We start from the raw sequence: 50,749 nt of genomic DNA, 5'->3' as shown, positions 1-50,749 counted from the left end.
GAGCTCGGGCGGGGCGGTCAGGTTGACGGTGATGTGGCGTTCGCCGGTGTGGGCGCCGGGGGTGAGGTGGATCCAGGAGGTCGGCACCTGATAGACGGAGGACACCGTGTCGGCGGTGACGGAGGCGGTCGTGCCGGTGGGGGCGGTGATGGTGCCGGTCCAGCGGGACGGTCCGAAGGTACGGACGGTCAGCTCCTGTCCCCGGTGGGTGCCGCTGCGGGGGTGGGAGATGTGCTCGGCCCACCGCTGGAGGATCATCTCGGCGCCGGTGAGCGGCATGACCGCCGCTACGGCCGTGCTCGGGGCGATGGGGGCGGTGAGGGTTGTGCGGCCGCGGCGCAGGACGGTGCGGAGCTTGAACGGCACCAGGCCGACGGCGGCCCACCAGCCGAGAGAGACGATGCCGGGCACGGAGGGCAGGGTGAGGATGCCGGCCATGAGGGCGTCGGCTCCTTCCGGGCCCATGATGCTGCCGAGGCCGAGGGCCATGCCGGTGGTGACGGTGGAGATGAACATCGGGACGCGGTGTGCCTGGACGATGTCGCCTGCGGGGAGAGTGTCGATCAGGCCTGGTGGCAGGCGGTTCATGTAGTTCGCGGTGAGGAGGCTGGCGCCGCCGCCGTAGGCGAGTGCTGCGGTGAACGCGGCTCCGCCGTCGAGGAGCGGGGCGAGGACTCCGGTGGCGAGGGGGGCGGCAGTCGTGGCGATGGCGACGGCCCGTTCGGCGGTGGAGGCACTGCGCGCGGTGGTGGTGTTGCTGAACATGGATGACTCCTCAACGCGGGTGGGCGGGACGGGCAACGGGGGGCGGGGCCGGGGTGCATGGCCCCGCCCGGAGGCGGGGCTATTCCTGCCTGTACCAGGCGCTGTTGACCTCGTGGATCTTGTCGACCGGTGCGCGGGAGAACGCCTCCTGGATGCCGCCGTGGCTGGCGCGGGCCTGCTCGTGGGCGGCCTTCGCTGCCCGGGCGGTGGTGTCGCCGGCGGCCGCGTAGGCGGTCGCCGCCTGGGAGATGCCCTGCAGGATCCGGCCCAGTTCGCTGGTCTCGGCGATCGTGGCGCTGTCCACGTTCATGCCGCCGATCATTTCGGCGACCCGGGCGGTGTCCTTGGCGTCGTCATCGATCCGGCGCGCTGCGCTGCGGATCGCATCGGAACCCTTGGTGACGCTCTTCTGCAGGTCGGTCACCTGCTGCTGGAGCTGCTTGTACGTCAGGTCGGCCATGGGTCCTATCCCTTGTAGAAGGCGCCTTCGGCGGCGCTGGTCTCGGGTGAGTCGACGACGGCCTGGTAGATGCCGCCGTACCTGGTCTCGGCGTTGGCCAGGAGCGTGCGGCACGCTTCGGCGGCGCGGACTGCCCGCTTGTAGATCTCCTCGGCCTTGCCTGCCTGGGCCTGCGCGGCTTCCTGCAGCCGGGCGAGTGCCCCGATGGACTTCTCGCCGCCCTTGACGGCCTTGGCGGCCTCGAGGAGTTGTGTGGCCCTGTTGGCCTGGTCTTCCGCGTGTGCCCTCAGGCCGCGTGTGGCGTCGGCGACGTTCGTCAGGGCGTCGGCCTTGGCCTGCAGGCGCCGTTCGAAGGCCTTGAGGGTGCGGACCTCGCCGCGGGTCATCGACTCCCGGGCGGCGCCGTCGCCGAGGAAGACATGGGTGGCGGTGACCTCGTGGACCTCGATGGGCCGGACTTCGGTCTGGTGGTAGTCGGCGCTGGTGGCTGCGGGGGTCACGGGCTGGTCCTCTCGGGCTGCTTTCCGTTCCTGGTGGGCCTGGTCCAGGCGGGTCTTCTCCTGGCCGGCGGCCTCGGTGATGTCGTCCCAGCCGTCCTTCACACCGTCGCGGTAGGCCTTGACGTGGGCGGCGGTGCGGGCGGCGCGGGTTCCGTCGCGGTATCCGGCCTCACGGGAGTCCCGGGTGGAGAACGGCTTGCCGTCGGCCGGGGCACCGGCGGGCTTCTCTCCGGGCTTGAGCATGGGCTTGTCGGCGGGATGTTCCGGCTTGTCGTTCTTCTTGTGCGCCGGGCCGGCCTTGCCGTGGGGGGGCGTGCCGGGGGTCTTGCCGTCCTTTGCGGTACCCGTACCGCCCGGTGCGGTGGTCTTGCTGGCCGGGGTCTTCGGGCCCTTGGCCGCGGGGCCGCTCGTCCCGGCGGGCTGCTTCTGGTCCTTGCGTCCTGTGGTGTCCTTGGCCGGGCCCTTCGGGCTCTTGCCGTCCCCGGCCGGGGCGGCGGCGCCCCTGCCCGGGACGCTGGTGCCGTTCTTCCCCGCGTTCCCGGTCGTGCCCTGGGGGCCGCTCTTCCCGGTCACGGAGCCCGCAGCCGGGCCGCCGCCGGTGCTGCCCTTCGAGGCCTCGGGCTTCGGCTCCTTCGGAGCCGCCCGCCCGCTCCGGTCCTTGGGCTCCCTCGTGGTGGACGGGCCTGCGGGGGTCTTCCCAGCGGCCGGACCGCCTGCGCCCGGGCCGCGGCCGCCACGCCCAGAAGGACCCGGCCCGGAACCACCAGACCTCCCCGAAGGGCCCTTATGCGCGCTCCCGTTGGAGTTCTGCGGGCCTTTCAAAGGCGCGCTGGCATTTCCCTTGCTCGACAGCCCTTTCCCACCCCCAGAAGCAGCTGACAGCGGCTTTCCGGCAGGGGCGTCGGAGCGATTCACCTTGACCTGACGGTTTTCCTTCACCTGCCGCGCTTGAGCTCGCACCTTCTGTAAATCGAGGCGCTTGTTCTGGGCGCCGCCGCCCTTGGCCCAGCGGGCCGCCCCGGCGAGGAGCCAGGCGCGGATGATGCCCTGCTTCTGGCGGCCGCCGCCGGTGGCCGTGGCGTCCTGGCGGGAGGCCTCGTCGCTGCCGTGGAAGGCCGCGCTGGAGCCGCCCGCGACCGGGGCCTCGGCGGTTCCAGCCGTCGGCGCGGTGGGGGTCAGGTCGAAGGCCGGCCGGGCCGGGGCCACGGGGGCGAGCATGGACGCGAGCATCCCCGGAGCGGTGCCGGGGACGTTCGCGTCCGGCGGGTCGGCCGGGCCGGGAACGGCCGCGGTCGGCATGTCGGTCGCCATCACACTCCTCACGATTGGAAGTCACTTCCTACTCACTTCCCGCGTGCCGAAAGACCCGGCCCGGCGGGCTTCCCGGGGGTTTGAGCAGGTGTTTTCGGGGCGGGAAGTAGGAAGTGAGTAACTAGGCGGCGGGGTTGCGGGTGCCCTTGCGGGCGGCGACCGCGAGGAACAGGGCCAGGGCGCCGCCGCCGATCAGGAAGCCCTGGTTCACGTCCCCGCTGCTGGTGGTGGCGGTCTGCGTGGAGGCCGTCTGCTGCATGCCGGCGGTGTTGGTGGTGGCCGTGTACTGGGCCTGGCAGTCGTCGACGACGTCCCGGTAGGAGGAGGGGGAGCCGAAGCCCTTGCCGACCTGCGCGGAGCGGGCCTTGACGCAGGTGTCGATGGACGCCTGCCGTACCTGGTCCTGGGTCGCTGCGGTCTTGCGGTTGATCTCGGTGGTGCGGTTCAGCTCGCGGAGCTTCTCCAGCTCGAGGGCCTGCGCCTTCAGCGCTACTTCCCGGGCCTTCATTTCCGTCTCCGCCGCGTTCGCGGAGTAGACCTGATAGCCGATCAGAACACCGCCGGAAAGGACTGCCGCACCGATTCCCAGGGCGGCCCTTCCGCGCTTCGTCAGGCCCGGCTTCACGGTGGCGGGGGCGCCGTAGGGGTTGGTGTCGATGACCGGCTGGAATTCGGGCTGGAATTCGTGGGCCATGATGTTCTCGAATTCGTCGTCGTGCGCGGACACGGCTATTCTCCGTTCGTTCGTGCGGCGTGGGCGGATCGGGTGATGAGGGCGTTGACCTGGGCGAACGTCCGCTCTGGGGGGTCGTTCCAGGCGAAGAACGGCTCGTGGATTCCGTTCTCGGAGAGGGTCTGCTGCATGTAGTCGACGGCGCGGGCGCGGGACGCCGGGGTGACGTGGCCGGTGTATTCGAGGAGGGTCTGGGCGCCTCGGATGCACATGCGGCCGGTCGGTGAGAAGTCCAGGGAGCGGCACCAGCCGTAGCGGTCGAGGACGGCGAGGACCTGCTCGAGGTGGTCGGAGGGGATGAGGGGGGTGGGGTTCTGCCACCAGCCCAGGCCGGCCATGAAGTTCCGTACGGGGCGGGGCAGGAGGCGGTGGCTGCGCGGGGGGTAGTCCGGCGCCGCGGGGATCCGCCGCGGGGCGTACGGCTGGGGAGCGGGGTGCAGCGGCGCGGGGGTTCGGGGCGCCGTCCGGTGCGGCTGCTGCTCGATGCGGATCTGGCTCACAGGTACAGCCCCGTTCCCTCGGTGATCCGGTCGCGGGCGTCCTTGAGCCGTCGGCCGGCGGTGGCCGGGCTCACTCCGAGGATCTGAGCCGCGATGGTCTTGGTGAGCGGCTCACCGGACCTGAGCCGGTGAGCCAGAGCCGCGACCTGACGCTCCTTCTCGTCGGCGCCGGGCTCGGGCTCAGCGGCGTCGTGGGTGTCCGTCTCAGCGGCCATCTGCGGCGCCTTGGTGAGGGACGGCTCAGACGAGATCAAGACCGGCTCACGTGAGACGTGCTGGTCAGAGGTAGGGAGGATCGGGCGGGTGTCGCGCAGGGTCTCGGCGTGCGACTCAGCGGCCAGCTCAGTCCGCGCGGTCAGGAGCATGCTGCTGCCGGTCGGCTCAGGCTCGGGCTCACCCGGCTCAAGGGCTCGGATCGCAGGGTGAGCCGGGGCAGGCTCAGCAGTGCCCGTCAGCATCGCCTCGAGCGCCACGTCGGCTCCCTGAGTGAGCCGGTCCCGCTGCACGGTGATGAGCCCTGAGCCAAGCTGCGCGTCACCGTTGCCGATCTGGCTCATGAGCTTCCACGCGGTGAGAGCCGACTGAGCCCGCACTTTGTCTTTGGGGTGCCGCTCGGCTCGAGCTGCGTGGTAGGCGATCTGACGCATGATCTCTGCGTTGCGGCGCTGTGCTTCGACGTCGACTCCGCTGGTGTGGGCGACGATCCTGCGGGCGAGGAAGCTGATGCCCTCGGCGGCGGCGGTCATCGCGAGCGGGGTGAGGGCGTAGACGACGGCTTCCCGCTTGGTGGGGGCGATCGCCAGGCCCATGAGCGAGGCGGTGGCGGGGAGTACCCAGAGGGCGGTGCGGACGACGAACGGCGCGGCCTGTCCCAGCATGGTCACGCCGATCATGACGATGGCCGCGACGAGGGTGGCTCCTTCGCCGGCGGCGACGACGCCGAGTGCGGTTTCGGAGCGGTGGAGCACGGAGGCAGCGTTGGCGTAGGTGCCGATGGCGCCTCCCACTCCGACCGCGATCATCGGGATGGTCGCGAGGGCGAGGACCCATGTCTGGCCGCGGGTCAGGGAGCGTACGGGTGTGGTGTGGGGGGCGGCCCCGACGGTACGGGGCTGCTCCTCCCCGCGAGCGGGGGTGTGGGGCGGCTCGAAGCCGGCCGGGGTCGGGTTCACGGTGATCGGTGTCCTCTCTCAGTGCGCGGGCGGACGGTGCGGGTACGGGCGGGTCAGCGGTCGGGGGTCTGGTCGACGAGGTTCGCGAGGTCGATGACGGCGGCGAACTGGTCGGTGAGGTTCGGATCGCCGCCGGTCTGGGCGGCATTGACGACGTCGACGGCGAGGGTCTGGACGATCTGCTCGACGGCAGCCTGGGCCTCGGGCTTGCTGGGCACGGAGTCGGCTCCTGGAGTCAGGCGGTGGCCGGCTGCGCCGGAACCGGGACGGGGGCGGGGACGGGGAGGTCGGCGAGGCAGTAGTCGAGGTACTCGTCGATCTCGGGGCCGCACCAGTTAGCGGGGTCGCCGTGTGCGGCACGGAACTCGGCGGCGGTCACCGGGACTCACCTCCGTGCCGGGCGTGGTCGACGGCGAACGCGGTGAGGCGGGCCCGCTCGTCGGGCATGACGCCGGCCATGGTGACGTGGAGGCCGCAGCCGGGGGTGGGGCAGGCGATGGTGTCCTTGCGGTTGTTGCGGCGCAGGGTGTCGGCGGTCCATACGACGTTCGTGAGGGCGAGCAGGGCGACGACGCCGGTAGAGAACAGGGAGGTGTCGGACATCCACACCTGCTGGGTGAGCAGAGCTCCGGCGCAGGCGGTGGATACGAGGGTGATCTGGTCGGACATGCGCAGGGCCACGGTGGTCTCCTTCGAAGCGGTGGAGTGGGGGTCCGGCCGCCGAGCCGACAGACGGCCGGACCCCCGGGGATGGTCAGGAAGCGGATGCGCCGGAGAGGCGGGCGACCTTGGCGATGTGGCCGTCCTGCTTCTCGATGAGGCGGCGGGTCTGCTCTGCCAGCGGGGGGTGGGTGTCCCAGTCGCTGTAGTGGCTCTTGCCGTAGTCGCTGAGGTCCGTGATGTGCCAGTCCTTGGCCTCGGGGAAGCCGGCGGCCTTCAGCGCGGTGTCGCGGGAGAGGTCGGCGTAGAGGTGCTTGTCGTGGACCTGGGCGATCTCCTCCGCCCGCTTGTCGAAGGCGATGGCGGCGGCCGTGGTGCGGTCCTGGGCGTCGATCAGGCGGGAGACCGCAGAGGGCCATTCCTTGGCGGCCTCGGGGCTGCGCAGGTAGTCGTACGCCGCTTCCGCGGCCTTGAGTTCGTGCTGGTAGGTCTTCCACAGGGCGGGCGCGTCCTTGACCGCAGCCTTGAGGTCCGCGACGTACGCGGCGTCCTCCCACTCGTCGCGCGCCTTCTCGTACAGGTTCGAAAGGACGATGCGGGCCTTCTCCCGGAGGAGGTGTTCGGCCTCGTTCTGCGACTCCCCGATGTAGCTGAGCTTCGGGTCGTCGTGGGTGGAGGGCTTGGACGGCTCCTCCTCCCGCCCGGTGAACGGGGCGAACTCGAAGCGGATCCCGTACGGCTGGGGGTCGACCTTCTTCAGGTACTTCGGGAGGTACGGCTGGAGGCGGGCGAAGATTTCCGTCAGCTCCTCCGGGGTGATCTGGAAGCTGTAGCCGAGCGGCATGGTGATCTCCTTCGTAGGTGACTGCCTGGGCGCTTGGTGTGGATGGAGCCTTGGGCCAAAGAGGTCTGCTGGCGGGGCCGGCAGTCGGCCCCGGGGGGATGGTCAGCGGATGTCGTAGACCAGGCCGAGGCCGTCGACGGTCAGCGCGGTCGAGCAGTCGCTGCACCGGAACGTCGTCCGGTCGTCGGACGGCTGCTGCGGGGTCATGTCCTTGTCGCAGCAGTACGGGGTGAACCCGATGCCGAGCTCGTCGCCGATGGTGAGTTCGAAGCCGTCGATGGTGGGCGTGCTCATGAGCGGGCTCCTTCGGGTTGTGGCTGGGAGGGGCCCGGCCCGGTTGCCGGGCCCCGAGGGGTGTTGCCTGCTGTGCGGGGTGGGTCAGATGCCGTCGATGAGGGCGGCGGCGTCGCTGGTGTGCTGGCGGGGGGCGAGGTCTTCGGTGTCGTAGGCGTACAGCTCGCCCCGGTGCTGGACCTGCTTCTGGACGTCGGGGGTGAGCGAACGGAGGGCCGGGTTGGAGGCGGGGTTGGTGAGGCGCTGGATGAGGAGCGCGAGGGCGGTGAGGACGTCGGCGTCACCGGCGATGGTGGTGAGGACGGTCTGGGTCTGGTCGGCGGTGAGCTGGTCGAGGGCGAGGTGCCGGATGCCGTCGCAGATCATGTCGATGCCGGGGTGGACGCCGACCATGTCGTCGAGGGCGCCGTCGAGTTCGTCGTCGAGCGGGGGGACCGCACTGTCGGCGGTGCGAATGGGGGCGGCGTGGCCGGGGATGTGGAGCCAGGGGTAGTCGCCGCTCACAGCTCGCCGTCCTCGTCCACGAAGGTGGCCGTGGCCGTGGTGTCGTTCCAGGTGCCGTTGGGGAGCGGCAGGTCGTCGTCGGGGTCGGGCGTGTAGACCGTGTCGTCGCGGTGCGTGAACCGGTCGAACGCGCCGGGGACGTAGGGGGCCTTCGCGGCCTCGATCACGTCCCGGTCCCAGAAGCCGATGACGGTCAGGTTCTCGACCTCGATGAGCATCGCCTGGAAGGCCGTGTCGAAGGCCTCGCCGTCTGGCTCGTCGAAGTGCTCGTCGGTGATGTCGGCGTACGGGTTGTCCATGTCGCGGTAGTCGGCCATGGACTTCGCTCCGGCGGCGAGAGCCTCGGCGGCCTTCACCGTCAGCAGCGCGTCACCGCAGAAGTCACCCTCGGCAGTGCGCACGGTCAGGCGCAGGGCCTTCGGGTCGGAGGTGTCGCCGGCCAGCCGCAGAAGCTGCACGAGGAGCTCCTGAGCGCGGATCTCGTTGTCCATCACGCCACCGCCTTCACGGCCGCCGGGGTGGGGGCGAACTGCTGGCAGTTCCCCGGGCAGAACCACTGCTCGCAGAAGATGCAGGGCTCGTCGGCCGCCTTCAGGGGAACGAGGCGGAGCAGCGGCTGGCGGGTGTAGCCGGGGGCCATCTCGGCGAGCGTCCGGCGCGCCGGACGGACCACGGTGAGGTCGGCGGCACGGGCCCGGCGAAGGGCCTCGGTGGTCGTGGGGTCGGTGGCTGCGGTGTATCCGGTGAAGCGGCTACGCTTTGTCACGCGGATCGACCTCCTGTTGTGGCAGGTGGGGCACGGTTCGCCGGGCTCTTCGGGGCCCCTGAGAGGTCCAGGTGTTCGCGCACCTGGGCCTTTCGGCGTTTCTGGGGCTCCCGCGTTTCCGACAACCTCAATGTAGACTACTCGCGGCCCAGATCGCTAGTACTAGCGCAAGATGTTTCGGTGGACTAACCTCGGCGTATATCGCTGCACACAACGAGGTGAGCAGTGCACGACGGAGAAGGGAGGCAAGTAATGCCCGAGACCCCTGGGTATGCAGAGATCGCCGAGCACTTTCGTCGGCAGATCCGGGACGGAACTCTCCGCCCCGGCGACACGATGCCGAGTTACAAGGAAGCCAGCGCCCAGTTCGGCGTGGCGCACACGACCGTGAACCGTGCATACCGGGCTCTCAAGATGGAGGGACTGACCCTCACCAAGCCAGGTGTCGGGACGATCGTGGCAGCCCGGGCCAGCAACAACATCGGAACGCGGGTGGCCTTGCACGCGGCCACAGGTAGCGCTCTCGATAGCGGCGAGTCGTCGCGCATTCTCGAGGTGGGCACTGTGGGCGCCGACGCGCTGGTCGCGCCCCGGCTGGAAGTCCCTCCAGGTACGCCCGTGCAGGTTCGGCGTCGGGTGGTGAGCAGGGGAGGTGTACCGGTACACCTGAGCAGCAGCTACTACCCCGCCTATGTGATCGCGGTAACCCCTGAACTCCAGGAGCCGGTATCCACCGGGGCCTCGAGGGAGCTCGCTGCTTCACGCCTGGGCGTCGCTCAGGATCAGGTGCTCGAGGAGGTCACCAGCCGGCTCGCCACGGCGGCCGAGAAGGAAACGCTGGGTCTGACCGCTGGCGAGGTCGTCGTCACCCAGGTCGTCCGCACCGTGACGCTAGAGGACGGGCGCGTTGTTGAGGTCGCCGTCAAGGTAGCCGAGGGCTCGACAATCCTCCGCTGGACGACGTCCCTCCGTCAGGAAGGAGCTGGTGACGCCTGATCTCTGATGCGTTCCAGCATCCAGCTTGGACGCACGAACGGCCGAGGGGGCTACCGACCCCGCCCGGCCGTCCTTGCACTACCGACCTGCGAAGTCGGCAGCACGTGACGCACCAACCCCAGCTAAGGAAGGCCGTCGCCTTGAGACTACTTGTTGGCGTGACTCTCGCATCCAATCGGGGCGTAAAAAGCGCAGACCGGGGGCTCCGATGAAGGAGAAAGACCCCCGCACCGTCACCGAGACTCCACCGGTCGTCACCTTCGCCACCGGAGCCGAGCTGCTCATGCGCCTGGGCCTATGCCTGCACATGACCCGCGAGGGCGTCCGACGCATCGCATACCGCCACCCCGACTGGCCCTTCGGCGTCGACCGCCCGTACCCGTACTGGGAGATCGCTCGGGCCGACGTCATGGAGACGAAGCCGTTCCTGGAGTTCTTCCAGTCACACCCCATCGTCGGCCGGGGCCCGGATAAGGCACCGCGGTCGACACGGAGCGCCTCGTGACCCGGATACGAACCGGCATAGCCGCGGTTCGCGGTAGCCCAGGTGCGCGAAAGGCCGGCGAGTTCGCAGCTCGGCCGGCCCCTCAAGCACAACAGCGGCTTGCACCCCGCTGATCAAGATCCCACCTCGTGAAAGTTGGTATCTCGGTGTCGAGAGTACCGGTACCTAGCGCTTCCCTCGCAAGCCCACTCACCGTGATCGCCCTCCTGCTGGGGGTGATTCTGTGAGCCTGCTGCCGATCCTGTGGGCGATGAAGAGCGCCCCGGTCGCGGACGCGGAAGAGCGCGCCATCCTGATTGCCATGGCGGAGAGCGCCTGGAGCGACGGGACGGATGCGTTCCAGTCGAAGAAGACGATTGCCGAAATTGCCGTAATCGACCCGAAGACCGTTCAGCGGCGGCTGAAGACGCTGAAGGAGCGTGGCCTGATCGCGGAGGGGAACCAGGCTGCCGCGGCCTACATCCCAGCGCACTTCCGCCCCACGGTGTATGACCTGCTCATCCCGTACTCGTGGTTCCCGGATGTCGAGCAGGTGAATGCGGAGCGGAAGGGGCGCTGTAAGCCGCCGTTGACGCGCGCGAGTCGGCCTGATCTGGCGCCGGCGCCGCCGAGGAAGAGCCGTGCGGACAAGGGCGTGAAGCGCCCGAGGAAGCCCGCGAAGGACGTGCCGGTGGCGGGAGTCGACGAAGGGGGTGGGGACTACGAGTCCCCGGGTCAAAACGGACAGGAGGGGGGGACTACAAGTCCCGGGGGTGGGGACTACAAGTCCCAGACCGGGGGACTACAAGACCCCCAACCCTCCCCTGCTTACCCTCCCCAGGACCCTCACCGTCCTTCCGTCCCGGAGCAGCGGCCGCACGCCGGTGAGGACGGAGGGACGGACGGAGCGGCGCCGCCCGAGGAAAGGATCGGCAGCAACGAGGGCGTGGATCTGTTGCTGGCGATCGGTGCAGAGAAGCCGGAGTTCCTCCTGACGGGAAAGACGCTCCGGGACCAGGGGCTGACGGTGGCCGGGATGTTGGGCGCGGGATGGACAGCAGAGCACTTGTGGCACGTCATCGCTGGCCGGGCTCTCCCTTCGCCGATCCTGACGACCGTCGGCGGGGTGGTGTCTGGCCGGCTGCGTGCGGCGATCTCGGGGCCGGTGCCTCGGCCGGGCGTGGTGCCGCAGGCACGGCATGAGGACGAGACGCCAACGCCAGCCGCCTGGTCGCAGAAGAAGGTGCTCCTGGGCGCCCGTGCCGGGGAGTGCGAGGGCCAAGGCGGCCTGTGTGGGCGCCCAACGCTGGGCGAGTCCCGCCTCTGCCGCTCGTGCATGGAGTCTGAGGGTGCCGCGCTCTGACCTTCCCGGTGGCGTACGGCCTGTCAGTGCGGTGCGCCATCATCCACCTACCGCCCAACTTGATCAGGGAGAACGATGACCGCCTTCGTCTACGTGATCGGCGAACAGGGATCGTCCATCGTCAAGATCGGCACCACGAATGACCTGAGCCTCCGGCTCACCGCTCTCCAGACCGGCAACCCGAACCCCCTGGTGCTCCTGTGGAGCCACGAGGGCGACAGGGAACTCGAGGGCCACCTCCACGCCACGTTCTCTGCCCATCGAGTGCGCGGCGAGTGGTTCGATCTGGGACAGCGGGACCCCGTAGCAGCAGTTCAACGAGCAGTTCGGGCTGCTCGCCTCGGACTTCTTCCCCGCCCGCGCCGCGAGACCAGCCTGGTATGGGGCCGCCGCAACGGAGCAGCCGCTACGGCCTTGGATGACGGGCACTGGTGGCTCTGCCGCCAGTTGGACGAACTCTTCAGCACTCGAGAGCACTTCACCCTTCGAGAAGCGGCCGAGGCGCTGGGGAGAGATCTCGACTTCGTTGAGTACTACGCGGCGCAGGCAGAGGACAGGAACCTACTGATCCGCCGACGTGCCTTGTCTCCCGGCGGGGAGTCGCTGTTTACCGTGCCGGGGGACAGCTACCTGCCCTGCTCAGGCGAAGACTGGTAGCGCGCGGCCTCAGGCCTGTGCGTTCGCCTCGCCCCCGATCCGCGCTCTGGACGGGGCGAGGTGTTTCCGGCCCCGACTGTCGGCGGTGTCCGCTATGGTGGTCACCGCCTGGCTTGGGCACCGCGCCCGTACGGCCCATGACCGTACGAAGCCGCCGAAGATGCTTCGCGTCGAAGCCGCCCCACCCCCTTTTCCTCAGCACTGCAGTACCTCCACGCCGTCACCCCTTCGCGGCGCTGTCATGGGAGCGCCATCGTGAAGGAGAGATCGCCGTGTCGAACCCCACCCACGCCCTCAAGCTCGACGCCCGCGCCCTGCGCGAGGCGTACGGCATCGGCTACCAGGACGCCGTGAAGCTCCTGGCCGAGCCCAACGAAGCACGCCGCGCCGACCTGCTGGCCGGGGTGACGGACCACGGATGCACCTCGTTCAAGGCCGTCATCGCCTGGTACGCGCAGATCCCGGCCGAGCAGCACACGCTCTGTACCCGGTGCGGGTGGACCAAGGGCATGATCTGCCCGGAGTGCTCGGATGGCTGTGGCTGCTCCACCGGCTGCTCCGGCTGGAGGCACAACCAGGGCGGCGGCAACGACTTCGAGGACGCCGACGAGTCCTGGTGGTCGTGCCCGGAGTGCGGCGACAGCACCGAGTACGACCAGGACTGCCAGTGCGATGACGCCGGCGAGTGCCGCGAGTGCGGGCACACCGGGAATGACCCCGCCTGCATCTACCGCTGCGAGTGCCCGTGCTGACCCCCGACATCGCGGCGAAAGCCTTCACGTACGGGCTCGCGCTATTCCCGCTGCAGCCCGGCGGGCGGCGGCCAGCTGCCGACGGCTGGCAGAGCACTGCGTCCGCCGACCCTTCGGTCCTCGGCTTGTGGCCGGCCGGAACGAACGTCGGCGTCGCGTGCCGCCGGTCCCGGCTGGTAGTCCTCGACCTCGACGTCAAGCACGCCGACAACGGCATCGACACGTTCTCCTGGCACCTCGCGCGCCAGCGTGAACCGTGGCCCGAGACGTTGACCGTTGCCACGCCGTCCGGCGGCCGGCACGTCTACTACCGGGCCCGGGCTGGCTGGACGGTTCCCAGCTCGTCCGGAGGCCGCACCCTCCTCGGCCCCGGAATCGACGTCCGCGCGCCGGGCCGACGGCTCGGTGGGTACGTCGTCGGGCCCGGGTCGGTCGTCAACGGCCGCCGGTACGAGGTCGCCGTCGACGCACCCGTGGTGTTGCTCCCGGTGTGGGTCGCGGAGTTGATCGGCGGCCGCCGTTCGCCGGATTCGCCACGTGTGCCATTGGCTGCTGAGAGACTCGGTGATCCCAGCTCGCTACGGAGGACCGCCTCATGACGGACAAGACGCCTGCCCAGCGCGCCGATGACGCTGCTGAGGCGGTCCGCGCGATCAATCACCTGACGATGAGCCCGCGGGACGACTGGCAGTACCCCGGCGACGCCTACAGCCTCGTCGCAGGTCTGTCGCGGATGGCGATGATGCTGCCGCAGGCCCTGGAACAGGCGTCCCGGTTGATCGCCGACCTGGATGAGGCCGGGCGCCTCCGCAGCGACAAGGACCAGTTGGAGCACGATCTCCGTGACACCTACTTGGGCCTGGAGGAGGGACGGCTCGCCGCGGAGAAGCTGTACGGGGCGTTGAACCGGGCGCACAACGGTCTGGGGCCCATCGCGTACAAGGACTGACCTGCATTCCCGAACCGCGTACCCTGGCCCGCAAGACAAGCTCGCCCCGGGGAGGCAGTTGTGACAGCACGTGAGACATGGACGGTGGACCGGCTCCACCACGCCCTGCCCCACTCCGCCTCGAGGCAGCAGCTCCTCGCGGACGTGAACCTCACCCCCATCGACGAACTGCCCGCGGTCCTGGACCGGTGGGCGCAGGCCGCCGAGACGCTCCAGGACGCGGCCGACCGGATCGAAGCCGCCCGGACCGCCGCGCGCGCGCCCGGCGCCGCGCAGCAGGACGGCCAGGGCCTCGAAGACCGCACCGCCGACGTCCTGCGGGACGCCGGCCCCCGCGGTGAGCACGGCCGGGGAGCGGCGTGACCTACCGCCTGCACTTCCCTGTCGACGTCTTCGACATCTACAAGCAGCTCCCCGACCGTGCGCGCCGCGACCTCGCCGTCTGCCTTGTCGACGCCCAGGAGGACCCCCTCGCGCACTCGGAGCCGTACGGGCAGGACGACGGCATCATCCGTACCGTCGCCCGCGGGCACGTCACCGCGGTCATCCTCTGCGGCCACGCCACCAGCACTCTCACGGTCCTCGCGATCGCGTACGCCGGCACCTAGCACCTGAGTGCCTCGGGTAGGCCGGTTCGCGCTCTTGTCGACCACCCCGCGCACCGTCACCTTCAGGAATGGGACACACCATCACTGAGGGGGACACCTTGGCCAAACGGCGACGCCCGCAACCGCGGGACAATCGGGGCAGGTTCACCAAGACCGGCATGCCCCTCTGGTTCGGCATTCTGGTGGCAGGTCTCCTGCTGGCGGCCTTGGCCGTGAAGGGATAGCCACCAAGAACGCAGTGACCTCGTTAAACCCGTCGGCCGTGCCCCCGTACCCGCTCTGGACGGGGGCACAGCACTGTCGAGGTTCAGGCAACCGCGGCCTGGTCTTTCCTCTTCCGAGGGCGGCGCGGTGGCGAGTCCAGCCAGACCGCGACCTCCTTCACCAGCTGCTTGCGGGCATCGGTCAGCTCGGCCTGCAGCGTCGCGAGCCGTTCCTGTCGTGCTTGGCGGTCTGCCCGCTCCTGCCCGCTTCCCAGCGCTGCCACCGCCTCTTCTTCCTCCATGTCGAGCCAGCCGACCAGGTCGGCAATGATGTGCGTTCCATCCGGTTCAGCCCGGCCCTGGGCGTGCGCCTCGTCAGCGAAACGCCGGAACTTCCGGATGTCCTTGAGCTGGTCGTCGTACCGCGTCGCCTCTCTGGGATCGTCTTCCATCTCCGCCCCTGTGCTGAGCATGGTCAGCGTCCTCTCGCCCGGGTCTGGGACCGGCGTGTTCGCCAGCGCCCGCTGAGCCGTGGCGTGCATCGCCATCGCAGTGCCCACCGGGCGGCCGTAGAAGAACAGCTCGATGCGCAGCAGCGCGGATGTCACCTCCTTCATGCCGGCGACCGTCGGCCGGGCGACGAGCATCCCGTCGATGGCGTCCAGGAACGCGGAGACGGCCTCGATACGGGGCTGACTGTGCGCGGTGTGCCGCGCCGTACGAGCAGCCAACCGGGTGGCGACCAGCGCCACGGTGGCAGCCACAAGGCCGCTGACAACGGTAGCCAGCGGAACAAGGTAGGAAGTCGTCATCCCTCAATCGTGGGCTGACCATCCCCCATGCACCCCAGAGTTGAGGGAGCCCAGAGCTTTGGACTGAATCGGCAGCCTTTCAGCCCGGGCGGTCAGTGCCCGTTGCCAGACTGGCCGAACTGGCCGCCACCCCCGCAGGAGACCCTGATGGACCTGAACCGTGACCCGCAGACCATCGCCTATGCCGCAGCCGAAGAAGTGCGGGCGCTGAACCACCGATCCAAGACTCCGGACGCGTTCTACGGCGACGACGGGTTCCGCGGCGCAGCCCCGGGCAAGCTGAGCGACACCGTCCACGGCCTCGCCACCCTCGCCGAGCGGCTCCCGCAGTCCCTGCAGCAGATCCGCCGCGGTCTCCAGCAGCTCGAGGAGGAGCAGCAGATCCGCATGGCCGACGGCAGCGACCCCGCCGAGGGCGTCTCCACCGCGCTGCGGGCCCTGCTGAACGCGGAGGAGGCCATCACGGCCGCCCACCACGCCTTGCGTACGGCCGCGAGCCCCATGGCCGACATGGGCGGCTACCTCGACGACACCGCGTACGAGGGCGAGGACGCCATCGTGTAGATCGGCAGGGGGATGCTCGCGCTGCACGGGTGTGACGATGGTGAGGTCCAACGTGGACACCAAGCGACCCCCGCTCCATGGGGAACTGCTGGCCGGCCCCGATGCCCTGACTGGGTGTCGGGGCCGAGCTGTGGGTAGGGGTGGGCCCCTCCAACACCGTTAACATATTGCTTCTCGCCATACGTTAACGGTAGGATCGGGAGACACCGAGCAGGGGGACCACCGCCGCGAAACCGCGCGACGCTGGAACCCGCCCCCTTCCCCAGGAGCAGCCTCGTGGACAAACCGCTCGACGATCCTCGCCTCGCACGCATAGCCGAAGCGCACTCCAAGGACGCAGCCGCAGGAGGCACCACTTCCGGCGACTGCAACGAATGCGGCCACCCGTGGCCCTGCCCCACCTACACCTGGGCCACGACCGACCGCGACCCCTTGGCGACATGGGACCCGGCCGACGACGAAGCCGAGCCTGAGCCGTGCCCGGCTGGGCTCCTTCCTCGGGGCGAAGCACCCGTCGAACGCTGCATGGTCGAAGGCCCGCACACGACCCACGTATCGCCGACTGGGAGGCGGTGGACCTCGTGACCACTGCGCTCACCGCGGCCGCCGCCCTCGCCGTCGGCTACGTCCTCGGCCGCGTACGCCCCTGGGACCGCCTCGACACCTGGGTCTGGCACCGCTTCGCGTTCATGGGCGAGTGGACCAAGTCGAAGCCGCAGCAGGTCCTCACGATCGCCGCGCACATCCTGGTCCGCCCCCGGATCTCGTACGACATCTGGCGCCGCCGCAACGAACCCCGCCCGCCCGAGCGCTCCCCCGCCATCCGCGTCCGCCCCGTCGACAAGCCCCAGGAGCCGACCCCGTGACCGACACCAGCGCCACCGAGATCCGCGCCGCCGCCGAGAAGCTCCGGACCCTCGCCACCGCCGCAGCCCACGAGGACCGAACCCGCTGGATGGTCGGCCACACCCTCGGCAGCAAGTCCCGCGTCGTCGTTGACGACCACGAGCAGCCCACCGTCCTCGTCGAGACCTGGGCCCAGCACCGCGAGCAGGTCGACGACTACCTCGCCGCCTACGCCTCGCCCGCCGTCGGCCTGGCCGTAGCGGACTGGCTGGACCACGAGGCCGACTCCATCGACACCGTCACCACGCACGACGTCTCGGAGTACCCCGACGACGACCCGGACGAGGGTCCCCAGTGCGTTGAGGACTGCGGCGCCTGCACGACCGAGCGCCATGCCCTCGCGGTCGCCCGCGCCATCAACAGCGCCACCTGACCCCGTCTGCCGGCCCGCCCGTCACCCGCGAAGGAGCACCACATGCCCGACCCGGCCGCCCGCACCCTCACACCGAGCGAGCACGACCGCGCCTGGCACGCCATCGAGCACGCCACCGGCCAAGACGACGCCGACCCCGGCACCGTTCTCAACGCCGTCCTCCGCGCCCTCCGTATCAACGCCCCCACCGCCGAGGACGAGCAGGCCGCCAGTCCCCGACTGCAAGCCGCCAAGAAGCAGGAGTCCGGCGTCGCAGCCACGACCGGTGAGGCCGACGTGCACATGGACCTTTCTGGGCGGCTGGCCGCCACCCTCACCGAGCGCACTGCCCCGTTCGGCGCGGACGGCTGCCAGTGCAGCCCCCTGGCCCGAGACGAGGACGGCGGCACCCGCTACCTGTGGGGCAGCGAAACCGACGACATGATCGTCGGCTGGCAACGGAACCAACGCTGTCCCCTCCACGCCCGCTCCATCGTCGAACCCGAACGCCTCGCCCGGTACACACGGGCCGTCGAGCAGATCACTGGGGTTCAGTCCGCCTCGTACGCCGACCCCGTCATGGAGGTCGCCGACGCCGAACTGGCCGATCTGCGCGAGCAGCTCCAGGACGCCGAAGCAGCCCTGGCAGCCCACCTCAACGCGCCCCAGCTCCGGCAGTGCCTCGTCCCCGGGTGCCTGCGCGAGTTCGATTTCATGGCAAGCATGGCCGGCGCCCCGCCGTCCCGGCCGTCCTGGTCCGGCGACGGTTGGCGGCAGCTCGGCAACGGCAGCATTCACCCCCGCGGCGGCCGCTACGTCTGCCCCGACCACGCCGACCTCGTCGTCACGCACATGCCCCGCCGCGTGGAATCACCGTCCGGCCGGTGGACCGTCGACTGCGCCTGCGGATGGATGGCCACGCCGCAGCGCTGGCACGGCCTCGTCGCCGCGGTGTGGGAGGAGCACCTCCTCACCGCCACCGGCCAGCTCCCCGCGGCGCCGCCGCTGACCGACCCCGAGCACCGCACCCCGCTTGCCGAGCACACCGAGCGGTCCCTCGCCGAGCTGTACGACCGGCTCTGGGACGCCGAAGCCGACAGTGACGAAACTCGCGACGTCGCCCGGGCATGCATGCTCGCTTACAGCGTGGCCGTCCCCGCCCTCCTCGGCGTCAAGACGTCCCTCGAAGCGCTCCGCCAGCGGATCACCCTCGACTCGCGCGACTGGACGCAGGACAAGACCGACGCATGGCTCTGGGCCGTCCTCGTCGGCGCCAACTGCGAGAACACCGACGAAGGCCACGTCCACGACGACGTCGACTGCGCCGGCGACCAGGGTCTGTGGAACCTCGGCCGCCAGCACGGTATCCCCACCGAGCAGGTCATCCGGACAGGGCACCTGCGCTGGTGGGTCGCCAACGCCGTGAATGCCGCGCAACAGATCGAGGAGAACGCCCCGAGCGGCAAAACCGAAGCCGCAGCGAAGCGCGCCGCCACCACCGACCCTGAGGACGGGGCGACGTGAGCGACTTCCACACCCAGGCCCGCGTCGCAGCGCGCAAGGACCGCCGTTACGCGGCCGCCCTCGAGCAGGTCCGTAAGTTCGTCTGGCCGGCCGGGGACCCGATGGTGCCCGGCGGATGGGCCGATGCTCTCGCCACGGACGTCGTGGCTGCGATCCGGCGCGACGAAGGCATCGAGCAGCCCATCATCAACCACACGTACGAAGGCGACGGCGGCGACTGCACCGCCCAGGTGTACAGCGTTGAACCCTGCGGCCGGCCCAAGCACGAACACCAGCTCGTCGAAGACGAACCAGCGCGAGGAGAGCAGTGACCGACCACAGCATCGCCGACGCTCCGGACGGGCGGCCCTCGCGCGATGATGCGCCGGGCCGCCCCGGCCATGTGCCCCGCGACGGCAGGGGGTTGCCGCCCGGGCCGCAGGGGCCGGCACCGAGGACACGCGTAATGACGAATGTCGGTACCGGCCGCAGCCAGTTGTCCCGTGCATGGACCGTAAGGGGAAGGGCAGAAGAACGGGATCGCGCTGCGATGTCCACCCCCTGCCGAGTGGATTACGAAGCCGCTGTCCTGTCCCTTCCGGTCACGGTTTGTACGGGCGCGGGACAATCCGCTCCACTTAGGTCCACCTATTTTCGGCAGCCTGTTGGCTCGGTGCCCTGCGGTGTAGCAGTGTGGCCGCGGTGTGCAGATACTGGCAGGTCAGCGGCAGCCACACGCACAGCATGCCATCGTGGGAGGCGGTTTTCTTGGGCCAGTTTTTAATGGTAAAACCGGTGCGAATATTTAGACTTCAATCTGTTGAACGATCGATCGCGGGGGGATTCGCTTGCTGAACAAGAAGGAGCTGCACAAGCTGCTCACAGAACGCCGCGCGCTGATTGATCCGGAGGGCCACGGATTTAGTCGCCCCGCCGGGCAAGGCCGCCGCGCACGGGGTCTCTCCCAGCAGCAGGTCGACCAGCTTCTCAAGCGGACCCTGGGCACCTACGCGCGGCTCGAGAAGGGCCGTATCCCCAAGCCCTCCATCCGGCTGCTCCTGGACGTCTCCAAGCTGTTCGGTCTCAACGAGCAGGAGTGGCGCACCCTGTGTCGGTTCGCGGGCATCGGAGACCCGCCCTGCCCGCTGACCGCACGCTCCGGCCTCGAGATCCCCGGCGTGTGGCAGGAGGCCGTCGACGGCATATCCCACATGGCGTACATCACCGACGCCTCCTGGGACATGCTCGCCTACAACGAGCCCTTTGCTCGTCTGTTCCCCGGCGGGCGCGTCCCCGCGAACACGATGCGCTGGATGCTGCTGGACCCCGACGGGCGGGCCACCCTCACCGACTGGTCCACCGCCTGGGCGCCCCTGGTCCTGCCCCAACTCCGCGCAGCGATCGCCGCGCGCCCCGACGACCAGACGCTGCGGCAGATCAAGAAGGAAGTCCTGGCCGACCCCGACTGCGCCCCGATCTGGGACGCCGGCGGCGCCCACATCCACCCCGACGGCGACGAACGCCCTCTCCGCCACGCCCTGGACGGGCCCGGCTGGGTCACCATGTGCGCAGCAGAGCCCATGACGGCCCCCGGCGCCCGCATGATCATCCTCGTGTTTCACCCTGGCACCAAGCGCGTCCACACACGCACCCCTATCCTCCGCGCACACACCAACTGATCTCTGATCAGGGGCAATGGCGAAACACGGGTGCCATAGGTTGTGCCCACCCCCACACCGTCATCTGCCATGCCGGAGGCCACCCATGCCGATGTACGTCTCCCGACCCCACACGGTGCTCCCCGACCACAAGATCAGCACTGCGGACATCGTCGACGACATATCCGCCCACCACCCCGACCACCCCCGGCTGCCGGTGATCCCACGGATCATCGGCAGCCTCGGCGTCCGCACCCGGTACTTCACCCGGCCCCTGGACGCGCCCACCGTCTCCGGCACCGCCAGCATCGAAGACCGCGCCCGGGCCGCGTTCATCGACGCCCTCACCATGGCCGAAGCGGCCGCGAACGCCGCCCTGAACTCCGCCGGACTCGCCCCACCCAGAACCAGCGGCCGGTACGCAGACATCGATGCCATCATCACCACCCACTCCACCGGATGGTCCGTCCCCAACCTCGAGATCCAGCTCATCGAACGCCTCGGCCTGAAGCCCACCGTGCGCAGGATCGCGATCACGACGATGGCGTGCGCAGGTGGCACCCAGGGCCTCATCCGCGCCGTGGACTTCCTCGCCGCCCGGCCCGGCTCCAAGGTCCTGGTCGTCGCCGCCGAGGTCATATCCAGCGTCTACAACCACAACGACACCTCGATCGAGGCGATGATCTACAAGGCGCTGTTCGGGGACTCCGCCGCCGCCTGCATCGTCACCGACCAGCCCCTCGGCCCGGGCCTAGTCATCGACTCCCCCGACGACACCTTCGAATACGTCCTGCCGGGCAGCCTCGACCGCTACACCGGCCGCATCGGCACCGACGGCTTCCACTTCGACTCCACCAAGGAAGCCCTGTCCGCCGCGGACGACGTCCTGCCCGCCGTCGTCGACTGGCTCGGCCCCACCCACGGCATCGGCTTCGGCGTCATCCACCCCGGAAGCCCCCGCATCATCACCGACACCGCCAAGGCGGTCGGCCTCACCGAGCACGACGCCCGCCACTCCACCGACACCCTCACCGACGAAGGCAACCTCGGCGGCGTATCGGTTCTCCGGGTCCTCGAGCGCACCCACACCGACCCGCCCCCGGCCGGCACCTGCGGCCTGGTCATCGCCTACGGCCCCGGCTTCAACACGCCCGCGCTGCGCGGCACCTGGACCGCCTGAATATGCCGGACGGTTTTTCCTGTCCACCCCTGTTGCCGAGCTTGCCCGGGTGTAATCCTGTGGCTCCTGGGCCTCCGCCTCACCCCCGGAGACGGGCCCATCGGCCCCGTCCTGCGTCGGCGTGCGGCGGGGCCGCGCCGTCCCTCCCGGCCTCCCGACGGGAGGGCCTTGGCGCGCGCCCGCGCTGTCAGTGCCGGATGCGACCCTGAACAGATGCCCGGCGGCGCCCATCACCTCGAAGCCGATGCTCACCGCCGGGCGCCCCTACTCTCCACGCGTAAAGGGGCCCCCGACCGCTTGCACGGATTAGGGGCCCCTGGTTCTTGTACTCGTACGACTACGACGGCGTGTGGCCATGCCTGTGTTGACACCGCTGCGCCAGGAAAGCGATCACGGCGGACGAGGCCCCGGCGATCACCACGACGCCGGCCTTCTCCAGCAGCACCCCGTGAAGGGCCACGACGCCCATCCCTCCGGCAAGCACGTTCAATGCCACGCGGTTGGGCACGTTCGGAGAACCGAGCAGAGCGCCCCAGAGCGCGACGACGATCCCGAAGGTGACAAGCAGAGAGTCCATGACGGTCATGCCCCGGATTCTCCCTCCCGCCCGCGCTGGCCTTCGCCGATGTTGCGCACTCGGTCACCATCGGACAGGAACTGACGCCCCCTTCACTCTCACGGGGCTCTATCGCCGCCACACGTTGACTTTCTCCGTGGCCAGCAACGGCGCCCCGTCCGGGCCCTTGGGGTGCGAGGGGATCCATCGCTTGTCCGCCCGCACCTCGGGCGAGTACCGCTCGTGCCGGTATTCGCGCCAGTGCCCGGAGACGACCCACCGGTGCCGGTAGCGGCGCCCGGTCACGTCCGTGCCCTCCGCCGCCTCGCGGCCGTCGGGCACGTACTGCCGGCGGAGCCCCACGCTCGTCACTTCCGGCACTGGCCGGCCTGCGCGGGCGTATCCGCGCGCCACCGCCTTGTCCGGGCGGTGCTGGGTACGCTCCACCAACTGCGGCTGCTGCATGAGCAGCCACGCCGCGGCCAGTGCGGCGAGGATCGGCTCCGGTACCTCCTTGTCGGCCTCGGCGAGCGGCACGGGCTCGACCGTGACGGGCTGCGTGAACCCGTAGACCGGAACCAGGGGCGGGATCTCCTCCTCGATCAGCGTGAAGCCCTTGTTCGCCGCGGTGACTTCCTGGACCATGCGGCGTCGGGACATCAGCAGCCACAGCATGCAGCCCTCTTTGTGGGGTCCCCATGCGATCGCCTCAACGGGGATCGAGACGCCGTAACCGTCCATGCTGCCCACGCCGCCGTCGAACATGATCAGTCCGCACGGGGAGGGCCTGTCCGCCGTTGCCCAGCGCGCTGCGGCCAGTTGAGCTCCGGCGGACATGGCCAGCGCGGTCATGTCGGGCGTCACCCAGTACAGGTCAGCGGCCGCCAGGCATGTCTCCAGGGCGTCGTAGCCGGCCTGAATGTCGTCGGTGCTGTGGGCGCGGATCGCCGACTGGGGGTCACGCAGGAATCCGACGGTTTGGTCGCGCAGCTTCGGCAGGTGAGTGGGACGCAGGCTCACGCGATCAGTCCTCGTCGGTGTCGGCGTAGTCGATGCGCGCCCCGGTCTGCTCGGCGGCACGGGCGCACACCCGCCGGTGCCAGGATGCCGACCAGCGGCCGCCGTGGGTCGCGGCTTGGTACTCCTCGTCGTCCCGGTAGGTGACGAGCACGGGCTCCTCCTCGTCCTCGCAGCTGGCCACCATGTCCGCCACGGCCTTGTCGGCGGCCGCTTTCAGCTCCGCAATCTCCGGACGGATACGGCCGGGGACCGGGTCACGCCCCTGCTCCCAGGACCGCAGGGTCCGCGGGTTCACGCCCAGGCGCTTGGCCAGGTGGTCGCCGGTCAAGCCGAGGGATTCGCGGGCGATCCGCAGCTCGGCCGGGGTGAGCGGGTCTTCCTCGGCCAGGTCGTCGCGCAGCGATTGCAGGTATTCGTCCAGGCCGTGGACGACCGCCACGGGGGTGCGGGTGTCGCCTTCGTACTGGGTGGCGCATTCGGCCATGTCCTGGGTGATCTGCGCTGCGATCTCCACCAAGCGGGCGTCCGTGGTGTCGGCTGTGATGTCGTATTCGTCGGCCTCACCGCCGTTGGTGGCGCCGTCGGTGGTCCACTCCTGGACGATGTCGATGTCGTCGAAGCCCTGGGTGTCGGCGTCGAAGTCGCCGTAGCCGAGGTTCAGCCCCAGCTTCTCCTCGATCTCCTCCTCCGCGGCCTCCGCGTCCTCGCCGAGCTGGGCGATCAGGTTGTTGCCGTCCCAGACCTCCTCCCAGTCGGCGAGGATCCGCTCGGCCAGCGGAGCGAGCTCACGCATGACCCGGTTCGCGGCCTCCGCGGTAAGGGTGGGGATGCCGTACCGGCGCTCCAGCCCGTGCCGAACGGACCCCGGCACCGCGTTGCCGACCTCCGCGTTGTAGTCCGCGAGCAGCGTGCCCGCGCGCAGGTCCAGCTCGATGTACGCGGGCTGCGCCTCGCTCTGCTGGTCGTAGTGCCGGTAGAGCTCGGTCGGCTTGGTGCATTCGATGATGCGGACGGTGTCAGACACGGCGGGGTCCTTCCAAAGGGCGGGGCCGGGCGAGCCCGGGCGGGGAGGGAGGTTCAGAGGGCGGCGATGGCGGCGCGGACGCCGGCCACCACGTCGTTCCAGACCTGCTGCTGGGTGGCGACGCGGGACTCGCTGAAGCCGTAGCGGCAGTGCAGCTGGCCGTCGGCGGCGTCGAACCACACCTTGTCGATCGAGCCGAGGAGCTTGTAGGCCTGCGAGTTGGACACGCCTTCACCCCGGTAGCAGGCCGAGGAAATGTTGCCGGTGTTGTAGTGGCTGGTCTCCAGGCCGGCGAACTCGGCCCAGCCGTTGACGTAGACGCGGTCCATGCCGTTCTTCTGCCAGCGGCTGCCGCCGATCGCGGTCATGGTCTCGATGGTGAAGACGACCTTGGCGGCCTTGCGGGCCAGGCGGCGGGCGCCGATGGCGATGCGGGCCGCGAGGGAAGCGGCGTCGATGACCCACTTCCCAGCCTGCTTGCTGGCGGCGACGGCACCCATACGGCACCAGGTGCGGATCGTGGCGACGGTGACCTTGGCCTCAGAAGCTGCGGCGGTGGTGTTCATGGATCCTCCGAGTGACTTACGGAGCGGGCTGGGGCTCAATCCCCTGCCTCACAACACCCAGACTACACCCTAAAATAGGGTGCGCAAGGGAGTTGGGGGAATTTCACCTCCCCAAATCCGAATCCCAGCGCGGCGCCCGGGCCGCAGATCCGGCTCGCCCGCATGCCACCCCACGCCTGCCCGCCATACCCTGGACGTCCGACCCCAGGGGGGCTCCTGGAGGTAGTCGTGCCCCGTCCGATTTGGTCCGGTGCCGTGTCGTTCGGCCTGGTCACGATCCCTGTGAAGCTCGAGCCAGCCACCGAGAGTCACTCGATCAGCTTCCGGCAGATTCACCTCGAGGACGGCGGCCAGATCCGCTACCAGAAGCGGTGCGAGATCGACGGCAAGGAGCTCCGGGCCGACGAGATCGGCAAGGCCTACGAGATCAGCAAGGACACTCTCATTCCGGTCACGGATGAGGACCTGGCGACCATGCCGCTGCCGACCGCGAAAGCCATCGAGATCGTGGCCTTCGTGCCCTGGGAGAGCATCGACCCGATCAGCATCGGCGAGGGCGGCTACTACCTCACCGCAGACGGCGCCGTGTCGGCCAAGCCGTACACCCTGCTACGGCGCGCCCTCGAGCGGAACGAGAAGGTCGCGGTGGCGAAGTTCGCCCTGCGCGGCCGCGAGCGCCTGGGCCTGCTGCGGGTGAAAGACGATGCGCTGCTCCTTCACAGCCTCCACTGGGGAGACGAGATCCGCAGCCCTGCCGAGCTTGCCCCCAAGGACGTCGATCTGAGCGAAGAGGAGATCGAGAGCGCGATCGCGCTGCTCGAGACGATGAGCGCCGAGCACCTCGGCGACCTCGACCTCACCGACCAGTACACGGAGGCAGTGGCCGAGGTCATCCACGCCAAGGCCGAGCACCGCAAACCGCGCCCGGTGGCCGAGGAGCCGGAGACGGCCGGGCAAGTCGTGGACCTGATGGCCGCCCTGACGGAGTCCGTGGAGAAGGCCAAGGAACGCCGCGGCGAGGGCGGCGATGCCGGGCCTGCCACCGTGCACAAGATGCCAGCGAAGAAGAAGACGGCGGCCAAGAAGGCGCCGGCGAAGAAGCAGGACGCCAAGAAGACCGCGGCTAAGAAGACCACCCGCAAGCGCAGCGCCTGAAGCGGAACGCGCGCCTCTGGTCACCAGCGCCGCCATGGGCGATGATCGTTGGACCCCCCACAGCACCATCAAGGGGGCATCCATGGCCCGTATGGCGCCGCACACACAGACCCGGGCAACCGTGGTCCGTGCCGGATACACCACCGCACAGGTGGCCCTGGCCGACTGGTACGACGGAAAGATCCTGGCCAGCGTCCCGACCTGGGAACTCACCGTCGCCACCGGCCGTACGCCAAGGGAGTTGCGCGGCCTGCAACTGTGGGTCTCGGCCCGCCTCACGGCACAGTCCGACCGGGACCTGGCACTGCAAGGCTGGCTGCTGTGCGACCCGCCGGCACCCCTGGCGGCCGCAGGGCCCGACGCCGGCCCGGTCCCGTACCTGCTTGGAGCAGTCGGCCCCGCCCCGGTGCCCGAGCAGGAGTAAGCAGTCAGGCGATCTTCGGCTTCTTCGTCCGCGCCGCCTCCACCTCAGCGAAACAGGCCCGGCACAAGGGGTTCCCTCCGAACCCGTATCTATGGCACGGCTGGTGGCAGCGCGCGCACGATCCGACCTGGTCAGACGGGCAGGACAGGGCGACAGCCGCATTGCGCTGCGCGGGGGGTGTGCTCATGGTCAACCTCTCAAAACGCTCACCCGGGCCAAGCGCCCGGGACTCTGCTGGGCTGTGGCGGTCTACGTGCGGCGCTGGGGCTTGTCGATGCCGAGGCTCCCCCACGGCGAGCACAGGTCGCACTGCTTGAGCTCGGGGAACTCCTCGAACGCGTCCCGCACCTCTTCCAGGCTGAGCAGCCCGGCCTGGCCTGTGTAGAGATGGCAGTTGCCTCGGTGGAGCACCGGGTGCCCTTCCACTGCGCGGGCCGGCTGGAGCTTCCAGGACATCTCCCGCCTGGCCACCTCGCGGCGCCGGCGCTGCTCCCGTTCCTGCTGCTCCAGATCCCGGATCGCCCTGTCGGCCAGCTGCAGCTGCCAGGCGAGCCAGTCCCGCAGGGTCCGCTGTTTCTCCAGACGCTCGGAGAGCGACAGGTCAGGCATGGCGGCCCGCCAGGCAGCATCGCCGGCACGCCTCGGCCCGGCGGAGCCAGTGCGGGGCGTCGATCAGGGACGGGAAGGGTGGGGCCACACCAGAATGATACGCCTGTTCGAATATCGGTGCGGGCAGCGACCCACCCGACTCACCCCTGACGCACGAAAACGGCCCGGCACGTAAGTGCCGGGCCGTTTCCCTACTGAATGGTGGCCCCATAGTCAGCGGTGGCCCCACCGTACGCCTCACACCGGGCGCAGTCGACGGAGAAGACGCACCGGCTTCACCGCCATCGTCCCGTCCGCCCTCTCCACCAGAACGTTCCTCGGCGCCAGCTTCGCCGTCCGCACCTCCGGGAACACCGGCTCCGGCATCCCGCCGACCTTCCCGTACCGCACGCGCACCCGCACTGGCCGCCATACCCGCGGCCCCGCGTGCTCCCAGTACCGGCGGACCTCCACAGATGGGATGTCCAGCTCGAGCCGCCCCTTCACCGGCCGCCCCTCTCCTCGTACGGAAGCAGCACCTGGTCCACGCGGCGGGCGACCGCGGCCGCACCGGCCGGATCATGCCGCTTCGGCGCCCGGGCGAGTGTCGGCACCAGCCAGTCCGGCCCCAACACGTGCACCACCCCTCCCCAGTCTGCTGCGCGGGCCTCAAGCCGGCCGCCCGCGATCGGAGAGCCGTGGACGACGAGCAGCGGCCACACCGACCCTGCGGGCATCCCCAGCGCGGCAGCGGTACGGCGGGCGTACGAGGCGACCGCCTCGACCTGCCGGTGCCGGTCCTGCCCACCGCAGTGCACCCGGCCCTCGATCAGCGTGGTGGGCCGGCCGCGGTGCCAGGCCTTCGTGTCCAGCACCACCACCGCAGTCCCGCACGGGGAGACCAGGAGATGGTCGAGGTTCGTGCGTCCCCCGGGCAGGGCCAGGTCATGCCGCACATGCCAGCCGTGCGCCTCGAGCTGCCGGAGCAGCCGCGCGGTGGCCTCCTCCCCTGCCGCACCGTGCGCCCAGCGGGCCGCCTGGGCGTCCGCCCGCCGTACGGATAACCCGATGCCCATCCAGGCGAGGACACGCCGCCACAGGCCCCGCCGGGCCCCGGCACGTAACGCTGCCGCGCGGGCGGCCGCCGACCTTCCCGCGCTCACTCGCCGGCCTCCCGCCACCAGCGCAGCCCGTCCGGCTCCCCACGCTCCGGGTCGCTGTCGCACTCGGCGAGGTACTCGCCGTAGGCGGCGACCCGGTCCGCGGCGTACTCCCGCTGCTCCGTCGTCATCCGCGAGGTGACCCAACGCCAGTTTCCCTCGAGCCACACAGTCATCCAGGCCCCGTTCTCCGGGGTGGCCGCGGCGTGGGCGCGCGCCGTACGGGCCCGCTCGCGCCCTTCGGCTGCCGCGGCCTCCCGATCCAGAACCGCCTGGTAGGTCGGGCGGTATCCCTCGCAGCCCGGGCACGTCACCTCCGTGCCCTCCGGTAGGGCTCCCTGCTCCGTGGAACGACCACACAGGGCCAGGCCGGTGGCCCACTCCTCCCAGTGGGGCAGCCACGTGTACAGCGACAGGTGCACCACATCCGGCTCGTCGGGGAGCAGCAGCCGGCCAACGGGCACCAGGTAGCGGCGCGTACGGTCCAGCTCGGTCGTCTCGCTCATCGCTCCTGCCCTCCCGCCGCTACAGCCGCAGCGATCGCGACCCAGCCCTTGTGCCACGCCTGATCCAGCAGCGGCCCGGCTCCCGCGTCCCGGCGCAGCCACTCCGCGCTGCCCTTCCGTCGCGCGAGGCGCACCAGCCAGGTCGAGGGCCCTTCCTCCTGCCACCGGCCGCCGGACCGGTCAGCCAGGTAGTGCGTGACCGCGGATACCGCCAGCCCTGCCGCAGCCCGGCGCCAGTCCAGGCCGAGCCGCAGTCCCCGATCGGCGGCCGCCAGCGCCAGAGCCTGCGTGGCTGTGTAGGAGGCGACGTGCCGCGCGCACGCGGCCCGTCCTTCGTGCCCATGCCGGCCCTTAGCGACCGCTTCCGTGTCCCGCTGGATCCAGTAGTCGCCGACTTCGTGGGCGGCAGTGAGCACGGCATAGGCGGCGGCGAACCGTGCGGCGGTGCTCATCGGTGCGCCTCCCTCAGCTTCTTCGCTTCGGCCTGGGCCTGCGCGGCCAGGGCCTCGAGGCGCTCCGCCTGACGAACGCTGGCCTCTCGGGCGTGGACGCGCGCCTGGTGGCCGCGCATGAACTCCGCGAGGCCCTCGGCGGCTGCGGCGGGCTCAAGCAGGTCCGTCCACGAGTACTCGCCCAGCCGGAACCCCATGGCTTCCTCGAGCCGGTCGAGGAGCTGCAGGCGCTGCCCATCCCTCGGGTCAGCGAGAGCCTTCTCCCTGCGGACCTTCTGTATCTCGTCGAAGTGACGACGGCGCAGAACGTCCTCCTGCACCCGGAGGGCGTTCACCCGCGTCGTCTCCGTGTTCTTCAGCAGCGTGAGCAGCAGCCCGATCGTCAGCCGGGGCTCACGCTCGGCCGGCTTCACCACCGTCTTGAACCGGCGGGCACCTCGCGGGTTCGGTACGAGGAGCCCCCAGCCGGGCGGGAGCTCCTCCGGCGGGGTGATGTCTACGCCTGGGGAAACGATGCTGAAGGTGGTCGAGTACGGCCACCACGCCTCCGCCTTCGCAGGGTTCTCCAGCTCGCGCCGGAAGTCGGCACGCGAGGTCTTCAGTTCGCACACGTCGATCCGGCCAGCCCCGCGGGAGGACCACAGGCCAATGTGGACGGCGTCAGCTCGCCGATTGTGCCCGCCCGGGTCTGTCACCTCGGTCAGGTAGACGGCGCCCGCCCCCGCCTGGTCGAGACGGTCCTTCGGCGCGATGAAGTGGGCATGCAGGAGCTCGTTCAGCTCCCGGGTGGTCATCCTGGCGCGGTCACCGTTGCCGGGACGCGCCTGAGGCTGCACGTCCAAAGCGGTCTGGGTGGTCATGCTGCTCCTTCGAGGGTGGTGGAGTTCCAGCGGTCGATTCCGCCTCGGATGGTGGTGACGCGGCGGCCACGGTGCCGGGCGGGCCAGACATGCACCCGGGCCGGTGCCCCGTACGGCATGCGCCGGGACCGGGACAGAAGGGCCGGCCGCGGGACCAGACGCGACCGCTGATGGTGAGGGCGATGGAGCGGTAGCAGACAGCGCACCGGCCGCGCGGCCCGTTCACCGCCGCGCCGCCTTCCGGTGGGCGCGGTGGCCTCGGGCCATGGTGCGCTCGAGCTGGTCGGCTATCAGCATCATCACGATGGCCGTGAGGGCTGTGACCCACAGCGGGGCCTTCCACAGGACGCAGGCGATCCCGCCGGCGAGGACCAGGAGGGTGTAGACGATGGGGCCGAGGTGCTTGGCGAGCATGAGGACCTCCACAAGCGTGATGTGACGGTGGGTTAGCGATGAGGCAGATGTACCGGCGGGTAGGGGTCTCCCACCCGCGCAGAAGCGAGACCCCGGACCCGATTCGGTCACGCAGCGTGTGACTCGGCTTGGGCTACGGGCGTCAGATCCACCCGGACCAGCCGAAGATGAACCGCGAGAGCAGCCGCATGCGCCCTGTCCCGGGCCCCCAGCCGTCGGCGGGCTTCCTTCACCTGGTCCACGACGGTGTGCTCCGACCGGCACAGGATGCGGGCGATGTCACCGTTCGTACGGCCGTCGGCAACCAGCTCGAGGACCTGGAGCAGCGGCCACGGCCATTCGTCCCGGGCGGCACTGTCCAACTCGAGGCGCAGCACACCAAGCCGGTACGCCGCGTCCACGGCCTGTGATGCCGTCTCGACCCCGCCCAGCTTCCGGAAGATCTCCTGGAAGATGCCTCCGACGGTCTTCAGGTCGATGCGCAGTTCGCGGGCGATCTGCTTGTGGGTCTGGCCGCTGGCCGTGCGGCGCAGCACGTCCAGTTGCTTGTCGGTCAGGGGGCGGTTGCTCAGTCCGCGGCGTGAGGATGGGGCGGGCCCGCCCCCGACCGGTGACGGGCCCTTCTCCGCAGGGGCTGTCACGTTGCGCTCCGGGCCGGCTCGGCAACCTCCACGATCGCCCGGCTACCGCGGAACACCTCGAACTCCGCCTCCGGCATCCACCAGCACTCACAACCCCACACCGTGCCCCCACCGTCCAAGTCCAGCCGGGGGTTCAAGTCCATCTGCGTCAGCAGCTCGACGACCTGCTCGTCCACCGACATGGCCGCACGGCGGGCATCACGCTCGGCGCGGATCCGCCGGTACTCGGCCAGCTCGCGGTCGGCTTCCTCCTGCGTCCTCTTGCCGGCCTCAACGGTCTCGGCGAGCTTCCGCACCATCCACGCGTCGTCAGCGGCCCGCAGCTCCTCGACGTTGCCGGACTCGCCCTCGATGACGTTCCGTGCCATCTGGCGGGTGTTCTCCGGCCAGTTCCCGGAGCCGGGGCGGGGGAAGTCACCGGCGTACACCCCGCGGCCGTACAGGTAGACGCTGTCGTCCGTGGCGTTCCGTACGGCCGCGATACGCGACCCGACAGCCCGGGCGCTCATGCGGCCCTCGCCTTCCCCAGCACCATCAGGTGCTCGTGGATCTGCCGGTTGTACCGAGCGTCCGCGAGGGCGTGATGCTCCCCCGCTTCCTGTGCCGGAAGCCGCGGGTTCCCGGCGTCGACGATGAGGGCCTGGAGCTCGGTGAACCACTGCGGTATGAACGCGGGCATCGAGGCCCAGTTGTTGTCCCAGAGCATGTGGAGCCGGCCGATGTCCTGCCCGCCGTAGTACGCGTACAGCCGGGTCTCCGAGGCGTCCGTGTCCGCGAAGTAGGCGCCGACGTCGGCCTTGATCGTCGCAATGCTGCGTACGGTCTCGTCATCGTGGTTGAGGACGCCCCGGTCGTCGTCGTACCCGAAGACGATGCGCGGCAGGTACGGCCACACGTTGTTCACCATCCACGGGACGGCGAGCAGCGCCTTAAGGTCCATCTCGGCGTTCACGGCGTAGTAGTCGACGCCGCTGTCGTCGGTAAGGCCAATCGAGACGAGACCGCTGTTGGTCGGGTCGCCGGGCAGGAACTCGCAGTCGAGGTAGACGCGTCGGATCGCCATGGGTCAGTTCTCCTTGGTGAGAGCGGTGGCGCGGGGGCGCCGGCTGAACGGAAGGCGGGCGGACGGGCGGGCTACGAGGCGCCGGACGGTGCCCAGCGGACTCGCCATGCGCGGCCGGTCGGCGAGCAGCGCCGGTGACGGGCGCTTCTGGGCGGGCGTCGCCGGGTGCCACATCTCCACCCACACCCCGCCCGTACGCCACAGGCACGCCACACGGCCCGGAACGCTGAAGTCGATCGACGGCCGCTGGTGAGCCGCGCGGGTGTCGAGCACCAGCACCGTGGCCCCGTTGATGAAGGCCAGCAGCGCCTTCTCCCGGTCCGGGCCGGACACTCGCGCGGTGAGCAGCGGGCTCCCGTCGAAGGCGGTCGACTTCTCCCAGTCCGTCAGCTCGGCGACGAGCTTCGTGTACTGGCGGCTGAGCCGCCAGGACCGTTCGGCGTGCGCCCTGGCCTCGTGCACTGCGGGATTGCTCATGGTCTTCTCCTGGCGGGGTGGTGTGTTCTGGTGGGGGGTGGCGCCGGCGGCGGCGAGGAGCAGCCAGTCCCCGGCGGTCACCGGGTCGCCTCGGCGGCCATGCGACGTAGCTCGGTGGCCGATGCCCCGTCGGCCATTTCTCGCTGCATGGTGGCCACGGCGCGCACGGCCTGGTCCCAGATCTCGTCGCGCTCACTGGCGGCCGGGATCACGCCGTGGATGAACGTCTGCTCGGCCTCGTCAGCGGCTTCGCGGAGGATCTCGGCCCGGTGCGCGTCGAGGAGCGCGGTGGCCTCTTCCGTCGGGCGCGGAGTGCTGCACAGGGCCCGGCCGGTGAGGTAGTTGAGGATGCCCTGGCGCGCCTTCTCGGTGGCCGGCTGGGTGGCGGGCTGCTCCCCGACGGCGGGGGTGTCGTGGCAGAACGTGTGCGGTGCTGCGTTGCCGCAGGAGCAGACCCGGCGATGCGACTGCTCCCCGTCCGGCCCGGCAAGGTCGTCGCGCAGTACGACGGCCTGGTCGGGGGTGAGCTCGAGCCAGTACGGCTCACGGTCCGGTCCGGACATGCAGACCGTGATCGTGTCGTCGTCGCCCCACAGGACGTCATTGAGGCCCCACCGCAGCGGGACGGGATCGTCGGCGTCGGCCGGTGATACAACATGCCGCTGCTGTCCGGCGGCCTGGCGGGCGGCGCCGATCCGGTCCCGCAGCTCGCATCCAGCGCAGCCGAGGTTCGCGGCGAGGTTGTCGTGCCGGGCGACGGAGCCGTGCAGGGCGGACAGGTAGGACTCGGCGTCGCGCAGGAGGTGGAGGGCGGTCTGGTCGGTCATGGGGTTCCTCCGGGTGGTGTGGAAGGCTCGGGGGTGGGCCGGCCCGCGCACTGTCGATGCGCGGGGCGGCCCGTCGTGCATCACGAGACGGTCAGCGACTGGCGGGGCAGCAGCCTCGGTGCACGGTCTTGCCGGTGAGCCCGTGGCCGTACTCGCCGATGCCGGGGCAGCTCGTGATGGGCGTGCACTCGCGGCACTCGCTGGTCACATCCGGCAGCGGGCGGCCTGCGATCGCGGCCTCAATCTCCGCGTCGGTCGCGTCCCCGAGCAGGTGGTCCCTGTCGCAGTACCGCTTCATGGTCACGTGGCGGACCGTGCGGCCCTGCTCGGTCGTCTCGATGCGGTCGGGGGTGTTCGGCCGGGTCATGGTGGGTCTCCTTGGGCGCGGGGTGTGGTGGAACCGGATGAGCGGCGGTCAGGCGGTCAGTCGTCGGCGATGAGGAGAGTGGCGAGGCCGAGCCAGGTGAGGACAGCGGCGATCGCGGTGACGATGGCGGACAGTTGGCCGTCGGCGGTGAGGCCGTAAGTGATGCCTCCGGAGATGGCTCCCAGGAGCAGGCCGAGCAGGAACAGGGGCATGCGGGGTTCCTTGTTAGGTGGTGGGGGTGGGCATGGGGCGGCCGCATGTGCAGGCGACGGCGCCGTCGGTGACGGTGGGCTGGCGCCACCGGTGGAACGGGCACGGTTCCACCAGGCGCTCGCCCGGCGGGTGCTGGATCAGGCCGAAGCGCGGGTTGTACGGGCCGCCCATGGCCCGGACCGGGTGGGTGTCGCCGCACACGAGACAGCGGGCCGTCGTCCGGCCCGGGAGCGGTGCGAGGAGAGCGCGCCTCGAGCCGGGGCAGTGTTTCGGCGGCCGGAGTTCCCGTGGCCCGAACACCAGTTGGCGGCCGCCGGGCTGCTGCTCCTCCTGGCCGGCGCCGATCGCCCGGCCTTCGCACGTCGCGCACACCAGCTCCCCCGCTGGTATCTCCTCGGCGGTGAGGACGGGAGCGCGGTCGCTGGAACCGATGCTGTAGCCGCACCAGGCGGTGTAGCAGTCCCGGTCGCCGTGGCGGGATCCGGAGCGGGGCCGGTGCCAGCGGGACATGCCGCGGGTGCGGAGGAACCGGGGCCCGGTGGCGAGGGCCTGGATGTCGAGGGAGACGGTGCTACCGGTCGTGGGCGGGAGCAGGGGGACAGTGCCGGGCATACCGCTCCTTCTTGAGGGGCCGAACGACGGACGGTCAGTCCAGTGAGGACGGGTCGGTGACCGTGACTCCGTCGCGGGTCCGGGAGAGCACCCGCTCGTACTCGCGCTTGGGGTCGTCGAAGCCGCCGCCGGGGCCCTCGAGCGTCAGCGTCTTCGCGTTGACCCGCTTGACCCGATAGGTGTCCGTGCTGGTGTGGAAGGTGCGGACCTCGACGATGTCGCCGGGTCGGAAGTCGGAGCGCTGCCAGGCACGGCCGCGGGCCGCGAGGCGCTCGGCCATGTCAGCCTCGTGCTTCGCCTTATTCGCCTTGTCCTGGGCCGCCTTCGCGGTCTGGTGGGCTTCGATGGCGCGGCGGGTGGCGTTGTCGGCGCGGTTACGGTCGCGTACGGCGGAGCGGTAGGAGTGGTGGCCGACGAGGAGCGGCTGCCCGCCTGCGAACCGGCCGTACATGCCTGACGCGTTCTCGCTCATGCGGTCGGCCTCGGCGGCGAGCTGGTCGGCGCGCTCCCGGGCCTGCTCGGCGCGGCGCCGGGCCTGCTGCGCTTCGTTATTCGACATCGTGATTCCTCTCATTTCATGCGTTGGCGGTGGAGCGGGTGATGGACTGGCGGCGCACGCAGCGCAGAGCGATGGCGTCGGCCTCGTCGAAGGGATCGACCAGCCGGTAGCGGACGTCGTCCGAGCCCTGGTGGTCGAAGCGGATGCAGTCGAAACACGAACACGGGTTGGCGATGTACAGGCCGTGCCGGTGGGTGACGCTGCCGTGGTAGAGGACGAGGTCGCCGGGCTGGATGAGGTCGAGGGCGCGAAGCAGGGTGTCGGACATGGCCGGGTCCTCCGATGGGCGGCGGGAGCGGGGCGCGGCGTGGTGGACGCGCCCCGGGGTGGCTACAGGTCGGTGAGAGTGGCCATCGGGAGGTCGTGGCCGCCGGTGTCCTCGTCCCAGTCGGTGACGATCTCGACGCGGCAGGAGTCGGGCAGGTCGACGGTGAGGGTGATCTCGATGGCAGCCCAGGTGACGTCCCCATCACAGGCGCTGCGCATGACCTGCCGGGTGGTGACGGTGCCGCCGACCCGCTTGTACAGGGCGTTGAGTTCGTGCTGGGACCAGACGGTGATGTGGGTGGCGGTCTCGCCGAGTTCGGCGCGCGGGGTCCAGCCGGAGCAGTAGCCCAGGGCCGTGGCGACCTTCGCAGCGAGCTCTCGGTCCGGGGCGGCGAGGGCGTCCTCGATGCGGGCGATGGCCTGGAGTGCGGCGGTCGGGAGGGCTTCGGTGGGGCGGGTCTGGGTGCGCATGCGGCGGGTTCCCTTCGGCGTGGTGCGGGTGGGCGGGGCTCGGGAGTTGGCCTATGCCGGTAGGCCTTGGCGCAGTGGCGGTCGTTGAGGGCCGCGCGCCCCGGGAAGGGGGGGTCGGGGCGCGCGGCCGGGTGTGGGCGGCACTCGTCGGAAGCGGGTCGGTGCACGGAAGGGGGGCCGTGCGGGCCGCGTGTCCGGGTGCCTGCCCGGGGGTCGCCCTCCCAGGGGGTGGGAGGGCGACGGCGGCTCCCCTGGGGGGTGGGGAGCCGGTCTGGGGGCTAGCTGACGCGGACGGTGTAGTAGCGGGCGTCGTAGCCGAAGTCGGCCCACTGGGCGGCGTGCCCGGGGGCGACGGTGCCGGTGAGGCGGTCCTTGACCGACTGGATGTTGTCGTCCGGCACGGTGCGTACGGTCTCGACGCTGTAGCCGTTCGGGTCGATGAGGGTGATGGTGGCCATGGGGTTCCCCTTCCATCCCTGGGCGTTGGCCCGGTGGGTCGTTGTCGGCTCTGCCAGCCTATCGTTAACGTATTGCATGACGCAATACGTTAACGGGGATTGGTCACCCACAACAAAGGGCCCGACCCCCACCCGGGGCCGGGCCCTACCCACACGCTCACCACGCCATCAAAACGGCGGCTCGTCGCTCCACCCGCCGCCCTCAGGCGCCTTGTGCGTTCCCGGAGTCGACGCCGACCACGGATTCTCGGCCGACGCCGCGCCCTGCTCCCTACGCGCCTGCTGGACCGCCCGCTGCCCCGTCCCCGACGTCTTCTCCACCCGCGCCGTCGCGTACTTCAGAGCCGGGCCGACCTCCTCGACCTCCAGCTCGAGCACGGTGCGCTTCACGCCCTCACGGTCCTCGTACGACCGCTGCCCCAGCCGGCCCATCACGATGACCCGCATCCCGCGCTGCAGCGACTCCGCCACATGCTCCGCCGTCTGCCTCCACACAGAGCACGGCAGGAACAGCGCCTCCCCGTCCTTCCACTCGTTCGTCGCCTTGTCGAACACCCGGGGCGTGGATGCGACCTTGAACCTGGCCACCGCCGCCCCACCCGGGGTGAACCGCAACTCGGGATCGTCCACCAGGTTCCCCACCACGGTGATGACGGTCTCTCCAGACATTCTCTGCTCCTTCTCCGCGTCTCAACTGGCCTGGGCATAGCCGGGCGTACCGCCGGCCCACACCACCCGCGTCTGCGGGCTCGGCTTACTGCTCTTCGCCTTCCGGATCGGGCCGCCGTACTTCGCGTAGTTGCGGCCACGGCAGATGTTCGAGATGAGTCCCGGGACCACGCCGTACGACATTGCGATCACCATGTCCGTATCGCCACGCGCAGAGCGCTCACGAATCGCGATCACTTCCTCCTCCGTGAACGAGCGCGCCTCGTCGGGACGCTCCAGCTCCGGGAACTTCTCCCCACGGGCCTCGAACGCCCGGCGGCTGCGGCTCATGAACGTCGCCGTGGAGTTCCTCTTCAGCCCGTGCATGGCGTCGATGTCCGTGTACCTCAGGCCGCGCGCCACGCACTTCACCACCGCCTCCAGCCGCTCCCGGGGAGTCACCCGCACAGGGATGCCCTGCACGTACTGGCTCACGGCGGCCTCGTCGATGAACGTGTCGTCGTCCTCGAGCTCCGGTTCCGGCGCCAGGTCCCGCACACGGGCATGCTCACCCCAGGCCGGCACGACCGTCTGCCCGTGCTCGTTGAAGTCCAACCACCCCAGCGCGGCGCCCATCGACTGGTCCGGATCGACCAGGCCGGCCAGGACAACGAGCAGCGCGTCCTTCTCCCCCGCACTGAGGCGGGCCAGCGCCTGGTGCACGTCCCGAGGGCCACCGTCACCGTGAACCAGCGTCACCAGGTTCGCCGCGATGGGCAGCAGCTTCTCGGCCATGTCTCCACGCTCCTTCGCGCTCAGTGCACTCATGCCGCCACCCCGTGCTCTGCCGCAACCTTCTCGGCGTCGTAACGCCGCATCCACCGGTACAAGGCATCCCGGCCCACACCGAGCCGCTCAGCAATCTCCCGGCCAGTCACGTTCTCCGCGCGCCACTGCTGGATCTGCGCCGCGAACTCCCAGCACCGCTCCTGCGCCGGACTCGGCTGCGGCGGCATGACCCGCTTCTCACTCGCGGGGATCAGCGCCCACCGCTCCTCCTCCGACAGGCCACCCCAGACACCGAACCGCTGCCCGGTCTCCTGCGCCCATTGGAGGCACGCCTTACGGACCGGGCAACGGCCGCAGATCCTCTTGGCGGCCTCCACCTTCCGCTTCTGGGAGCCGCCATAGCGGGCCGGGAAGAACGTCTCCGGAGGCTCGGTCCGGCAGACCGCGCGGCGCATCCAGTCGTCAGATACGGACAGGGGGATGATCATGCCAAGGCTCCTTCGTTCATCAGTTCCAGAAGAAATGCGGCGTGTTCTATGGAGCGGCCGGTAGACCGCGTAGACCGAGTCATGTCGGTAGTCGCCTCGGCGTTCATGAGGGGGCTCCGGTGAGGGTGTAGAGGCGGATCACGGCTCCGGGCTCGGGGAGGGCTTCGGGGTGTTCGCCGGGGAAGGTCTTGGTGGCGGTGACGCGGATGATGCGGGAGTCGTCCATGACGGCGTGGGCGTCGGCGATGCCGTCGAAGGTGGAGCGGATGAGCTTGTCGACGTCGCCGGAGTGTCGGGTGGTGGGCCAGGTCCGCTTCCGCTTGGGGGCGGTGGCGGGCTTGACGACGGTGAACACGATCTCGGCTTCGAGGGGCCCGTCGAGCGGGGGGACGTGGACGGGGATGCGGCCGATGTGTCCGGTGGCCATGGCGCGTTCGGTGGCTGCGGTGACGAGGGCTCGCCAGGGCTTGACGCGCTTGGACTGTTCGACGAGGACGGCGGAGATGCGGCCGGAGGCGGCGTTGCGTCGGTGTCCGGCGTACTTCTTGCTGCCCTGGGGTGCGGGGCGGCCGTGGACGGTGATGGTGAGGCGCAGCTCCCGTACGAGTTCGGGCTGAGTCGTGGTCACTGGGCGGGCTCCGGCTCGTAGGTGCGGGCGGTCTTGTACTCCCAGCCTTGGTGGGTCTGGAAGGCGACGTGGGCGCCGAGGGTGGCGTTGTTCTGGGCTACGCGACGGGCGCGGGCGAGGTCGCTGGTGTGGAATGTGCGGCGGCGTCCGTTGGGCCACGTGATGACGAGCTGGTACTTGTCGACGCTGGCGTTGGGCTTGGTGCCGCGGTTGCGCCGGTTGTTGACGTGGTGCCGGGTGGGCTTGGTGTACGCCATCACGCCTCCATCGGGTATGCGTCGTGGAGGCGGCCGTCGAGTTCCCGGCCGGCGGCCTTCTTGCCGACCCTGGCGATCTCGACGCGGTGGCCGAGGTCGTCGATCGGGTCGCCGACGAGGAGGACGCCCTTGCTGGTGCCGCCGATGACGAGGTAGCCGGTGGGCGCGTATTCGCCCCACTGTTTGAACAGGAATGGGACGTCGGCCTGGGCGCACTGGTCACGGAGGCTGGTCGCCCAGGTGGGGTTCATCGGTCGGGCGCTGTGGCCGGACTCTCCCCCGACGACCACCCAGTCGAGGCCGTGGAAGCGGCGGCAGCAGTCCCCGGCGTGGACGTAGGAGGCGGTGAGGCCGTGGCCCCGTTCGCTGCCCGCAGGGATGACGGCCTGTTTCAGGTCGATGGGGCCGAGGAGGGGTTCGGCGGAGATCCAGCGGATGGCGGCGGGGGTGTCGAGGAGGGCGGGGATGCGGATGTCGGCCCACTGCTGGTTCTCGACGGACACGCCGAGCCACAAATTCGGCAGGGGCCAGGTCCAGTCGTCGGCCGGCAGGCCTTTGCCGATGGCACGTGAGCGGACCTGGTCGACCCAGGCGGTGTCGTTGAGGAGGGTCCTCATGCGGGCGTGGCGCTTGGTGAGGAGCTGGAAGGTGTGGCGGCGGGCGGCGGCCATGACGGCGAAGATGTCGGCGATCCAGGCCTGGTCGATGTCGGCGTGGAAGAGGTCGGACATGGAGTTGACGAAGACCTTGGCGGGCTTGCGCCAGGTCAGGGGGTCGTTGACCTTGCCGGGGCGGAGCTGGATGTCGAAGCCGTGGGGGAAGGCTGCGTGGCCGCGGAAGCGTTCGGCGATGGTCTTTGCGTAGCAGTTGTCGCAGCCGGCGGAGATCTGCGTGCAGCCGGTGACTGGGTTCCAGGTGCGGTCGGTCCATTCGATGGTGGTGGTGTCACCCACGGCGGATCTCCTCGGTCTGCTGGTAGAGGGCGTTGAGGGCGGCGGTCTGCTGCGGTGCGATCCACTGGGCTTCGGTGAGGGCGGTGCGGTGATCGGGGTAGCGGTAGATGTCGGAGCGGGCGAGGGCGGTGCGGTGGACCCAGTGGGTTCCGGTCCAGGCGTTGTCGTCGCGGAGGATGGCCCAGCCGTCTCCGTGGTGGTCGTCGCGCTTCTCGACCAGGAGGTCGGCGTGGGGTCCGTAGGGGCTGCCGGGGCAGGGGACGCGGAAGACGGTTGCGAGCTCGAGTTCGGCGACGAGCCGGGCGATGTAGTCGTGGTCAGTCACGGCGCTCAGCTCGCGTCTGCTGCATGGCGAGAGCGTCGGCGACGGTGTAGCCGTTGACCGTGATGTGGGGCGCGGCTTCCCTGGCGAGGCGGAGGGCGGTGTCCAGGTCGAAGCGGTGGGCGTTGAGCCAGTCGTCGCCCCGGCCGTAGGGCTTGACACCGCCGTGGTCCCAGGTGCCGTCGGCTCCGAGGCACGCCCCGATGCGGGTGACGGCCCAGCGGTCTCCGCCCCGGTACTGGACCCGGACCTCGAAGACGTGCGCTTCGAAGTCGTCCTCGGGTACGCAGTTCACCGTGTACTCGACGGCCTTGACGGTCGGCTCGGGGATGTCAGTCATTGTCGGGGTGCTCCTTCGGCGTGTCGTGGTCGGTGCGGAGTTCGGTGACGTCGAGGGCCTGGGTGTCGGCGTTGCTGGCGGTGGAGTGGGCGAGGGCGTCGCCGAGGGTCCGTACGACCGGGGCCGTGGGGGCGGGGGCCGGGATGGGGGCGCCGTGGGTGTGGGTGCAGTCGGCGGCCGCCGTGCGGGCGGTGTGGAGGGCGGCCGGCCCGTCGACGGGGTGGGCGTGGTGGGCGCCGTTGGGGCACGGGGTCCAGGCGGTGAACTGGCTGCGGTTGCCGCTGGCGTGGACGAGGAGGGTGTGGTCGTCGAGCTGGGCGGTGGCGGTGCCGTCGGGGGCGGCGTGCCAGGCCCGTATGGGGAGTACGGGGAGGTTCGCGAGGCGGGCGGCGTACGCGGCGCGTATGGCGGGGCCGGTTATGAACTCGGTGTCGGGGGCGGTGCGTATGGGGAGCGGGTGGCGGAGGTCGACGGGTGCCGTGGTGACGTGGAGGGTGGTGCGGGGGCGGGGCTTCTTGGGGGTGCGGCGGGTGCGGGTTTTGGTGCTCACGACGGTTCTCCGTCCGGGGGGTCCTTGGGGGGTGTGGTGCGGGCGCCGAGGCCGTGCTGGGAGAGCACGACCAGGGCGGCGGCGATGAGGCCGAGTGCGAGGGCGATGGCGGCGGGCCCGGTCATACGAGGTCGTCGGGGTGCGGCGGGTTGAGGAGCATGTCGCCGAGGACTTCGCGGAGGTCCTCGTCGAGGAGGAGTTCGTAGCGGCGGCCGTTGGGGTCGACGAGGTGGACGACGGTGTCGTCGGCCAGGTCATGGGGGGTGTCGACCTGCCGGTCCCAGCGCAGCGCGTGGCGTTCGGGGACCGGCTGATGGCCCAGCGTCGACTGCACCCGGCCGCGCACGATGGCGATGGCCGCATCGCATTCGGTGCAGCAGCCGGAGAGGGCTGTGGCGCACCGGTCGACGAACTCGTTCAGGAGCACGGCGTCATGCTCGGTGAACAGCTTCATCAGGTGCTCGTGTACGCCCGGAGGTACGCCGGTGTCCTTGAAGGCGATGGTGGCGAACTCGTAGAGCTGATCGTGATCGGTCATCGCTGGGTCGCCTTTGCGTCGGTGTGGGCGCCGTCGGCCTGGGCGGCGTTGTGGGCGGCGGTCTCGCGGCGGATCTCGAGGACGCGGTCCCAGTAGCCGAGGGCGTATTCGACGACGGGGTGGAGGTCTCCGATGTAGGCGGCCCGGGTGGCGAGCTCGGTGGGGGTGGCGCCGCTGTTGTGCTCGTCGTGGGCGTCGGCGCGGCCGGCGTAGTAGGCGGGGTCCTGCCCGCCGGTGAGGGCCGGGAAGACGGTCATGGTCGTCATGGCGGTCGGTCTCCTGTCGGTGGTCAGGCGGCGTGGGGACGCGGGGCGGGGATGTCGAGGAGGGTGTCGGCGGCCTGGGTGGCGCGCTCGAGGATGCCGATGACGTCGGAGACGTTGGGCTGGCGCTGGGTGTAGAAGTCGGTCTCGCTGACCCAGGTGCGGATGTGCTCGAGGTGGTCGTCGATGCCGGTGGCCGGGTCGTGGGGTGCGTCGGTCGGCAGGACGGCGGAGATCCAGCGCAGCGCGTCCATGACCATCTCGTCGGTCTGGATGAGGAGGTCGGCGCGGACGGCGTGGTCGTGGAAGGCGTTGGGGGTGCTTCCGGTGACGGCCCGGTAGACGGCGGCTTCGATGCTGAGCTGGCCGGTCTTGGCGTTGGCGATGAGCTCCCGGTCGAGGCCGAAGTAGTTGAGGAGCTGGCCGGTGATGTTGAGGACGGTTCCGGTGCTGGACATGGGGGTCTCCCGGTACGGCGGTGCGGAGGGAAGGAAGGGGCGGTTCACCCGGCCCCGGGGAGCTACTGCCGCGCCATGGGCGGGGTGCTCGACTCGGGGCCGGGGGCTTGGGGTTACTGCTCGTGGTCGACGGGGTGGTCGTCGGCACAGGCCGGGCACTGGAGGCGCGGCAGGTTGAACAGGGTGGGCTCGACTTCGCGAAGGCCGGGGGCGGCGGAGTCGAAGATCGTGCTGCAGGCCCAGCAGGAGGGGCAGGCGCAGCGGACGATGTCGTTGGGCGCCGGGATGGGCATGCCCGTGACGTAGGCGACCGAGGCCATCAGGGAGTTGTAGTGGGTGGAGTCGACGGTGTTGTCGGCGAGTTCCATGAGGCGGTCGAACTCGGCCCGCGCGAGGGGGGTGAGCTGGTCGTAGTCGACGGTGTGGTGCTGGGTGCGGGCAGGGCTGATCACGCTCATGGCGGCGCTCCTGGACTCGTGTACTCCGTACGGCCGTTGGGTCGGTCCGTTCGTTGTCGGCTCCATGAGCATAGCCATAACGTATTGCAGAGTGCAATACGTTATGGCGGGGGTTCGGGCATAAAAAAGCCCCGCCGTGGTCAGGGGCGGGGCTGGTGGGAGCGGGCGGGCCGTCAGTTCTCGCGGACAGCGACCCAGCGAGCGTGACTCATGAGGATGTCGCTGAAGCTCACCAAGTCGCTCCGGCCGGCACGTCGAACCGGCAGGTCGTCAGTATCAATCCACCTCCGGATGGTGGACTCGGAGGCCGGGTGGCCGGTTTCCTCGAGCAGCGCGACGGCTTCCCGAAGGGTGACCCAGTCGACGGTGGCCGGCTGGTGGAGCAGGGCGTTCTGGACGTTGACCACGTGCAAGCTCCCGATGATCGACGACCGAAGTTCGCAGCTCCGACGGCCGATAAGCGGGTTCGGACCTTGGGGGTCCGGTTGTGAGGGTGAAGCGCTGGAATGTGCTGGTACTACGTAGACACGCCAGGGTGGCGTCAGGTTGCGTTCGTTTTCAACATCTTTTGCCGGTCGATGTGCCGGTACGCGAGCTGCTGAAGGGACCAGGCGCGGGAGAGCCCGTGGTCGTCGAGGCAGTAGCGGTTCACGCAGCCGGCCTTGCGCTGCTCGGCGTCCCAGAACAGGCCCCAGCATCCGCACGCGGGGCAGGGATGTCGGCGGATCACCTTGTTGTCACCCATGGCCAGGGCGTGCTCGAGGCCCTGGCGGTAGATGACGGTCTCGCGTGCGCGCTGGCGTTCGGGTTCGAGGTGCGCGGTGTGCTCCCGGGCCCAGGCGTAGATCTGGGCGGCGTCCGCGGGGGCCGGGCCGGCATCCGGCACCTCGGCGCGGGTGTGCTCCTCGACCTCGTTCACGCGCGCGCGGATGTAATCAATGATGCCCAGGCGTACCGGCGCACTCGGTGTGGTGGACCTGGTGCACCGCTCGGCCGGACCGCTGCGGCCCGGCTCGATGAAGTCGCTCTGCAGCAGCCGGAGGCGTCGTGCTGTGGTGTCGTCCTCGATGCCCATAGAGTCCCCGTCCGCCGTGCGGCCCGAGGGCGCGGTGCGTGACGGTGAGAGCCGGAGGCGCGCGCCCGGGGCCGGAGTCTGTCACTCCGGGTGAGTTCCGGACGCCCCATCGTGGCATAGAAGTGGCTGGAGTTGAACGCATCGCGACAGATGATCAACGCTGGGCGACGGGTAGGTCCCAGATCGTTCCCGCTCGCCCCGCAATGTCGGGCGGCATATTCACACCCGCTGCGGTGCGGCCTTCATCCCCTCAAGCATCCCCTTCATGTTCTGGTGATCGCTCTCCCCCAAGGCCTCGTGAACGCGCGCTCCGTCGACCATCAGCAGCACCGCTTCGATGGTCGTATCGAAAGCTTCTGCGGTCTGCGGGTCGGTCAGGCTCAGTCCCCGGGCAAGGAACAGGGCCTCGATGGTCTCGGCGAGCGCCTGCTCAACGGCGCAGTTGCTGACGCTTTCCGGCTTGGGGCGTCCGCTGGAGCGGCCCCGTGCGGCGAGGTGCTGCGCAAGATGAATGACGGCCCCGGCATCGTTGACGGGGGTGGGCTCCGGCGGTCGGGCCGGCTCTGCTGCGGTCATGGGGCGTCTCCGCTCCTCCGGCAGATGTGGGAAGGGCTCGCGCCGGCGAGGGCTCGAGTCCGGTCTGGCTGCCGATCCATCCCGGGTAGGTCACTGTGGCACCAAAACAGACCGTGATGTAAGAACGGTCAGGTTTTTGATGCCAGCCGAACGCCCCAAAGGGGTGCGATCCAGCCGCTACTGGTCGGGGTTGCGGCCGAGGAACATGACGCAGCCCCCGCGCAATGCTGGGACGGAGTTTTGCCGACAACGACCCACCAGGCCACGCGGGGGCCGGAGACCTCACGGGCAGGCCCGTCAGATGACGGAGATTGTAGTGGGCTATCTCGTCACGCAGGAAGCCCCATCCCCCGGGCCGGTTCCCCAGGCGGCGGCAGCCCTTCTCCGATGGGGGCGGTGAGGGGTGGGGCAGGGCGCCGGGCTGCGAACCCTTCGGCAGGAGGGGCCGGCGGCCCTGGCCGACAAGCCCGGAGGCCTGCGGCGTTTCGGCGCCTGTCCCCTCCCGATGGGCGCATGCCCCATGTCACTCGGACGGGTGACCCAGAAACCCCGGCACACGGGGCATAGTCGGCGCAATCTCGCCGCACGCAAAAAGCGGCCCCGCCCCCCACCGGGCGGTGAAGGGGGCGGGGCCACAGCTGCGCACGCGCGCGCCTGGTCGCTTCGAAGCGTCAGGCTTCGGCGTCTTCTGACGTCGTCGCCTGCATCTTGGTCCGGTAGTCCAGGAGGCAGATGGTGAGGGCGGCAAGCTCCTTCTGCGTCATGTTCTGGGCCGCGGCGAGGGCCACCGCCTTCGGGTGATCCCACGGAACGTCGCGTGTCCAGGAGTCGAGCGCGAGCTCCGCGTCGTCCGTGCCCGCTGCGGTGCCCTCAGGCCGCTGCTCCGGCAGCTTCTGACCGCCGCCCAGCAAGGCCTGGTTGAACGCCTGCACGGTGGCCCACTCCTTAGTCGGCTCGGGGGCACCATGGCTGTCTCCCAAGGGCGACACGGCCTCGGCGGAGGCCGCCTTTGCGCGGGACGTTGGCTCTGCTGACTTGTCCTCGGCCGTCTCCGGTTTCATTACGGCGTAATAATCGGCGGCGCCGGAGGAGGGGGGTGCCTTCCGTGGCGCCTTCCGGGCTGCCTCGCTGGCGGCCTTCTTCTCCTTCAGGCGCGCCAGGTGCTGTTCCTGCTCCTCCGGCTTCTTGCGACCCACGCTGCGCAGCAACTCGGCCGACTCCTCGCCGGCCTCCAGCCGCCTCTGCAGCTCCGGTGTCAGACCGAGCAGGGCGAGGCGTTGGGACACCCAGCCTTGGGAGCGGTGCAGCCGTGCGGCGAGCGCTTCCTGGGTCTTGTGGACCTTCATGAGTTGCTCGAGGGCCCTGGCTTCGTCCAGGGGCTCGAGGTCGTTTCGGTGGACGTTGGCGACGAGGGCCGATTCCAGGATTTCGTCGGGGTTGCTGCCGAGGTCGTCGTCGAGCATCACCTTGATGGTCTCGAGGCCTGCTTCGCGTGACGCGGCCAGGCGGGAGTTGCCCTCGATGACGACGTACCGGGTGTCGGGCTCGAGGTCCTGCTCCCTGCCGGGGTTGCCTTCGAGGTAGGCGAACCGGCTCATGATGCTGATCGCGGTCTTCTGACCGTGGTCGCGCAGGCTGTTGGCGAGGTCGGTCAGGTCGCCGAGGTCGGTGCGGGGGTTGTCCGGGTTCAGGCTGATGACGGCGACGGGCAGCTGGACGGGAGGCGGTGCGGCTGCGGTGGGGGCGGCGGTCGCGGCTTCGATGGCGGCGCGTCGGGAGCTGACGGGCCGGGCCTGCTGGAAGGAGGATCCGGCGCCAAGCATGTCGGCCTTGCTCATGAGATCTCCCGGGCGAGGGCGCGCATTCCGACGGCCTGGTTGCAGCGGGGGGCGTAGGCGAGGAGCGGCTTCTTCACGCGTACCGCTTCCTTCTGCTCCTTCAGATCGCCGATGACGCCGACCACTCGAGGATCCTTTATGTCCATCCAGGCCTGGAGCGAGGACGTGGCGATGTAGCCGCGGCGGGCGTCGTAGTGATTGACGACGAGGCCGAGGTAGTCCAGGTCCAGGTGCATGTCGCTGCGCAGGTCTTCGATCTGCGAGGTGAGCAGTCCGTACGCGTCGGCGGAACTGTCCTCGGCCTGGACCACGACGAGCACGCCCGAGTTGCCGGGGTGTTCGTCGGGCCGGCGGCGCCCGAAGTATGCGGCGGCGTCCATGCTCAGGCCCAGGCTCGGCGGGCAGTCGACCACGATGGCGTCGTAGTCCGCCTCGAGGGGGAGCAGGGCGCGTTCCAGGGCTGCTTCCCGGGCGCGGACTCCGGAGAGCTTCACGTCCAGGAGGAAGGCGTCGGTGCACGCGGGCAGCAGGTGCAGGCGGTCACCGAACCTGTCGTCTTCGATGGTGACGACGAGGTCCCGGATCTCGCCCTTGGGCTCGCCGGCCATGTGCTTGGTCAGGCTGTCGCCCTCGATGGGAAGCGGCTCCTGGCCGAGCTGCTTGGTGAGGTGGGCCTGGGGGTCGAAGTCGACGAGGAGGACGCGGCGTCCGAGCCCGGGCAGGTCCTCGTAGTCGAGGGAGGAGTCGCCTGCCTCGTCCTCAGTGGTGAGGGCGGCGGCGAAGTGCTTCGAGATGCGTACGGCGTGCAGCTGGTTGGGGTCCTCTGCGAGGGCTTCCCCGACGCCTGCGGCGATGGCGGTCTTGCCGACGCCGCCCTTCTGGTTGCAGACGATGACCCGCGCGGGGTGCTGCGGACGCACCACGGCCGGGGCCGGGTTCGTGTCCAGCCACACCTGCACGGACTGGGAGAGGCCCTGGACGATGGAGACGCCGCGGGCGGTGCAGTCGTTGCGGAAGTCCTCCCAGTGGCCGGTGGGGAGGAAGGTGGAGAAGGACCTGGCGCCGGACGTGTCGATGGGGGTGAGGTTCGATCCCAGCCCGCGCCAAGCCGTGATGCCGGCCTCGACGGCGTGCTGAATGTCGATGCCGCGTTGCGCTGTCCGGATCTTCAGATCCTTCTGCAGCCCGGCCGGGAGCTTGGAGACGACCTTCTCGCGGTCGCCGGGGGTGGGTGAAGTCATGGACGACACCTTACTAACGTCCAAGATCGAAACAAGCACCGACGCGCTACTTCTTAGCCTTTGATGCTCGGTCACTGACCCCGGGCGGGATTATTACGCCGTAATACTCGAGCGCCCCGGGCGACCGACGGCGCCGCTGCCCTCGACCAGATCGAGCAGTATTACGCCGTAATAATTCGTCGCCCCGGCTGCTCAGGCTGTCTTGAACACCTGCTGGGGTTCGCGGCCCTGGCCGCTGTACTTGTACGCCAGGGCGGCCTGAACGCTGGCCTCCAACGCGTCGGCCGGCTGCCCCTTAGTGAGGCGCTCTATCTCGGCGACCGCATCGGTGAACGCGGCCTCCGGTTCGCGATGAGCGGCCAGGGCCTGGTCCTGCCGCGCGATGGCGGCCCCGATGAGCGGGTTGGCCGCAGGCGCCTCGGCCTTGTTCTCCAGGTGCGCCTGGAGGGCCCGCCGGTATCCCGGGGAGGCGGTGTCGCGTGTCCGTACGGGCGCGGTCGGCGACGGTGCACGCGGCTCCGGCTCGGCGGTGACGCCCTTGAGCGCGCCGACGGCCAGGATCCGGATGGTGCGCACGACGGCCTGGCCGACCTTGTCGTTGATCTGCTTGGCGACAGCCCCGCCGAGAAGACGCAGCTGCGCGGCGTAGGCGGGGGAGCCAGGCCGCAGGTCGAGCCGGCCACTGTCAGGGTCGAACGAGACGGGCTCCACGCGGCCGACGAACTGCGGGCACAGGCTGGCCCACTGGTCGAGGATGCTCCCTCCACCGAGACCGATGGACCATCCCTGCTCGCCGCTGATCTGCCCAAGGACGGCTCCGAAGCCGACCGGGTCGCGGCCGCCGCTGCGGTCCGTACGAACCGTCCGGTGGCGGGTCCTGCCCGGGCGGGCAACCGGGCCGCCGCGCTGGGCGGCCTTGTAGGCGGCGAGGGCCTGGCGCGCGAGGTCCCGCCCCGACGCTTGCTGCTGGTCGGTCACCGCCACGCTCCCGCCTGGAAGGCCGACGATGCGGCAAGCCCCGCGGCCTTGGAGGCGAGGGCGGTTCCGTAGAGGTCGATGGCGTCGTCGTCGCCGTGGTCCTCGAGGTGGTCGATGACGACCTGGATGTCGTAGCGGGCCCGAGCGCGGGCCGCGCGGCGGTCGTCGTCGGTGCGGACGGTCCTGCCGAAGAGGGCCTCGAGGCTGGCCCGGTCAGCGGCCGCGCGCTCCGCCTGCTCCCGCCAGGTCTGGCCGACGAGACGCTCCTCGGCAGCGGCCAGCTCGGCATCCCGGGAGGCGTCGCGGGCCAGGGCGGCGCGCAGGTAGTTGGCGGGCTGCTTCGGCTTCCAGCCCATGCACATGCCGGAGAGCTCAGCAGCGATCTGGTCGGCGTCCAGGCCCCGGTCGATGAGGGGCCGCAGGGCGTAAGCGAGACGGCGCAGGCCCTCGGCCTGGGTCCAGGCCACCAGCGGCCGCACCCGGCGGGCGATCTGGATGTCCCGGGCAACCCGCAGCGCGCTACGGCGCCCGCTGGTACCGGTCGCCTTGCTGCTGCTGTTCCTCTGGTGGGGGATCGATGCGGTTCGACGACCCGCTGGCGGGGTGTAGTTACTACCACCCTCTACCTTCAGCTTTCCCTCTTCCTCTACCCAGGTGAGGGAAGGGGGCGCACAGGCCTCGAGGCCAGGGTTGTCCACAGGCGGGTTATCCACAGGGTCCTGCTGGTAGCTGCGCTGGTCGACGACGACCCGGGCGGTGTACCCAGAGCCGATGATCCGGTGGCCCATGGCCCGGTCGTAGGCGGCCGGGATCACCGCGGCGTACACGGTGGCCGTACCGGCGTACCCCTTCATCCCGAGAGCCCGGCGGATGTTCGCCTTGGTGCCGTGGACAACCCAGGCGAGCGCGCCGAGCTCGCGCAGGGCGGCGATGTGCCGCTTGATCGTGGACCTGTCGATGCCGAGCCGGGCGACCATCTCGTCCAGGCAGTAGCGGGCGTGCCCGGTGTCGTAGTCCATGCGCCCGGCCAGGTCCTCGGCGACGCGGAGGGTGGTGGCGTTCGCCTTCGGGTGGAGGCCGGCGGCGATGAGCCACTCCACGGAGCGGAGCCACCGGCGCGGACCGGTGCGTCGGGAGGCCGTGTTCTCGAGTTCCTGGGCGGCACCGCGTACCGGCTCGAAGGCGGTTCGCTGGCACGGGATGTCACCCGAGGGGGCGGACATAGGCCGCGAAACGCCCGTGCGGGCGCGCGGAAGCTGACAAGACGCCTGTGCGTACTGCAAGATGTAGTCGCTCGCTTCCTTGAGATGGGGGCAGCAGAAAGCCCCGCTTCGGTGGGTGCTGGTTCCTCGCAGAACCTGTAGATCGCTCGAACGCTCGGGCCCGGTCGCCAAACCGGATTCGAAGTTCGGGCCTTAGCTCGGATCGCCAAATCCGAGCCGTAGGAAATGGCCGCGCACGGTGCGCCAACACCAGCGGCCGGCGGTAGAGGAAGTGCCCCCGCCAAGGGGCCCAGGACCTCCCGCCCAGCAGGAGCTACGTCATCGACTTCTTCTCTCTGTTCGTACGTCGCCGGTCCTCAAGTCGAGGGATCCCGGCCGCTTCGTGGTCGGCGCGGTCGCAGGCGGCGAGTATCGCCAACGCGAACTGCCGCGCCTCAGTGGTCTGGGTAGCGGTGTAGTCACCCGGCGAGTGTCCCGGCGTGGTCAGGTAGACGACTTGGGCTACGTCGTCGTTGTCGACGACGCGCACGCCCCAAAAAACCTCGCTCCTGAAGGGCGGGGTCCACCGCACCTGCCATTCAGGGCCGGGCATGGGGTGGGAGGCGTCGTTAATGACGCTCGGCTTGGGCAGCTCGGCGGTACCTGCCAGCGTGGTCAGCTCGAGGAGCTGACGGCGCAGCTCGGACAGGGTCAGCCCGGCGGCCGAGAGCTGCTCGGCCGGGCTGCTCATCGAGCGAGTGAGGTAGAGGTGACGGGGCTCGCGCTCGACGCCGGTGTGATCTTCGCGGCGGTGCGCTGGGTCCCACTGTCTGATCGCCCGGGTGTCCGGGTACTCTTCGCCATAGAGCTGGCACCTTCATTCGTTTCCGCGGTGGGGTGTCGGCGGGCCCCGCGTCCGGATGCGACCAACATTCGGACTGCTCCGCAAGGAGCGAGCGGGGCCTTTTGAC

78 protein-coding genes and 1 pseudogene (1 of these 79 cut by a window edge) are annotated in these 50,749 nt (G+C 70.1%); 18 read left to right on the top strand and 61 right to left on the bottom strand.

What is annotated here, in order from left to right; all coding sequences use genetic code 11:
* The 14 genes from ACZ7J0_RS32545 to ACZ7J0_RS32480 form a co-directional block, all read right to left on the bottom strand.
* Positions 1-765, bottom strand: the beginning of a protein-coding gene (locus tag ACZ7J0_RS32545; RefSeq protein ID WP_470893468.1) for a DNA translocase FtsK. It extends 1,800 nt beyond the left edge of the window; the window shows 765 of its 2,565 coding nt (coding positions 1-765); the start codon lies at positions 763-765; its stop codon lies beyond the left edge, outside the window.
* A 79-nt stretch (positions 766-844) separates the two neighbouring features.
* On the bottom strand, positions 845-1,225 hold the full coding sequence (locus tag ACZ7J0_RS32540) for a hypothetical protein (protein ID WP_470893466.1): 381 nt from the start codon (positions 1,223-1,225) through the stop codon (positions 845-847).
* Between the two features lie 5 nt (positions 1,226-1,230).
* Complete coding sequence (locus ACZ7J0_RS32535; protein ID WP_470893464.1) at positions 1,231-3,036, bottom strand: DNA polymerase III subunit gamma/tau domain-containing protein; 1,806 nt, start codon at positions 3,034-3,036, stop codon at positions 1,231-1,233.
* Between the two features lie 121 nt (positions 3,037-3,157).
* Positions 3,158-3,763, bottom strand: a complete 606-nt coding sequence (locus ACZ7J0_RS32530) for a hypothetical protein (protein ID WP_470893462.1) — start codon at positions 3,761-3,763, stop codon at positions 3,158-3,160.
* Between the two features lie 2 nt (positions 3,764-3,765).
* On the bottom strand, positions 3,766-4,269 hold the full coding sequence (locus tag ACZ7J0_RS32525; protein WP_470893460.1) for a DUF6197 family protein: 504 nt from the start codon (positions 4,267-4,269) through the stop codon (positions 3,766-3,768).
* A complete protein-coding gene (locus tag ACZ7J0_RS32520; protein WP_470893458.1) occupies positions 4,266-5,441 on the bottom strand; it encodes an RNA polymerase sigma factor sigma-70 region 4 domain-containing protein in 1,176 nt (391 codons plus the stop codon). The genes ACZ7J0_RS32525 and ACZ7J0_RS32520 overlap by 4 nt, the downstream gene beginning before the upstream one ends.
* A gap of 53 nt (positions 5,442-5,494) precedes the next feature.
* Complete coding sequence (locus ACZ7J0_RS32515; RefSeq protein WP_470893456.1) at positions 5,495-5,659, bottom strand: hypothetical protein; 165 nt, start codon at positions 5,657-5,659, stop codon at positions 5,495-5,497.
* 17 nt (positions 5,660-5,676) lie between these two features.
* Positions 5,677-5,820: a hypothetical protein gene (locus ACZ7J0_RS32510; protein ID WP_470893454.1), complete on the bottom strand. Its 144-nt coding sequence runs from the start codon at positions 5,818-5,820 to the stop codon at positions 5,677-5,679.
* Complete coding sequence (locus ACZ7J0_RS32505; RefSeq protein WP_470893452.1) at positions 5,817-6,122, bottom strand: hypothetical protein; 306 nt, start codon at positions 6,120-6,122, stop codon at positions 5,817-5,819. Before ACZ7J0_RS32505 ends, ACZ7J0_RS32510 begins: the two co-directional genes overlap by 4 nt.
* A gap of 73 nt (positions 6,123-6,195) precedes the next feature.
* Positions 6,196-6,945 carry a hypothetical protein gene (locus tag ACZ7J0_RS32500; RefSeq protein ID WP_470893450.1) on the bottom strand — a complete coding sequence of 250 codons (750 nt, stop codon included), beginning with the start codon at positions 6,943-6,945 and terminating at the stop codon, positions 6,196-6,198.
* Between the two features lie 102 nt (positions 6,946-7,047).
* A complete protein-coding gene (locus ACZ7J0_RS32495; protein ID WP_470893448.1) occupies positions 7,048-7,239 on the bottom strand; it encodes a hypothetical protein in 192 nt (63 codons plus the stop codon).
* Positions 7,240-7,323: 84 nt separating this feature from the next.
* Complete coding sequence (locus ACZ7J0_RS32490) at positions 7,324-7,743, bottom strand: hypothetical protein (protein ID WP_470893446.1); 420 nt, start codon at positions 7,741-7,743, stop codon at positions 7,324-7,326.
* Positions 7,740-8,234, bottom strand: a complete 495-nt coding sequence (locus ACZ7J0_RS32485) for a hypothetical protein (RefSeq protein ID WP_470893445.1) — start codon at positions 8,232-8,234, stop codon at positions 7,740-7,742. Before ACZ7J0_RS32485 ends, ACZ7J0_RS32490 begins: the two co-directional genes overlap by 4 nt.
* Complete coding sequence (locus ACZ7J0_RS32480) at positions 8,234-8,509, bottom strand: hypothetical protein (protein ID WP_470893443.1); 276 nt, start codon at positions 8,507-8,509, stop codon at positions 8,234-8,236. The genes ACZ7J0_RS32485 and ACZ7J0_RS32480 overlap by 1 nt, the downstream gene beginning before the upstream one ends.
* Before the next feature lie 252 nt (positions 8,510-8,761).
* On the opposite strand from ACZ7J0_RS32480, the gene ACZ7J0_RS32475 reads away from it, so the two are divergent.
* The 9 genes from ACZ7J0_RS32475 to ACZ7J0_RS32435 all read left to right on the top strand — a co-directional run bounded on the left by ACZ7J0_RS32475 (position 8,762) and on the right by ACZ7J0_RS32435 (position 14,318).
* Positions 8,762-9,505 carry a GntR family transcriptional regulator gene (locus tag ACZ7J0_RS32475; RefSeq protein ID WP_470893441.1) on the top strand — a complete coding sequence of 248 codons (744 nt, stop codon included), beginning with the start codon at positions 8,762-8,764 and terminating at the stop codon, positions 9,503-9,505.
* 208 nt (positions 9,506-9,713) lie between these two features.
* Positions 9,714-10,010 (top strand): hypothetical protein, encoded by a 297-nt coding sequence (locus ACZ7J0_RS32470; RefSeq protein ID WP_470893439.1) that lies wholly within the window; start codon positions 9,714-9,716, stop codon positions 10,008-10,010.
* A 223-nt stretch (positions 10,011-10,233) separates the two neighbouring features.
* Positions 10,234-11,352 carry a helix-turn-helix domain-containing protein gene (locus tag ACZ7J0_RS32465; protein ID WP_470893438.1) on the top strand — a complete coding sequence of 373 codons (1,119 nt, stop codon included), beginning with the start codon at positions 10,234-10,236 and terminating at the stop codon, positions 11,350-11,352.
* Positions 11,353-11,427: 75 nt separating this feature from the next.
* Positions 11,428-12,009, top strand: coding sequence for a GIY-YIG nuclease family protein (locus ACZ7J0_RS32460; protein WP_470893436.1), 582 nt, complete (start codon positions 11,428-11,430; stop codon positions 12,007-12,009).
* A 272-nt stretch (positions 12,010-12,281) separates the two neighbouring features.
* Entirely contained in the window at positions 12,282-12,761 is a 480-nt protein-coding gene (locus ACZ7J0_RS32455) for a hypothetical protein (RefSeq protein WP_470893434.1), read from the top strand.
* Positions 12,749-13,360 (top strand): bifunctional DNA primase/polymerase, encoded by a 612-nt coding sequence (locus tag ACZ7J0_RS32450; RefSeq protein WP_470893432.1) that lies wholly within the window; start codon positions 12,749-12,751, stop codon positions 13,358-13,360. Before ACZ7J0_RS32455 ends, ACZ7J0_RS32450 begins: the two co-directional genes overlap by 13 nt.
* Positions 13,357-13,710: a hypothetical protein gene (locus ACZ7J0_RS32445; protein WP_470893430.1), complete on the top strand. Its 354-nt coding sequence runs from the start codon at positions 13,357-13,359 to the stop codon at positions 13,708-13,710. Before ACZ7J0_RS32450 ends, ACZ7J0_RS32445 begins: the two co-directional genes overlap by 4 nt.
* A gap of 60 nt (positions 13,711-13,770) precedes the next feature.
* A complete protein-coding gene (locus tag ACZ7J0_RS32440) occupies positions 13,771-14,073 on the top strand; it encodes a hypothetical protein (RefSeq protein ID WP_470893428.1) in 303 nt (100 codons plus the stop codon).
* On the top strand, positions 14,070-14,318 hold the full coding sequence (locus ACZ7J0_RS32435; RefSeq protein ID WP_470893426.1) for a hypothetical protein: 249 nt from the start codon (positions 14,070-14,072) through the stop codon (positions 14,316-14,318). The genes ACZ7J0_RS32440 and ACZ7J0_RS32435 overlap by 4 nt, the downstream gene beginning before the upstream one ends.
* Before the next feature lie 307 nt (positions 14,319-14,625).
* Here the strand turns inward: ACZ7J0_RS32435 and ACZ7J0_RS32430 are convergent, their stop codons facing one another.
* Positions 14,626-15,333 (bottom strand): hypothetical protein, encoded by a 708-nt coding sequence (locus ACZ7J0_RS32430; protein WP_470893424.1) that lies wholly within the window; start codon positions 15,331-15,333, stop codon positions 14,626-14,628.
* 147 nt (positions 15,334-15,480) lie between these two features.
* Here ACZ7J0_RS32430 and ACZ7J0_RS32425 point away from each other — a divergent pair, with 147 nt between their 5' ends.
* The 7 genes from ACZ7J0_RS32425 (at position 15,481) to ACZ7J0_RS32395 (ending at position 21,496) form a co-directional block, all read left to right on the top strand.
* On the top strand, positions 15,481-15,897 hold the full coding sequence (locus ACZ7J0_RS32425) for a hypothetical protein (protein ID WP_470893422.1): 417 nt from the start codon (positions 15,481-15,483) through the stop codon (positions 15,895-15,897).
* A gap of 581 nt (positions 15,898-16,478) precedes the next feature.
* A complete protein-coding gene (locus ACZ7J0_RS32420; protein WP_470893420.1) occupies positions 16,479-16,763 on the top strand; it encodes a hypothetical protein in 285 nt (94 codons plus the stop codon).
* Positions 16,760-17,176 (top strand): hypothetical protein, encoded by a 417-nt coding sequence (locus ACZ7J0_RS32415; RefSeq protein WP_470893418.1) that lies wholly within the window; start codon positions 16,760-16,762, stop codon positions 17,174-17,176. The genes ACZ7J0_RS32420 and ACZ7J0_RS32415 overlap by 4 nt, the downstream gene beginning before the upstream one ends.
* Positions 17,177-17,218: 42 nt before the next feature.
* Positions 17,219-18,679, top strand: a complete 1,461-nt coding sequence (locus ACZ7J0_RS32410) for a hypothetical protein (RefSeq protein WP_470893416.1) — start codon at positions 17,219-17,221, stop codon at positions 18,677-18,679.
* Positions 18,676-18,990, top strand: a complete 315-nt coding sequence (locus ACZ7J0_RS32405) for a hypothetical protein (protein ID WP_470893414.1) — start codon at positions 18,676-18,678, stop codon at positions 18,988-18,990. Before ACZ7J0_RS32410 ends, ACZ7J0_RS32405 begins: the two co-directional genes overlap by 4 nt.
* A 516-nt stretch (positions 18,991-19,506) precedes the next feature.
* Positions 19,507-20,337: a helix-turn-helix transcriptional regulator gene (locus ACZ7J0_RS32400; protein WP_470893412.1), complete on the top strand. Its 831-nt coding sequence runs from the start codon at positions 19,507-19,509 to the stop codon at positions 20,335-20,337.
* A gap of 85 nt (positions 20,338-20,422) precedes the next feature.
* On the top strand, positions 20,423-21,496 hold the full coding sequence (locus ACZ7J0_RS32395) for a PhlD (RefSeq protein WP_470893410.1): 1,074 nt from the start codon (positions 20,423-20,425) through the stop codon (positions 21,494-21,496).
* A gap of 337 nt (positions 21,497-21,833) precedes the next feature.
* On the opposite strand, the gene ACZ7J0_RS32390 is transcribed toward ACZ7J0_RS32395, so the two are convergent.
* The 4 genes from ACZ7J0_RS32390 to ACZ7J0_RS32375 all read right to left on the bottom strand — a co-directional run bounded on the left by ACZ7J0_RS32390 (position 21,834) and on the right by ACZ7J0_RS32375 (position 24,662).
* Entirely contained in the window at positions 21,834-22,082 is a 249-nt protein-coding gene (locus ACZ7J0_RS32390; RefSeq protein ID WP_470893408.1) for a hypothetical protein, read from the bottom strand.
* A gap of 99 nt (positions 22,083-22,181) precedes the next feature.
* Positions 22,182-23,072, bottom strand: a complete 891-nt coding sequence (locus ACZ7J0_RS32385) for a hypothetical protein (RefSeq protein WP_470893406.1) — start codon at positions 23,070-23,072, stop codon at positions 22,182-22,184.
* Between the two features lie 4 nt (positions 23,073-23,076).
* Positions 23,077-24,096 carry a helix-turn-helix domain-containing protein gene (locus ACZ7J0_RS32380; protein WP_470893404.1) on the bottom strand — a complete coding sequence of 340 codons (1,020 nt, stop codon included), beginning with the start codon at positions 24,094-24,096 and terminating at the stop codon, positions 23,077-23,079.
* Positions 24,097-24,149: 53 nt separating this feature from the next.
* Positions 24,150-24,662 (bottom strand): hypothetical protein, encoded by a 513-nt coding sequence (locus ACZ7J0_RS32375; RefSeq protein ID WP_470893402.1) that lies wholly within the window; start codon positions 24,660-24,662, stop codon positions 24,150-24,152.
* A gap of 228 nt (positions 24,663-24,890) precedes the next feature.
* Here ACZ7J0_RS32375 and ku point away from each other — a divergent pair, with 228 nt between their 5' ends.
* Together ku and ACZ7J0_RS32365 are read left to right on the top strand one after the other, a co-directional pair.
* Positions 24,891-25,817, top strand: a complete 927-nt coding sequence (gene ku, locus ACZ7J0_RS32370; RefSeq protein ID WP_470893400.1) for a non-homologous end joining protein Ku — start codon at positions 24,891-24,893, stop codon at positions 25,815-25,817.
* Between the two features lie 82 nt (positions 25,818-25,899).
* Positions 25,900-26,241, top strand: coding sequence for a hypothetical protein (locus ACZ7J0_RS32365; RefSeq protein WP_470893399.1), 342 nt, complete (start codon positions 25,900-25,902; stop codon positions 26,239-26,241).
* 249 nt (positions 26,242-26,490) lie between these two features.
* Here ACZ7J0_RS32365 and ACZ7J0_RS32360 read toward each other — a convergent pair whose 3' ends face one another.
* From ACZ7J0_RS32360 to ACZ7J0_RS32155, 42 genes and pseudogenes are all read right to left on the bottom strand, one after another.
* Positions 26,491-26,850: a DUF6233 domain-containing protein gene (locus tag ACZ7J0_RS32360; RefSeq protein WP_470893397.1), complete on the bottom strand. Its 360-nt coding sequence runs from the start codon at positions 26,848-26,850 to the stop codon at positions 26,491-26,493.
* 237 nt (positions 26,851-27,087) lie between these two features.
* Entirely contained in the window at positions 27,088-27,336 is a 249-nt protein-coding gene (locus ACZ7J0_RS32355; RefSeq protein ID WP_470893395.1) for a hypothetical protein, read from the bottom strand.
* Positions 27,333-27,905, bottom strand: a complete 573-nt coding sequence (locus tag ACZ7J0_RS32350) for a nuclease-related domain-containing protein (protein WP_470893394.1) — start codon at positions 27,903-27,905, stop codon at positions 27,333-27,335. The genes ACZ7J0_RS32355 and ACZ7J0_RS32350 overlap by 4 nt, the downstream gene beginning before the upstream one ends.
* 83 nt (positions 27,906-27,988) lie before the next feature.
* Positions 27,989-28,495 carry a hypothetical protein gene (locus ACZ7J0_RS32345; protein WP_470893393.1) on the bottom strand — a complete coding sequence of 169 codons (507 nt, stop codon included), beginning with the start codon at positions 28,493-28,495 and terminating at the stop codon, positions 27,989-27,991.
* On the bottom strand, positions 28,492-28,947 hold the full coding sequence (locus ACZ7J0_RS32340; protein ID WP_470893391.1) for a hypothetical protein: 456 nt from the start codon (positions 28,945-28,947) through the stop codon (positions 28,492-28,494). Before ACZ7J0_RS32340 ends, ACZ7J0_RS32345 begins: the two co-directional genes overlap by 4 nt.
* Entirely contained in the window at positions 28,944-29,807 is an 864-nt protein-coding gene (locus ACZ7J0_RS32335) for a hypothetical protein (protein WP_470893389.1), read from the bottom strand. The genes ACZ7J0_RS32340 and ACZ7J0_RS32335 overlap by 4 nt, the downstream gene beginning before the upstream one ends.
* A 222-nt stretch (positions 29,808-30,029) precedes the next feature.
* Positions 30,030-30,221, bottom strand: a complete 192-nt coding sequence (locus ACZ7J0_RS32330) for a hypothetical protein (RefSeq protein WP_470893387.1) — start codon at positions 30,219-30,221, stop codon at positions 30,030-30,032.
* A gap of 107 nt (positions 30,222-30,328) precedes the next feature.
* Positions 30,329-30,862: a response regulator transcription factor gene (locus tag ACZ7J0_RS32325; RefSeq protein WP_470893385.1), complete on the bottom strand. Its 534-nt coding sequence runs from the start codon at positions 30,860-30,862 to the stop codon at positions 30,329-30,331.
* Complete coding sequence (locus ACZ7J0_RS32320) at positions 30,859-31,371, bottom strand: hypothetical protein (RefSeq protein ID WP_470893383.1); 513 nt, start codon at positions 31,369-31,371, stop codon at positions 30,859-30,861. The genes ACZ7J0_RS32325 and ACZ7J0_RS32320 overlap by 4 nt, the downstream gene beginning before the upstream one ends.
* On the bottom strand, positions 31,368-31,925 hold the full coding sequence (locus tag ACZ7J0_RS32315) for a hypothetical protein (RefSeq protein WP_470893381.1): 558 nt from the start codon (positions 31,923-31,925) through the stop codon (positions 31,368-31,370). Before ACZ7J0_RS32315 ends, ACZ7J0_RS32320 begins: the two co-directional genes overlap by 4 nt.
* A gap of 3 nt (positions 31,926-31,928) precedes the next feature.
* On the bottom strand, positions 31,929-32,483 hold the full coding sequence (locus ACZ7J0_RS32310) for a hypothetical protein (RefSeq protein WP_470893379.1): 555 nt from the start codon (positions 32,481-32,483) through the stop codon (positions 31,929-31,931).
* The gene (locus ACZ7J0_RS32305; protein ID WP_470893377.1) at positions 32,480-33,229 is read right to left on the bottom strand and encodes a hypothetical protein; all 750 of its coding nucleotides are present in this window, start codon (positions 33,227-33,229) and stop codon (positions 32,480-32,482) included. The genes ACZ7J0_RS32310 and ACZ7J0_RS32305 overlap by 4 nt, the downstream gene beginning before the upstream one ends.
* A gap of 91 nt (positions 33,230-33,320) precedes the next feature.
* On the bottom strand, positions 33,321-33,596 hold the full coding sequence (locus tag ACZ7J0_RS32300) for a hypothetical protein (protein ID WP_470893375.1): 276 nt from the start codon (positions 33,594-33,596) through the stop codon (positions 33,321-33,323).
* 56 nt (positions 33,597-33,652) lie between these two features.
* Complete coding sequence (locus ACZ7J0_RS32295; RefSeq protein ID WP_470893373.1) at positions 33,653-33,808, bottom strand: hypothetical protein; 156 nt, start codon at positions 33,806-33,808, stop codon at positions 33,653-33,655.
* 13 nt (positions 33,809-33,821) lie between these two features.
* Positions 33,822-34,421: a hypothetical protein gene (locus ACZ7J0_RS32290; RefSeq protein ID WP_470893371.1), complete on the bottom strand. Its 600-nt coding sequence runs from the start codon at positions 34,419-34,421 to the stop codon at positions 33,822-33,824.
* Positions 34,422-34,455: 34 nt separating this feature from the next.
* Complete coding sequence (locus tag ACZ7J0_RS32285; protein WP_470893369.1) at positions 34,456-34,980, bottom strand: DUF3560 domain-containing protein; 525 nt, start codon at positions 34,978-34,980, stop codon at positions 34,456-34,458.
* 16 nt (positions 34,981-34,996) lie between these two features.
* The gene (locus ACZ7J0_RS32280) at positions 34,997-35,248 is read right to left on the bottom strand and encodes a hypothetical protein (RefSeq protein ID WP_470893367.1); all 252 of its coding nucleotides are present in this window, start codon (positions 35,246-35,248) and stop codon (positions 34,997-34,999) included.
* A gap of 62 nt (positions 35,249-35,310) precedes the next feature.
* A complete protein-coding gene (locus ACZ7J0_RS32275) occupies positions 35,311-35,718 on the bottom strand; it encodes a hypothetical protein (RefSeq protein ID WP_470893365.1) in 408 nt (135 codons plus the stop codon).
* Positions 35,719-35,996: 278 nt separating this feature from the next.
* Entirely contained in the window at positions 35,997-36,176 is a 180-nt protein-coding gene (locus tag ACZ7J0_RS32270) for a hypothetical protein (protein WP_470893363.1), read from the bottom strand.
* Positions 36,177-36,344: 168 nt separating this feature from the next.
* Positions 36,345-36,845, bottom strand: coding sequence for a single-stranded DNA-binding protein (locus tag ACZ7J0_RS32265; protein ID WP_470893361.1), 501 nt, complete (start codon positions 36,843-36,845; stop codon positions 36,345-36,347).
* Positions 36,846-36,866: 21 nt separating this feature from the next.
* Positions 36,867-37,652, bottom strand: coding sequence for a hypothetical protein (locus tag ACZ7J0_RS32260; protein WP_470893359.1), 786 nt, complete (start codon positions 37,650-37,652; stop codon positions 36,867-36,869).
* Positions 37,649-37,840 (bottom strand): helix-turn-helix domain-containing protein, encoded by a 192-nt coding sequence (locus ACZ7J0_RS32255; protein ID WP_470893557.1) that lies wholly within the window; start codon positions 37,838-37,840, stop codon positions 37,649-37,651. Before ACZ7J0_RS32255 ends, ACZ7J0_RS32260 begins: the two co-directional genes overlap by 4 nt.
* Positions 37,841-37,864: 24 nt before the next feature.
* Positions 37,865-38,101, bottom strand: a pseudogene (locus ACZ7J0_RS32250) (WhiB family transcriptional regulator); the annotation flags it as partial.
* A gap of 103 nt (positions 38,102-38,204) precedes the next feature.
* Positions 38,205-38,729, bottom strand: a complete 525-nt coding sequence (locus ACZ7J0_RS32245) for a RusA family crossover junction endodeoxyribonuclease (protein ID WP_470893357.1) — start codon at positions 38,727-38,729, stop codon at positions 38,205-38,207.
* Positions 38,726-38,986: a hypothetical protein gene (locus tag ACZ7J0_RS32240; protein ID WP_470893355.1), complete on the bottom strand. Its 261-nt coding sequence runs from the start codon at positions 38,984-38,986 to the stop codon at positions 38,726-38,728. The genes ACZ7J0_RS32245 and ACZ7J0_RS32240 overlap by 4 nt, the downstream gene beginning before the upstream one ends.
* Positions 38,986-39,939, bottom strand: a complete 954-nt coding sequence (locus ACZ7J0_RS32235) for a DUF5131 family protein (RefSeq protein WP_470893353.1) — start codon at positions 39,937-39,939, stop codon at positions 38,986-38,988. Before ACZ7J0_RS32235 ends, ACZ7J0_RS32240 begins: the two co-directional genes overlap by 1 nt.
* Complete coding sequence (locus tag ACZ7J0_RS32230; RefSeq protein ID WP_470893351.1) at positions 39,932-40,264, bottom strand: hypothetical protein; 333 nt, start codon at positions 40,262-40,264, stop codon at positions 39,932-39,934. The genes ACZ7J0_RS32235 and ACZ7J0_RS32230 overlap by 8 nt, the downstream gene beginning before the upstream one ends.
* Entirely contained in the window at positions 40,257-40,601 is a 345-nt protein-coding gene (locus ACZ7J0_RS32225; protein ID WP_470893349.1) for a hypothetical protein, read from the bottom strand. The genes ACZ7J0_RS32230 and ACZ7J0_RS32225 overlap by 8 nt, the downstream gene beginning before the upstream one ends.
* Positions 40,594-41,151: a hypothetical protein gene (locus tag ACZ7J0_RS32220; RefSeq protein ID WP_470893348.1), complete on the bottom strand. Its 558-nt coding sequence runs from the start codon at positions 41,149-41,151 to the stop codon at positions 40,594-40,596. Before ACZ7J0_RS32220 ends, ACZ7J0_RS32225 begins: the two co-directional genes overlap by 8 nt.
* Entirely contained in the window at positions 41,148-41,276 is a 129-nt protein-coding gene (locus ACZ7J0_RS32215) for a hypothetical protein (protein ID WP_470893347.1), read from the bottom strand. Before ACZ7J0_RS32215 ends, ACZ7J0_RS32220 begins: the two co-directional genes overlap by 4 nt.
* Positions 41,273-41,689 carry a hypothetical protein gene (locus tag ACZ7J0_RS32210; protein ID WP_470893346.1) on the bottom strand — a complete coding sequence of 139 codons (417 nt, stop codon included), beginning with the start codon at positions 41,687-41,689 and terminating at the stop codon, positions 41,273-41,275. Before ACZ7J0_RS32210 ends, ACZ7J0_RS32215 begins: the two co-directional genes overlap by 4 nt.
* Complete coding sequence (locus tag ACZ7J0_RS32205) at positions 41,686-41,955, bottom strand: hypothetical protein (protein WP_470893344.1); 270 nt, start codon at positions 41,953-41,955, stop codon at positions 41,686-41,688. Before ACZ7J0_RS32205 ends, ACZ7J0_RS32210 begins: the two co-directional genes overlap by 4 nt.
* Positions 41,956-41,978: 23 nt before the next feature.
* Entirely contained in the window at positions 41,979-42,410 is a 432-nt protein-coding gene (locus ACZ7J0_RS32200; RefSeq protein ID WP_470893342.1) for a hypothetical protein, read from the bottom strand.
* Between the two features lie 113 nt (positions 42,411-42,523).
* The gene (locus tag ACZ7J0_RS32195; protein WP_470893341.1) at positions 42,524-42,868 is read right to left on the bottom strand and encodes a hypothetical protein; all 345 of its coding nucleotides are present in this window, start codon (positions 42,866-42,868) and stop codon (positions 42,524-42,526) included.
* A 173-nt stretch (positions 42,869-43,041) separates the two neighbouring features.
* On the bottom strand, positions 43,042-43,281 hold the full coding sequence (locus ACZ7J0_RS32190) for a hypothetical protein (protein ID WP_470893339.1): 240 nt from the start codon (positions 43,279-43,281) through the stop codon (positions 43,042-43,044).
* 128 nt (positions 43,282-43,409) lie between these two features.
* Positions 43,410-43,943 (bottom strand): hypothetical protein, encoded by a 534-nt coding sequence (locus ACZ7J0_RS32185; protein WP_470893338.1) that lies wholly within the window; start codon positions 43,941-43,943, stop codon positions 43,410-43,412.
* 219 nt (positions 43,944-44,162) lie between these two features.
* On the bottom strand, positions 44,163-44,519 hold the full coding sequence (locus tag ACZ7J0_RS32180) for a hypothetical protein (RefSeq protein ID WP_470893336.1): 357 nt from the start codon (positions 44,517-44,519) through the stop codon (positions 44,163-44,165).
* 671 nt (positions 44,520-45,190) lie between these two features.
* The gene (locus ACZ7J0_RS32175; RefSeq protein ID WP_470893334.1) at positions 45,191-46,357 is read right to left on the bottom strand and encodes a ParB/RepB/Spo0J family partition protein; all 1,167 of its coding nucleotides are present in this window, start codon (positions 46,355-46,357) and stop codon (positions 45,191-45,193) included.
* A complete protein-coding gene (locus ACZ7J0_RS32170) occupies positions 46,354-47,598 on the bottom strand; it encodes an AAA family ATPase (protein WP_470893332.1) in 1,245 nt (414 codons plus the stop codon). The genes ACZ7J0_RS32175 and ACZ7J0_RS32170 overlap by 4 nt, the downstream gene beginning before the upstream one ends.
* A gap of 192 nt (positions 47,599-47,790) precedes the next feature.
* Positions 47,791-48,576 carry a DciA family protein gene (locus ACZ7J0_RS32165; protein WP_470893330.1) on the bottom strand — a complete coding sequence of 262 codons (786 nt, stop codon included), beginning with the start codon at positions 48,574-48,576 and terminating at the stop codon, positions 47,791-47,793.
* Positions 48,573-49,799 carry a cell wall protein gene (locus ACZ7J0_RS32160; RefSeq protein ID WP_470893329.1) on the bottom strand — a complete coding sequence of 409 codons (1,227 nt, stop codon included), beginning with the start codon at positions 49,797-49,799 and terminating at the stop codon, positions 48,573-48,575. Before ACZ7J0_RS32160 ends, ACZ7J0_RS32165 begins: the two co-directional genes overlap by 4 nt.
* Before the next feature lie 313 nt (positions 49,800-50,112).
* Positions 50,113-50,529, bottom strand: a complete 417-nt coding sequence (locus ACZ7J0_RS32155; RefSeq protein ID WP_470893327.1) for a hypothetical protein — start codon at positions 50,527-50,529, stop codon at positions 50,113-50,115.
* Positions 50,530-50,749 lie beyond the last annotated feature (220 nt).

The sequence above is a fragment of the Streptomyces sp. NPDC038280 genome (assembly GCF_055600045.1).
This window is presented reverse-complemented; position numbering and strand designations above follow the sequence as displayed.

Bases quoted from the DNA above. Each gene is read 5' to 3' on its own strand.
- ACZ7J0_RS32200 (WP_470893342.1), bottom strand. From the start codon at position 42,410: ATGTCCAGCACCGGAACCGTCCTCAACATCACCGGCCAGCTCCTCAAC.
- ACZ7J0_RS32260 (WP_470893359.1), bottom strand. From the start codon at position 37,652: ATGAGTGCACTGAGCGCGAAGGAGCGTGGAGACATGGCCGAGAAGCTG.
- ACZ7J0_RS32470 (WP_470893439.1), top strand. From the start codon at position 9,714: ATGAAGGAGAAAGACCCCCGCACCGTCACCGAGACTCCACCGGTCGTC.
- ACZ7J0_RS32170 (WP_470893332.1), bottom strand. From the start codon at position 47,598: ATGACTTCACCCACCCCCGGCGACCGCGAGAAGGTCGTCTCCAAGCTC.
- ACZ7J0_RS32540 (WP_470893466.1), bottom strand. From the start codon at position 1,225: ATGGCCGACCTGACGTACAAGCAGCTCCAGCAGCAGGTGACCGACCTG.
- ACZ7J0_RS32215 (WP_470893347.1), bottom strand. From the start codon at position 41,276: ATGACCGGGCCCGCCGCCATCGCCCTCGCACTCGGCCTCATCGCCGCC.
- ACZ7J0_RS32315 (WP_470893381.1), bottom strand. From the start codon at position 31,925: ATGGCGATCCGACGCGTCTACCTCGACTGCGAGTTCCTGCCCGGCGAC.
- ACZ7J0_RS32180 (WP_470893336.1), bottom strand. From the start codon at position 44,519: ATGACCGCAGCAGAGCCGGCCCGACCGCCGGAGCCCACCCCCGTCAAC.
- ACZ7J0_RS32495 (WP_470893448.1), bottom strand. From the start codon at position 7,239: ATGAGCACGCCCACCATCGACGGCTTCGAACTCACCATCGGCGACGAG.
- ACZ7J0_RS32290 (WP_470893371.1), bottom strand. From the start codon at position 34,421: ATGCCCGGCACTGTCCCCCTGCTCCCGCCCACGACCGGTAGCACCGTC.
- ACZ7J0_RS32535 (WP_470893464.1), bottom strand. From the start codon at position 3,036: ATGGCGACCGACATGCCGACCGCGGCCGTTCCCGGCCCGGCCGACCCG.
- ACZ7J0_RS32265 (WP_470893361.1), bottom strand. From the start codon at position 36,845: ATGTCTGGAGAGACCGTCATCACCGTGGTGGGGAACCTGGTGGACGAT.
- ACZ7J0_RS32285 (WP_470893369.1), bottom strand. From the start codon at position 34,980: ATGTCGAATAACGAAGCGCAGCAGGCCCGGCGCCGCGCCGAGCAGGCC.
- ACZ7J0_RS32210 (WP_470893346.1), bottom strand. From the start codon at position 41,689: ATGACCGATCACGATCAGCTCTACGAGTTCGCCACCATCGCCTTCAAG.
- ACZ7J0_RS32425 (WP_470893422.1), top strand. From the start codon at position 15,481: ATGGACCTGAACCGTGACCCGCAGACCATCGCCTATGCCGCAGCCGAA.
- ACZ7J0_RS32345 (WP_470893393.1), bottom strand. From the start codon at position 28,495: ATGAGCGAGACGACCGAGCTGGACCGTACGCGCCGCTACCTGGTGCCC.
- ACZ7J0_RS32280 (WP_470893367.1), bottom strand. From the start codon at position 35,248: ATGTCCGACACCCTGCTTCGCGCCCTCGACCTCATCCAGCCCGGCGAC.
- ACZ7J0_RS32160 (WP_470893329.1), bottom strand. From the start codon at position 49,799: ATGTCCGCCCCCTCGGGTGACATCCCGTGCCAGCGAACCGCCTTCGAG.
- ACZ7J0_RS32175 (WP_470893334.1), bottom strand. From the start codon at position 46,357: ATGAGCAAGGCCGACATGCTTGGCGCCGGATCCTCCTTCCAGCAGGCC.
- ACZ7J0_RS32305 (WP_470893377.1), bottom strand. From the start codon at position 33,229: ATGACCGACCAGACCGCCCTCCACCTCCTGCGCGACGCCGAGTCCTAC.
- ACZ7J0_RS32270 (WP_470893363.1), bottom strand. From the start codon at position 36,176: ATGGCCACCATCACCCTCATCGACCCGAACGGCTACAGCGTCGAGACC.
- ACZ7J0_RS32340 (WP_470893391.1), bottom strand. From the start codon at position 28,947: ATGAGCACCGCCGCACGGTTCGCCGCCGCCTATGCCGTGCTCACTGCC.
- ACZ7J0_RS32300 (WP_470893375.1), bottom strand. From the start codon at position 33,596: ATGACCCGGCCGAACACCCCCGACCGCATCGAGACGACCGAGCAGGGC.
- ACZ7J0_RS32295 (WP_470893373.1), bottom strand. From the start codon at position 33,808: ATGCCCCTGTTCCTGCTCGGCCTGCTCCTGGGAGCCATCTCCGGAGGC.
- ACZ7J0_RS32365 (WP_470893399.1), top strand. From the start codon at position 25,900: ATGGCCCGTATGGCGCCGCACACACAGACCCGGGCAACCGTGGTCCGT.
- ACZ7J0_RS32350 (WP_470893394.1), bottom strand. From the start codon at position 27,905: ATGGGCATCGGGTTATCCGTACGGCGGGCGGACGCCCAGGCGGCCCGC.
- ACZ7J0_RS32460 (WP_470893436.1), top strand. From the start codon at position 11,428: ATGACCGCCTTCGTCTACGTGATCGGCGAACAGGGATCGTCCATCGTC.
- ACZ7J0_RS32275 (WP_470893365.1), bottom strand. From the start codon at position 35,718: ATGCGCACCCAGACCCGCCCCACCGAAGCCCTCCCGACCGCCGCACTC.
- ACZ7J0_RS32255 (WP_470893557.1), bottom strand. From the start codon at position 37,840: ATGCCGCCGCAGCCGAGTCCGGCGCAGGAGCGGTGCTGGGAGTTCGCG.
- ACZ7J0_RS32335 (WP_470893389.1), bottom strand. From the start codon at position 29,807: ATGACCACCCAGACCGCTTTGGACGTGCAGCCTCAGGCGCGTCCCGGC.
- ACZ7J0_RS32185 (WP_470893338.1), bottom strand. From the start codon at position 43,943: ATGGGCATCGAGGACGACACCACAGCACGACGCCTCCGGCTGCTGCAG.
- ACZ7J0_RS32320 (WP_470893383.1), bottom strand. From the start codon at position 31,371: ATGAGCGCCCGGGCTGTCGGGTCGCGTATCGCGGCCGTACGGAACGCC.
- ACZ7J0_RS32375 (WP_470893402.1), bottom strand. From the start codon at position 24,662: ATGAACACCACCGCCGCAGCTTCTGAGGCCAAGGTCACCGTCGCCACG.
- ACZ7J0_RS32225 (WP_470893349.1), bottom strand. From the start codon at position 40,601: ATGACTGACATCCCCGAGCCGACCGTCAAGGCCGTCGAGTACACGGTG.
- ACZ7J0_RS32205 (WP_470893344.1), bottom strand. From the start codon at position 41,955: ATGACGACCATGACCGTCTTCCCGGCCCTCACCGGCGGGCAGGACCCC.
- ACZ7J0_RS32395 (WP_470893410.1), top strand. From the start codon at position 20,423: ATGCCGATGTACGTCTCCCGACCCCACACGGTGCTCCCCGACCACAAG.
- ACZ7J0_RS32475 (WP_470893441.1), top strand. From the start codon at position 8,762: ATGCCCGAGACCCCTGGGTATGCAGAGATCGCCGAGCACTTTCGTCGG.
- ACZ7J0_RS32485 (WP_470893445.1), bottom strand. From the start codon at position 8,234: ATGGACAACGAGATCCGCGCTCAGGAGCTCCTCGTGCAGCTTCTGCGG.
- ACZ7J0_RS32155 (WP_470893327.1), bottom strand. From the start codon at position 50,529: ATGAGCAGCCCGGCCGAGCAGCTCTCGGCCGCCGGGCTGACCCTGTCC.
- ACZ7J0_RS32390 (WP_470893408.1), bottom strand. From the start codon at position 22,082: ATGACCGTCATGGACTCTCTGCTTGTCACCTTCGGGATCGTCGTCGCG.
- ACZ7J0_RS32240 (WP_470893355.1), bottom strand. From the start codon at position 38,986: ATGGCGTACACCAAGCCCACCCGGCACCACGTCAACAACCGGCGCAAC.
- ACZ7J0_RS32445 (WP_470893430.1), top strand. From the start codon at position 13,357: ATGACGGACAAGACGCCTGCCCAGCGCGCCGATGACGCTGCTGAGGCG.
- ACZ7J0_RS32410 (WP_470893416.1), top strand. From the start codon at position 17,219: ATGCCCGACCCGGCCGCCCGCACCCTCACACCGAGCGAGCACGACCGC.
- ACZ7J0_RS32500 (WP_470893450.1), bottom strand. From the start codon at position 6,945: ATGCCGCTCGGCTACAGCTTCCAGATCACCCCGGAGGAGCTGACGGAA.
- ACZ7J0_RS32430 (WP_470893424.1), bottom strand. From the start codon at position 15,333: ATGACGACTTCCTACCTTGTTCCGCTGGCTACCGTTGTCAGCGGCCTT.
- ACZ7J0_RS32330 (WP_470893387.1), bottom strand. From the start codon at position 30,221: ATGCTCGCCAAGCACCTCGGCCCCATCGTCTACACCCTCCTGGTCCTC.
- ACZ7J0_RS32195 (WP_470893341.1), bottom strand. From the start codon at position 42,868: ATGAGCGTGATCAGCCCTGCCCGCACCCAGCACCACACCGTCGACTAC.
- ACZ7J0_RS32360 (WP_470893397.1), bottom strand. From the start codon at position 26,850: ATGCCTGACCTGTCGCTCTCCGAGCGTCTGGAGAAACAGCGGACCCTG.